The sequence below is a fragment of the Bifidobacterium sp. KRGSERBCFTRI genome, assembly GCF_025908335.1.
Genome location: NZ_CP109653.1, coordinates 928,322 through 985,992 on the forward strand (window position 1 = coordinate 928,322; position 57,671 = coordinate 985,992).

Annotated in this window: 48 protein-coding genes and 4 tRNA genes (2 of these 52 running past the window's edge); 36 read left to right on the top strand and 16 right to left on the bottom strand. The window is 60.1% G+C overall.

Translation table 11 applies throughout. The annotated features are described in order from the left end of the window. The 3 genes in view from OGI63_RS03885 to OGI63_RS03895 are tightly spaced (each overlapping or abutting the next) and all read left to right on the top strand, a layout consistent with a single transcriptional unit that may run on beyond the window. Window positions 1-1,415, top strand: the 3' portion of a protein-coding gene (locus OGI63_RS03885; protein ID WP_004268697.1) for an oleate hydratase. It extends 712 nt beyond the left edge of the window; the window shows 1,415 of its 2,127 coding nt (coding positions 713-2,127); its start codon lies off the left edge, out of view; its stop codon occupies window positions 1,413-1,415. Beyond that, complete coding sequence (locus OGI63_RS03890; RefSeq protein ID WP_014482677.1) at window positions 1,412-1,765, top strand: alcohol dehydrogenase catalytic domain-containing protein; 354 nt, start codon at window positions 1,412-1,414, stop codon at window positions 1,763-1,765. The genes OGI63_RS03885 and OGI63_RS03890 overlap by 4 nt, the downstream gene beginning before the upstream one ends. Next, window positions 1,720-2,409 carry a zinc-binding dehydrogenase gene (locus OGI63_RS03895; protein ID WP_014482678.1) on the top strand — a complete coding sequence of 230 codons (690 nt, stop codon included), beginning with the start codon at window positions 1,720-1,722 and terminating at the stop codon, window positions 2,407-2,409. The genes OGI63_RS03890 and OGI63_RS03895 overlap by 46 nt, the downstream gene beginning before the upstream one ends. 192 nt (window positions 2,410-2,601) lie before the next feature. On the opposite strand, the gene manA is transcribed toward OGI63_RS03895, so the two are convergent. After that, entirely contained in the window at window positions 2,602-3,972 is a 1,371-nt protein-coding gene (manA, locus tag OGI63_RS03900; protein ID WP_004268703.1) for a mannose-6-phosphate isomerase, class I, read from the bottom strand. 162 nt (window positions 3,973-4,134) lie between these two features. On the opposite strand from manA, the gene OGI63_RS03905 reads away from it, so the two are divergent. Then, the gene (locus OGI63_RS03905) at window positions 4,135-4,398 is read left to right on the top strand and encodes a hypothetical protein (protein WP_004269032.1); all 264 of its coding nucleotides are present in this window, start codon (window positions 4,135-4,137) and stop codon (window positions 4,396-4,398) included. Here OGI63_RS03905 and OGI63_RS03910 read toward each other — a convergent pair. After that, a complete protein-coding gene (locus OGI63_RS03910) occupies window positions 4,307-5,695 on the bottom strand; it encodes a sensor histidine kinase (RefSeq protein ID WP_004268708.1) in 1,389 nt (462 codons plus the stop codon). The two genes, OGI63_RS03905 and OGI63_RS03910, sit on opposite strands and share 92 nt — an antisense overlap. Before the next feature lie 169 nt (window positions 5,696-5,864). Here OGI63_RS03910 and phoU point away from each other — a divergent pair, with 169 nt between their 5' ends. Continuing rightward, the gene (phoU, locus tag OGI63_RS03915; protein WP_004268709.1) at window positions 5,865-6,545 is read left to right on the top strand and encodes a phosphate signaling complex protein PhoU; all 681 of its coding nucleotides are present in this window, start codon (window positions 5,865-5,867) and stop codon (window positions 6,543-6,545) included. Window positions 6,546-6,701: 156 nt separating this feature from the next. Here phoU and serC read toward each other — a convergent pair whose 3' ends face one another. Then, entirely contained in the window at window positions 6,702-7,841 is a 1,140-nt protein-coding gene (gene serC, locus OGI63_RS03920; RefSeq protein ID WP_012619719.1) for a phosphoserine transaminase, read from the bottom strand. A gap of 336 nt (window positions 7,842-8,177) precedes the next feature. Here serC and OGI63_RS03925 point away from each other — a divergent pair, with 336 nt between their 5' ends. The 3 genes from OGI63_RS03925 to OGI63_RS03935 all read left to right on the top strand — a co-directional run bounded on the left by OGI63_RS03925 (window position 8,178) and on the right by OGI63_RS03935 (window position 12,032). Continuing rightward, window positions 8,178-9,203 carry a CHAP domain-containing protein gene (locus tag OGI63_RS03925; RefSeq protein WP_004268713.1) on the top strand — a complete coding sequence of 342 codons (1,026 nt, stop codon included), beginning with the start codon at window positions 8,178-8,180 and terminating at the stop codon, window positions 9,201-9,203. A 470-nt stretch (window positions 9,204-9,673) separates the two neighbouring features. After that, window positions 9,674-10,483: a C40 family peptidase gene (locus OGI63_RS03930; RefSeq protein ID WP_004268716.1), complete on the top strand. Its 810-nt coding sequence runs from the start codon at window positions 9,674-9,676 to the stop codon at window positions 10,481-10,483. A 493-nt stretch (window positions 10,484-10,976) separates the two neighbouring features. Further along, complete coding sequence (locus tag OGI63_RS03935) at window positions 10,977-12,032, top strand: universal stress protein (protein WP_004268717.1); 1,056 nt, start codon at window positions 10,977-10,979, stop codon at window positions 12,030-12,032. A gap of 88 nt (window positions 12,033-12,120) precedes the next feature. Here OGI63_RS03935 and OGI63_RS03940 read toward each other — a convergent pair whose 3' ends face one another. Beyond that, a complete protein-coding gene (locus OGI63_RS03940; protein ID WP_004268719.1) occupies window positions 12,121-12,534 on the bottom strand; it encodes an OsmC family protein in 414 nt (137 codons plus the stop codon). Window positions 12,535-12,667: 133 nt separating this feature from the next. Between OGI63_RS03940 and OGI63_RS03945 the strand changes: the two genes are divergently transcribed. The 3 genes from OGI63_RS03945 to OGI63_RS03955 all read left to right on the top strand — a co-directional run bounded on the left by OGI63_RS03945 (window position 12,668) and on the right by OGI63_RS03955 (window position 14,920). Further along, window positions 12,668-13,540 (top strand): thymidylate synthase, encoded by an 873-nt coding sequence (locus tag OGI63_RS03945; RefSeq protein ID WP_004268721.1) that lies wholly within the window; start codon window positions 12,668-12,670, stop codon window positions 13,538-13,540. Between the two features lie 125 nt (window positions 13,541-13,665). Further along, entirely contained in the window at window positions 13,666-14,349 is a 684-nt protein-coding gene (locus OGI63_RS03950) for a dihydrofolate reductase (RefSeq protein ID WP_004268723.1), read from the top strand. Window positions 14,350-14,383: 34 nt separating this feature from the next. Further along, window positions 14,384-14,920 (top strand): low molecular weight protein-tyrosine-phosphatase, encoded by a 537-nt coding sequence (locus OGI63_RS03955; protein ID WP_004268724.1) that lies wholly within the window; start codon window positions 14,384-14,386, stop codon window positions 14,918-14,920. A gap of 98 nt (window positions 14,921-15,018) precedes the next feature. Here the strand turns inward: OGI63_RS03955 and galE are convergent, their stop codons facing one another. Continuing rightward, window positions 15,019-16,029: a UDP-glucose 4-epimerase GalE gene (galE, locus tag OGI63_RS03960; protein ID WP_004268726.1), complete on the bottom strand. Its 1,011-nt coding sequence runs from the start codon at window positions 16,027-16,029 to the stop codon at window positions 15,019-15,021. A 336-nt stretch (window positions 16,030-16,365) separates the two neighbouring features. On the opposite strand from galE, the gene trmB reads away from it, so the two are divergent. Beyond that, a complete protein-coding gene (gene trmB, locus OGI63_RS03965; protein ID WP_004268728.1) occupies window positions 16,366-17,211 on the top strand; it encodes a tRNA (guanosine(46)-N7)-methyltransferase TrmB in 846 nt (281 codons plus the stop codon). A gap of 117 nt (window positions 17,212-17,328) precedes the next feature. Further along, window positions 17,329-17,400, top strand: a tRNA-Glu gene (locus tag OGI63_RS03970). A 420-nt stretch (window positions 17,401-17,820) separates the two neighbouring features. On the opposite strand, the gene OGI63_RS03975 is transcribed toward OGI63_RS03970, so the two are convergent. After that, the gene (locus OGI63_RS03975) at window positions 17,821-18,888 is read right to left on the bottom strand and encodes a YdcF family protein (protein WP_004268730.1); all 1,068 of its coding nucleotides are present in this window, start codon (window positions 18,886-18,888) and stop codon (window positions 17,821-17,823) included. 146 nt (window positions 18,889-19,034) lie between these two features. Here OGI63_RS03975 and OGI63_RS03980 point away from each other — a divergent pair, with 146 nt between their 5' ends. The 10 genes from OGI63_RS03980 (at window position 19,035) to OGI63_RS04025 (ending at window position 32,143) form a co-directional block, all read left to right on the top strand. Continuing rightward, window positions 19,035-20,030 carry a 5'-nucleotidase gene (locus tag OGI63_RS03980; RefSeq protein WP_004268732.1) on the top strand — a complete coding sequence of 332 codons (996 nt, stop codon included), beginning with the start codon at window positions 19,035-19,037 and terminating at the stop codon, window positions 20,028-20,030. A 253-nt stretch (window positions 20,031-20,283) separates the two neighbouring features. Beyond that, window positions 20,284-20,709, top strand: coding sequence for a protein kinase (locus OGI63_RS03985; RefSeq protein ID WP_012754367.1), 426 nt, complete (start codon window positions 20,284-20,286; stop codon window positions 20,707-20,709). 25 nt (window positions 20,710-20,734) lie between these two features. After that, window positions 20,735-22,282 carry an ATP-dependent nuclease gene (locus OGI63_RS03990; RefSeq protein WP_004268738.1) on the top strand — a complete coding sequence of 516 codons (1,548 nt, stop codon included), beginning with the start codon at window positions 20,735-20,737 and terminating at the stop codon, window positions 22,280-22,282. 133 nt (window positions 22,283-22,415) lie between these two features. After that, window positions 22,416-22,778, top strand: coding sequence for a hypothetical protein (locus tag OGI63_RS03995; RefSeq protein WP_004268740.1), 363 nt, complete (start codon window positions 22,416-22,418; stop codon window positions 22,776-22,778). Further along, window positions 22,769-23,572 carry a cutinase family protein gene (locus OGI63_RS04000; RefSeq protein WP_004268742.1) on the top strand — a complete coding sequence of 268 codons (804 nt, stop codon included), beginning with the start codon at window positions 22,769-22,771 and terminating at the stop codon, window positions 23,570-23,572. The genes OGI63_RS03995 and OGI63_RS04000 overlap by 10 nt, the downstream gene beginning before the upstream one ends. Next, on the top strand, window positions 23,494-24,933 hold the full coding sequence (locus tag OGI63_RS04005; protein WP_280114336.1) for a DUF2130 domain-containing protein: 1,440 nt from the start codon (window positions 23,494-23,496) through the stop codon (window positions 24,931-24,933). Before OGI63_RS04000 ends, OGI63_RS04005 begins: the two co-directional genes overlap by 79 nt. A 113-nt stretch (window positions 24,934-25,046) precedes the next feature. Further along, complete coding sequence (locus tag OGI63_RS04010; protein WP_004268756.1) at window positions 25,047-26,621, top strand: DUF3375 domain-containing protein; 1,575 nt, start codon at window positions 25,047-25,049, stop codon at window positions 26,619-26,621. Window position 26,622: 1 nt separating this feature from the next. Next, complete coding sequence (locus tag OGI63_RS04015) at window positions 26,623-27,432, top strand: DUF4194 domain-containing protein (protein ID WP_004268760.1); 810 nt, start codon at window positions 26,623-26,625, stop codon at window positions 27,430-27,432. Next, window positions 27,429-30,926 carry an ATP-binding protein gene (locus OGI63_RS04020; protein ID WP_004268761.1) on the top strand — a complete coding sequence of 1,166 codons (3,498 nt, stop codon included), beginning with the start codon at window positions 27,429-27,431 and terminating at the stop codon, window positions 30,924-30,926. Before OGI63_RS04015 ends, OGI63_RS04020 begins: the two co-directional genes overlap by 4 nt. Continuing rightward, window positions 30,923-32,143 carry a DUF3322 and DUF2220 domain-containing protein gene (locus OGI63_RS04025; protein WP_004268762.1) on the top strand — a complete coding sequence of 407 codons (1,221 nt, stop codon included), beginning with the start codon at window positions 30,923-30,925 and terminating at the stop codon, window positions 32,141-32,143. The genes OGI63_RS04020 and OGI63_RS04025 overlap by 4 nt, the downstream gene beginning before the upstream one ends. Here OGI63_RS04025 and OGI63_RS04030 read toward each other — a convergent pair. The 3 genes from OGI63_RS04030 to OGI63_RS04040 form a co-directional block, all read right to left on the bottom strand. Beyond that, window positions 32,064-32,441 (bottom strand): hypothetical protein, encoded by a 378-nt coding sequence (locus OGI63_RS04030; RefSeq protein ID WP_012619726.1) that lies wholly within the window; start codon window positions 32,439-32,441, stop codon window positions 32,064-32,066. The two genes, OGI63_RS04025 and OGI63_RS04030, sit on opposite strands and share 80 nt — an antisense overlap. Before the next feature lie 69 nt (window positions 32,442-32,510). Further along, complete coding sequence (locus OGI63_RS04035) at window positions 32,511-32,903, bottom strand: DUF488 domain-containing protein (RefSeq protein ID WP_004268763.1); 393 nt, start codon at window positions 32,901-32,903, stop codon at window positions 32,511-32,513. A 242-nt stretch (window positions 32,904-33,145) separates the two neighbouring features. Then, window positions 33,146-34,663, bottom strand: a complete 1,518-nt coding sequence (locus tag OGI63_RS04040) for a glycoside-pentoside-hexuronide (GPH):cation symporter (RefSeq protein ID WP_004268765.1) — start codon at window positions 34,661-34,663, stop codon at window positions 33,146-33,148. Between the two features lie 309 nt (window positions 34,664-34,972). Here OGI63_RS04040 and OGI63_RS04045 point away from each other — a divergent pair, with 309 nt between their 5' ends. Further along, entirely contained in the window at window positions 34,973-38,176 is a 3,204-nt protein-coding gene (locus OGI63_RS04045) for a glycoside hydrolase family 2 TIM barrel-domain containing protein (protein ID WP_004268767.1), read from the top strand. A gap of 102 nt (window positions 38,177-38,278) precedes the next feature. On the opposite strand, the gene OGI63_RS04050 is transcribed toward OGI63_RS04045, so the two are convergent. Then, complete coding sequence (locus tag OGI63_RS04050) at window positions 38,279-39,274, bottom strand: LacI family DNA-binding transcriptional regulator (protein ID WP_004268769.1); 996 nt, start codon at window positions 39,272-39,274, stop codon at window positions 38,279-38,281. Window positions 39,275-39,707: 433 nt separating this feature from the next. Between OGI63_RS04050 and OGI63_RS04055 the strand changes: the two genes are divergently transcribed. Beyond that, complete coding sequence (locus tag OGI63_RS04055) at window positions 39,708-40,316, top strand: HAD family hydrolase (protein ID WP_004268770.1); 609 nt, start codon at window positions 39,708-39,710, stop codon at window positions 40,314-40,316. A gap of 126 nt (window positions 40,317-40,442) precedes the next feature. Here OGI63_RS04055 and OGI63_RS04060 read toward each other — a convergent pair whose 3' ends face one another. After that, a complete protein-coding gene (locus OGI63_RS04060; protein WP_004268771.1) occupies window positions 40,443-40,838 on the bottom strand; it encodes a hypothetical protein in 396 nt (131 codons plus the stop codon). 146 nt (window positions 40,839-40,984) lie between these two features. On the opposite strand from OGI63_RS04060, the gene OGI63_RS04065 reads away from it, so the two are divergent. Then, window positions 40,985-41,575: a DUF4190 domain-containing protein gene (locus OGI63_RS04065; RefSeq protein ID WP_004268772.1), complete on the top strand. Its 591-nt coding sequence runs from the start codon at window positions 40,985-40,987 to the stop codon at window positions 41,573-41,575. Window positions 41,576-41,754: 179 nt separating this feature from the next. Continuing rightward, window positions 41,755-42,255 carry a DUF4190 domain-containing protein gene (locus tag OGI63_RS04070; protein WP_004268776.1) on the top strand — a complete coding sequence of 167 codons (501 nt, stop codon included), beginning with the start codon at window positions 41,755-41,757 and terminating at the stop codon, window positions 42,253-42,255. A 97-nt stretch (window positions 42,256-42,352) separates the two neighbouring features. On the opposite strand, the gene OGI63_RS04075 is transcribed toward OGI63_RS04070, so the two are convergent. The 4 genes from OGI63_RS04075 to OGI63_RS04090 form a co-directional block, all read right to left on the bottom strand. Beyond that, window positions 42,353-43,696 carry an ABC transporter substrate-binding protein gene (locus tag OGI63_RS04075; protein ID WP_004268778.1) on the bottom strand — a complete coding sequence of 448 codons (1,344 nt, stop codon included), beginning with the start codon at window positions 43,694-43,696 and terminating at the stop codon, window positions 42,353-42,355. 245 nt (window positions 43,697-43,941) lie between these two features. After that, window positions 43,942-46,029: a beta-galactosidase gene (locus tag OGI63_RS04080; protein ID WP_004268781.1), complete on the bottom strand. Its 2,088-nt coding sequence runs from the start codon at window positions 46,027-46,029 to the stop codon at window positions 43,942-43,944. 41 nt (window positions 46,030-46,070) lie between these two features. Continuing rightward, entirely contained in the window at window positions 46,071-47,051 is a 981-nt protein-coding gene (locus OGI63_RS04085; protein ID WP_004268783.1) for a carbohydrate ABC transporter permease, read from the bottom strand. A 19-nt stretch (window positions 47,052-47,070) separates the two neighbouring features. After that, the gene (locus tag OGI63_RS04090) at window positions 47,071-48,039 is read right to left on the bottom strand and encodes a carbohydrate ABC transporter permease (protein WP_004269047.1); all 969 of its coding nucleotides are present in this window, start codon (window positions 48,037-48,039) and stop codon (window positions 47,071-47,073) included. Between the two features lie 286 nt (window positions 48,040-48,325). Between OGI63_RS04090 and OGI63_RS04095 the strand changes: the two genes are divergently transcribed. The 4 genes from OGI63_RS04095 to OGI63_RS04110 all read left to right on the top strand — a co-directional run bounded on the left by OGI63_RS04095 (window position 48,326) and on the right by OGI63_RS04110 (window position 49,801). Further along, a complete protein-coding gene (locus OGI63_RS04095; RefSeq protein WP_012754413.1) occupies window positions 48,326-49,324 on the top strand; it encodes a LacI family DNA-binding transcriptional regulator in 999 nt (332 codons plus the stop codon). Window positions 49,325-49,514: 190 nt separating this feature from the next. Further along, window positions 49,515-49,588 (top strand) — tRNA-Asp (locus tag OGI63_RS04100). Between the two features lie 36 nt (window positions 49,589-49,624). Next, window positions 49,625-49,698, top strand: a tRNA-Asp gene (locus OGI63_RS04105). A 27-nt stretch (window positions 49,699-49,725) separates the two neighbouring features. Beyond that, window positions 49,726-49,801: transfer RNA gene (locus OGI63_RS04110), tRNA-Phe, on the top strand. 144 nt (window positions 49,802-49,945) lie between these two features. On the opposite strand, the gene OGI63_RS04115 is transcribed toward OGI63_RS04110, so the two are convergent. Further along, window positions 49,946-50,971 carry a glycosyltransferase gene (locus OGI63_RS04115; protein ID WP_004268787.1) on the bottom strand — a complete coding sequence of 342 codons (1,026 nt, stop codon included), beginning with the start codon at window positions 50,969-50,971 and terminating at the stop codon, window positions 49,946-49,948. 130 nt (window positions 50,972-51,101) lie between these two features. Between OGI63_RS04115 and OGI63_RS04120 the strand changes: the two genes are divergently transcribed. The 5 genes from OGI63_RS04120 to dacB form a co-directional block, all read left to right on the top strand. Then, window positions 51,102-52,691 carry an AI-2E family transporter gene (locus tag OGI63_RS04120; protein WP_004268788.1) on the top strand — a complete coding sequence of 530 codons (1,590 nt, stop codon included), beginning with the start codon at window positions 51,102-51,104 and terminating at the stop codon, window positions 52,689-52,691. Further along, window positions 52,691-53,977 carry a glycosyltransferase family 2 protein gene (locus OGI63_RS04125; protein ID WP_004268789.1) on the top strand — a complete coding sequence of 429 codons (1,287 nt, stop codon included), beginning with the start codon at window positions 52,691-52,693 and terminating at the stop codon, window positions 53,975-53,977. The genes OGI63_RS04120 and OGI63_RS04125 overlap by 1 nt, the downstream gene beginning before the upstream one ends. 210 nt (window positions 53,978-54,187) lie before the next feature. Continuing rightward, window positions 54,188-55,060: an ABC transporter ATP-binding protein gene (locus OGI63_RS04130; protein WP_004268790.1), complete on the top strand. Its 873-nt coding sequence runs from the start codon at window positions 54,188-54,190 to the stop codon at window positions 55,058-55,060. 20 nt (window positions 55,061-55,080) lie between these two features. Then, a complete protein-coding gene (locus tag OGI63_RS04135; RefSeq protein WP_004268791.1) occupies window positions 55,081-56,778 on the top strand; it encodes a hypothetical protein in 1,698 nt (565 codons plus the stop codon). 191 nt (window positions 56,779-56,969) lie between these two features. Further along, window positions 56,970-57,671 carry the 5' portion of a D-alanyl-D-alanine carboxypeptidase/D-alanyl-D-alanine-endopeptidase gene (gene dacB / locus OGI63_RS04140; protein WP_004268792.1) on the top strand. Its footprint extends 609 nt past the window's final position, so 702 of the gene's 1,311 nt are visible here — the first part of the coding sequence; it begins with the start codon at window positions 56,970-56,972; its stop codon lies off the right edge, out of view.

Consider the following 57,671-nt stretch of genomic DNA (forward strand, 5'->3'; position numbering starts at 1 on the left):
AGGCGCACGACGTGCAGTTCCACATGGGCACCGCCGTCGACGACGTCACCTTCGCCATCAGCGACCACGAGAACGGCCCGGTCCGCAATGTGTTCACCAATGTGTCGATGGACGAGGCCCAACGCGCCCAAGCAGAGAACGGCGCATTCCCGCGCAACCCGTACAGCACGCCGAACAAGAAGGTCGCCAAGACGCTGGTAATCACCGACCTGGTGAAGAACGAGCGCAAGACGATCGAACTCACCGAGGACGATTTCGTGTTCATCACCAACGGCGGCTTGGTGGAGTCGACCACCGAGGGCGACCAGAACACGCCGGCCGGCTTCGATCCGACGCTCAAGCCGGGCAACGGCTGGGACATGTGGAACCGCATTGCCGCCGTCGACCCGAGCTTCGGCCACCCGGAGAAGTTCATTTACGATCCGAACCTCACCAAGTGGATGAGCGCCACCGCTACCACGCTTGACGACACGATTCCGGCCTACATCGAGAAGATCACCGGACGCTCGCCGTTCGGCGGTCACACCGTTACCGGCGGCATCGTGACCGTGGAGGATTCGAACTGGCTGATGAGCTGGACCGTGAACCGGCAGCAGCAGTTCCGCAACCAGCCGAAGGACATGATCTCGGCGTGGATCTACGGTTTGTTCCCCGACAAGCCGGGCAACTACATTCGCAAGCCGATGCAGGACTGCACCGGTATGGAGATCTGCGAGGAATGGCTCTACCACATGGGAGTGCCCGAAGAACAGATCGAGGAGCTCGCGAAGAACCATTGCAACACGGTGCCGGTCATGATGCCGTATGTCGACGCGTTCTTCATGCCGCGCGAACTCGGTGACCGCCCCGACGTCGTGCCGGACGGTGCCGTCAACTTCGCGTTCATCGGCCAGTTCGCCGAGGAGCCACGTGACACGATCTTCACCACGGAATATTCGATGCGCACCGGCATGGAGGCCGTGTACACGTTGTGCGATGTGGATCGTGGCGTGCCTGAGGTGTGGAACAGCGAATACGACGTGCGTGACATGCTCAACGCGGCCGTCAAGCTGCGCGATGGACAGCCGCTCACCACCTTCGGACGCAATAATGTGGAACGCAAGGCGATTGCATTTGCGCTGGGGCGCACCAGGGGCACGTACATCTACGACATGCTCAAGGTGTATGGCGCCATCGCCGACCCGAAGCACCCGGTGGATATGAAGCCGGGCATGCGGTTCGACGAGTCGTTCAATGAAGCGGATGAGCAGCGTCTGATGCAGCATGCCAAGGAGGCGGAGGCCGAGGCGTTCGCGACGCCGTGTTCCGCCGATGCACCGGTTGCCGCCGACACCGTGGACACCGTGGACACCGTCGCCCCGGCGGCTGCGCCCGACGGCGCTCTCGAGCCGGGGGAGAATGATTCGGCGAAATGAAGGCCTATGTGATTGAGCAGGCGGACGACCATGGTCTTGACGCCATCAAGCTCGCCGAGGTGCCGATTCCGGCAGTGGGACCGGGGCAGGTGCTTGTCAAGGTGCATGCGGTTGGTCTGAATCCGGTGGATTACAAGCTGGCGGAGGGCGGTGACCCGGACTGGTCGTTCCCGCATACGCTGGGCCTTGACGTGGCCGGTGAAATCGCCGCCATCGGGCCGGATGTCTCCGAGGACTGGCATCTGGGCATGCGCGTCGCCGGACACATGGCGACCTGCGCTACGATGGCTGCTTCGCCGAATACGTGGCATCGCCGACGTATGAGCTGGCCCGCATCCCGGATGACGTGAGCTATACCGACGCCGCCGGCCTGCTGTGCAGCGCGTTGACGGCCTACCAGACGATCAACCGCAAACCGAATCTCAACAATGTGCACACGGCATTGATCCATGGAGGCTCCGGAGCCGTGGGCGGCATTGCCGTCCAACTCGCCAAGATGCATGGCCTCACGGTGTTCACCACCTGCTCCACCGCCAAGGTGGACTATGTGCGCAAACATCTCGATGTGGATGCGGTCATCGACTACCGCAAGGAGGATGTGACCGAACGCATAGGCGAGCTCACCGACGGGCTCGGCGTCGATCTCGTGGTGGACACGGTGAGCGGCGCGGAGGCCGAGAAGGACTTCGACCGACTGGCCTACAACGGTCAGCTCGTCACCATTGTGGGCGTGCCGAACATCGACAGTGACGACATGTTCGGCCGTGGACTGAGCATGGCGGTCGTCAATCTCGGCGGTGCGCATGGCTCCGGCGATTCTCGGCAGCAGAACGATTTGGGCACAATGGCCACCGACGTGTTTGAGATGGCATCGCAGGGCCGTCTCGATCCGCTCATCGAGAGGATTCTGCCGTTCGCCGAGTTGGTGGATGGGTTGAAGACGCTCGCCACCGGCAAAGTGACCGGCAAGCTGGTCGTTTCGCTCGACATCTAGCGGCTCCACCGCGGTTTGGCATGGCCCGCGCGGCATGGTGCATGGAGTTTTCCGAACACCGCGCCGCGCGGGTTCCCATTTGTGCCCCGTTTTACGGATGCTTCCGAAAGATGTGCCGCGAGAGGGCCTATCTGCGGCACGGTTTTCGGAAGCATCCGTCCGAAATACCGCCGCCCACGCAGCCGCCGTCGCCTAGAACGGCGTGGAGGCCACCAAATACTTGCCCTGAGGCTCGCCTTCGCCGTCGATCACGGCCTCGACATGCGCCCATCCGTCGCTCGCCGGCACGAACACGGCGTCTCCCTGATGCAGTACGCGTGAATCCGCTTCGCTGATCACCTGCACCGACCCTTGTGTGCACACCACCACACGAGGGCCGGAATGCGGGAACGGCGTATGCCCGCTGATCTGCCTCACCAGTGAGTCGTAGCGTTTGGCCAGCGCGTTGATCACCGGCCAGGGCTCATGCTGCACATCCACCTGCCCGTAGGCGAGCATGTACTCGCTCACGTTCGGTTTGTAGAAGGCGAGGTCGCGCATCAGCATCGTGGCGATCTGCGAGTTCGACGGATCCACCGGCGTGCTGGTGCGGCAGTCCAGGCATTGCAGCAGATTCACGATGTCTTTGTGCTTCACGGTGAGTCCTGCGCGCAGCACGTTGTCCGAATTCGTCATGATCTCTGCTGCCGTACCATATATATAGGCGTGTGGGGTGCCGGTGGGCAGGAACACCGACTGGCCCTCCTCAAGCCTCACCGGGTTCATCATGAGCAGTGCGAGCGAGCTCGTGTCTCCCGGGAACGCCTTGGCCGCGCGAATCGCGAAGTCGAATGCGAGATCGTTGCGCGTGTGTTCGGTGAGTGAGCGCGCATGCTGCAGATCGTCGAGGAGTTCCTGCGGATCCGTTTCCTGCGCCGTGATCGCCGCATGGAATGCGCGGAACAGTCGTTTTCTCGCCGGTGACCATACGGCGGAGGCGATGGGCATCATCTCGTCCGCCATGACAAATGATTCGCCTGCCGACTGCGTGGCGGTCGAGTTGAGCGCCTCCACCATGCGTTGCGCCACCGGCAGCCTGAGCAATTCCAGATTCCGTAGCGCGAATGTGCGCGTGGAGAATCCCACTGCCGCGAGGAATGGTTCGAGTGCCACCACCATCTCGCTTTTCGCATTGATGTCTTTGAACGAACGTTCGGGAGCGTTGAGTGGTATGCCTGCGCGGTTCTCCTCGTTGAACCCCGCGCGCGCCTGAAAGGCCACCGGGTGCACCTGCAGCGAGAGCGGTTCGGTGGCGCAGATCAGTTTGAACAGATAGGGGAGCACCGGGCCGAATTCCTCCGAGCCGCGCCGACCCACCATGTCAATGGGATTGCGCTCGATCATCGACGTGAGCGGCTGTTCGACGCCATCCACCATTATCGGCGACGGCGACTGGGCATGCCCGCTGAACCACATCTCGGCAAGCGGCTGCTGTGTTTCGTGTTCATCCAAATGGAACACATGCTGCAGTGTTCGGTGCGAGCCCCAGGCATAGTGTTTGGGAACAGGGCGAATAGCGTACACTGCCTGCTCCCTTCTGACTTGGCGTTTTTCGGCGCTCGCGCATACGTGCATATTGTACGCGAATTCGCATGCTTGTGCCCACATGGGAAGATTTTTCCCACATTCAGGGCTCGATTGGCTGGTTATTTCCACTGCTACACACCTGTGATTACAGTGGGCCATATGAAAATCGCTCCGATCTATGACCCGACCCAGCGCCGTCCCAGCCCCAAACCGGTGCAGGTCGATCTACGCAAGGCGTTCATCATAGGCATCTGCTGCTGGGTCGTCGCGCTGATCGTGAGCATTGTCGTCTTCTCCACCGCACATTCGGAGATGTCGCGCCAGTCGATGTTCATCTGCTCGTATGGCGTGTTGATTGGTTTCGCATTGCTTGTGTGGGAGCATTTTCACCGTCGCGATTACCGTCGGCTCGGCGCCGACTGATTTCGCCGGCCTCCTCTGCAGACTCGGGCACGAGCGGTAGCACCAGACTGAATGTGCTGCCCTGCCCAGGTCTGCTCCACACCTGCACATTGCCGTGGTGCATGATGGCCACATGCTTGACGATGGCCAGGCCGAGGCCGACGCCCGACTGCGTGCGCTCGTTCTGGTTCGCTCCGCGGTAGAACCGTTCGAAGATGCGCGGCTGCTCCTTGAGCGGGATTCCCGTTCCGCGGTCCACCACGCGCACCAACGCATCCTTGGTGTCGCGCGTCGTTTCGATGAGCACGCTCACGTTCGCGTTGTCGGGCGAGTATTCGATGGCGTTGTCGACGAGCTTGCCGATCGCTGCACGAATCGCCGTGGCGTTGCCGCGCACTTTCGGCTCGCCCTTGCCGGTGATGGACACCGTGATGCCGCGTTGACGGGCTTGCGGCAAGAGTTCGTTGACCGCCACCTCCACTTGTTCGCGCACATCCAACACCGCGGATTGCGCGTTCGGAGCATCGCCCTGTGCCTTGATGAGCAGCAGCAGATTCTTGACCATGTGATCGACGTAGGCGCTTGACCGACGCACGTCGCGGGCCGCCTGCGCGACCTGTTCGGGGCTCATGCCGCCGTGTTCGAGCACGTCGGCCAGCCGTTGCAGATCCTCACTCGGCCGAATGATCATCTCGCTCACGTTCGTCACGAAGTCGTCGCGCATCTGCGAGAACCGCACCGATTCCGAGATGTCGTCGATGAGCACGACGACGAATTGCTCGTCGATGCGCCCGATGACCAGTTTGAGCCAGTTGGGGCGCGAGACGGTGCTGGTTTTCAGGTCCTCCTCAGTATCCACCGGTTCGGGCAACGCGAAACGTTTCGGTGTGGAGGTGGTGATCTCCAGCGACGTCTTGCCGCCGTGCTCGCGTACTTTGCGCACGGCGTCGAGCACGCGCGAATCCACGATCACGTCGTCGTTGACGATGCCCAGACGGTAGGCCGCCGGATTGGCGCGCACCACGTCGTCGGAATCGTCGACCACAATCGATGCGGCCGGAAGGATCGACAACAACGCGGCGGCCTCATCGTCAAGCTCGTCATCGTCATCGTCGTCGCCGTCCTCATCGTCACGCGAGCGTCGGCGCCGGAGTCTGGAGACGAGGTCGCCGATGGAATCGGGAAGCGAGACGCCGTGTGTAGTGCGGGAGATGAGCGGGGCCAGCCAGTCGTAGAGCAGCACCAACAGGCCTATGACCGCGCCGACCGCGAGCAGTATGAACGCGACGGCGATCACCGTGGTTGTGAATTGTGGCATGGCATCATTCTCCCATATTCGTGCGCGGTGCGCAGCAGATGCGCATTTTCCCGTCGCAGATGGCGAACACACGCATGAGACGTCGCCCATCAGGGCACACGCCAGAGTGTCGCATCGGCTACAATGATTGCGTACATAGCGCACGGGCAGCAACAGGGAGGGTGAACACATGCGCGTGATTTTCAATGAAGGCCTCAAAGCGGTGGCCGACGACCTCGACCATATGGCCCGCGATGTGCGCGACGCCATCCGTCTGGCGGGGGAGGCCCTGCTTCATCAGGATCTCGATGCGGCCCAGACCGTGATCGACAACGATGCGAGCATCGACGACCTTTCCACCCGCATCATGGACCAATGCGTGGAGCTGCTGGCACGCCAGAATCCGGTGGCCACCGACCTGCGCGTCATCGTCTCCACGATGCGCCTGGCCACCACCTTCGAACGCATGGGCGATCTGGCGCGCCATATCGCGGAATCCGCGCGCCGCACCTACCCGAACTCGCCGGTTCCGCAGAATCTGGTGCCCACGTTCGCGAAAATGCAGCAGTTCCTCGACATCACGGGCGGTCGCCTTGTCGACATGCTCGCCGACCGCGACACCGCGATAGCGGAGCAGATCATTCGCGACGACGACCAGCTCGACGATCTGCATCTCAAGATCATGCAGTACGCCGACAGCGCCGAATGGGAGGGCACGAACGAGCAGCTCATCAACGTGGTGCTCATCGCACGCTTCATGGAGCGTCTCGGCGACCATGCAGTCTCCGCCGCACGCCGCGTCGTGTTCATCGTCTCCGGCTTCGACCCCACGAAGACGCCGTCGCGAGACGAAGGCACCGACATCGACTGAGCGCGGAATGCGCATATCGGCACAGAAAAAGCCCGGGTCACGGAAGGGATGTGTGACCCGGGCTTATGTGTTGAGCATACCGAACATTTCCGCGTTATGCACGTCGCATCTCATAAGCGACGCAGCAATATGGGCGGTGTTCCCATGCCGCATGGATTACAGATGTTCAATCACATAGTCAATGCAGTGCGTGAGCGCCTCGACGTCCGACGGATCGACCGAGGGGAAGACTCCGATGCGCAGCTGATTGCGTCCCAGCGCGCGATATCCGTTCACATCGACAATGCCGTTGTCACGCAACGCCTCGAGCACTGCGGCGGCCGGCACCGCGTCAATGAGGTCGACGGTGACCACGGCATGCGAGCGGGCCTCCTCATCCACAACGTACGGGCTCGCATAGCGGCTCGCCTCGGCCCAGGAATACACGGTGTTCGCAGAGCGCTCGCATCGCTTGACGGCCCAGTCGAGACCGCCGTTGCCGTTGAGATAGCGAATCTGGCTCTCCATGAGCACGAGCGTGGAGATCGCCGGCGTGTTGAGCGTCTGGTTCTTGCGGGAATTCGAAATCGCGGAGGTGAGCGAGAGGAACGGCGGAATCCAGCGGATCGAACCGGGAACGGCAGCGTTCTCCTTGACCGCCTCGGCACGTTCGATGGCCTCGGGGGAGAGAATCGCCACCCACAGGCCGCCCTCGGATCCGAATGCCTTCTGCGGGGAGAAATAATAGGCGTCGGTCTGCGACAGGTCCACCGGCAGCGCTCCGGCGCCGCTCGTCGCATCGATGATCGTCAGCGCGCCTTGGTTCACACTGCCGGCGATGCGCTTGACCGGTGCGGCGACGCCGGTGGAGGTCTCGTTCTGCGCCCAGCAGTATGCGTCGACGCCATCGGTGAGTTCAGGCAGGCGCCAAGTGCCGAAGTCACCCTCATATATGGCCGGTTCCTCGAGGAACGGAGCCGAGGAGAGTGAGGCGGCCATCTTCTTCGTGAACGAGCCGTACACGCCACATGCGGCCTTGCGGCTGACGAGCGAGCAGCATACGACATCCCAGAATGCGCTCGCGCCACCGTTGCCGAGCACCACCTCGTAGCCTGCGGGGAGCGAGAAGAACTCGGCGAGCCCTTCACGGATCGATTCGACGAGCTGTTTCACCGGACGCTGGCGGTGGGAGGTGCCCAGCAGCGTGTCTGCGGCATTGGTGAGGTCGAGAATCTGTTCACGACGGATCTTGGTGGGGCCCGAGCCGAAGCGGCCGTCTGCGGGAAGCATGTTTTGCGGAATGGTAATAGTGCTCATGTCTTTAGATTATAGGAAGGCATGCGTCGCGCAGGTGAATGGACGAACGGCGTTGCATTGCTTGGACGCTGGACACCCACCGGGTGAGTGTGTAGGCACCCGGCTCACGACGAAGAATGCGTGGATTGTGAAGGTGCGACAAGAAATTTACGAGATTTTGTGGAACCTTGAAATTACAGGCGTAAGCGAGGGGCGTACCGCTGTGTGCCCGGCGTGTTCGATGCCGAAAGCGCGAATGTGAGCTGTATTTTGACGGTTAGGTGAGGTATCCTGTCGAAAGTTGCATAACGAGCACGACAGAGCGTGCAGGCTGAAATGACCGAAGGAGTTTTTTGTATGAGGCATGCAGCCCCGAAAGCCCACAAGGGGTTAGGTGCAAAAAGCCTAACGAACTCTCTGTTCGCATCGCGTACGGGCTCGCATTCCGCACAGGGCGTGCGGGCGAAGCAGGCGGCGGCAGGTGACGCGCAGGCGCTGGCAATCGACGAGGATCTGGCAGCCAAGCTCAACGAAGTCGCACCTTTGACCCGTAAGGCGATTCGTCAGACCGCCAAGGCGGCCCAGCGCAAGCACAACATTCTCACCTCCGTCTCATTGGCGACATTGGTGGGAACCGCGGCGACGTCGATGGCCTTCATGAAGGGCGAGGGCTCCACAGTGCTGGCGGCCGAGGACCCGACCGAGACCACGCAAGTGCATCGCATCGCCGACGGTTCCGCTTCGCGCTCCGATACGCGTGAGGCTCTGGACAGCGCCACCGCAAGCAGCGAGACGGCTACCGCGACCTCCGAGGTCAGCTCGTCGTCCGCCAAGGTGAACGTCACCATCGACAACGGCAAGACCGTCTCCACCACCAATGCAGGCAAGTGGGGGCTCGGCGGCGACAACTCGATCGCCGATTCGAACGCGCTTTCCCGCGCACTCGCCAACAACCCGAAGGTCGCCGACCTCATGGACGAGCATCAGGGTCAGCTGCCGCAGGGCTTCGATGCCAATCATGAAACCGGTGATCGCGGCAATGCATACCCCTACGGCCAGTGCACGTGGTGGGCGTACGAGCGTCGTGCGCAACTCGGTCTCAACACCGGCTCGCACTTCGGCAATGCGGGCTCCTGGGCCGTATCCGCAGGTTCCATGGGCTATTGGGTCGACAACACGCCACGCAATACCGGCGACGCGCTCGTGTTCTCACCGGGTCAGGAAGGTGCCTCGGGGGTCTACGGCCACGTCGCTGTGGTGGAGAAGGTGAATCCCGACGGATCCATTGAGATCTCCGAATCCAATGTGCAGGGCGTCGGCGTGATCTCGCATCGCACCTTCACCTCGGCACAGGCCAGGAATTTCCAGTACATCCACTTCTGAGTGCGACGTGTTCCCGGTTCGCTTGCCTTCTTGCAAACGCAGTGTTATGGGTAACCGTGCTGTTTCGTTATTTCTTCGCGGCTGAGCGTTGATATGACGAAACACAGGGCCGCGTTTCGTCGTATCGATGCCAGATAGCGGCTTCATGACGAAACTAGGGCATCAGTTTCGTCCGGAGCGCGTGAACGAGCGACTCGATGACGAAACCTGTGGAGCGCATTCGCCTTCACGATGGGCACGAGCGCGGATTGGCTCAGTGGCAATCTGTTGCGAGGATAGGTATATTCCAGATTCAGGGTATGCTAGACAAGATATGTCCGCTCCGGGCGATATGTGAAGAAAACTTCATAATATAGCACACTGCCAGTCGATTGTGGTCTCGGCGTGTCTCCCAGTATTCCAACCATTTTCTTGTAGGTTTCCACAATCGTCTCACGTTGGCTGTGCTACTGTGGACGACGATGAATACTATGAAGCGTTCTATTTCGATTGCCACCGCTGTAGTTGCAGCCTCGCTTGCGTTCACCAGCATCGCGCCGGCCGCAACCGCCGCCGACTCCCAGTCGGGCTCGAACTACGTCGTATCGACCCGTTCGTTCCCGAAGGTGAACGTGGCCAAGGCGAACTTCTTCGCCGAGGCGACCTCCACGGAAGTCGACAAGGACTCCAACTGGGGCGGTCTGGGTTCAATGGATGTTCCACAGACCAAATCCACGGCAGAGAAGGAAGCGGAAGCCCGCGCCCAAGCCGAGAAGGAAGGCGCTGAGCAGCGTGCACAGGAAGAGGCCGCCGCAAAGGCGGCACGTGAGCAGGCCGCGGCCGCAAGCCGCGGCCAGGCGCGTGAATCCCTCACCGACACCAATGCCAACACCGCCCAGCAGGAAGCCGCTCCGGCCGCGCAGCCAGCAGCTGCCCCATCCGTGCCCACCAGCAAGAACGGTGCAGCCATCGCCGCCTATGCCCAGAAGTTCATCGGCGCCCCCTATGTATCGGGTGGCACCACTCCGAGCGGCTGGGATTGCTCTGGATTCGTCATGTATGTCTTCTCCCGGTTCGGCATTAATCTGCCGCGCACCTCGGGCGCCCAGGCCGGTGTCGGAACCGCCGTTCCGAGCCTCGCCGAGGCCCAGCCGGGCGACATCATCGCGAATGCCAACCATGCTGCCATCTATATTGGCAATGGCATGATCGTCAACGCGTTGAACCCGGCGCAGGGTACGCAGGTCACCAATCTCTCGGCATTCGGTGGTGCTGCCTACAGCATCCGTCGAGTTCTGTGACCTCTCTTGATATACGGTGAAGGGCCGCGCATCCGTTCTCGGGTGCGCGGCCCTTCGCATTCCGCCGTCCATGCCGCAGCACCTGCTGAGTAAATGAATAAAGAGGGCAGCGAGCTGCGTAAAAAGAGTCGGTGAGATGGCCGGCGCTGTCCCCTTTTACGCAAGAGGTCGCGCACAGATCGCGCACAGATCGCGCACAGAGCCTGCACGGATCACGCATGGAGCGATGGTCCCTGACGTAAAAGGAGTCAATGCCAGGGGGTTATTTGTCTCCTTTTACGGCTCTTACATGCTTAAAGGGAAGAGCCCCTTCTACACAGGAGTATGCGGGGCTGGCGGATGGCGACCCGGTATTGGGCGATCTGCGGGCGCATGGCATATCGGCAGGCGTATCGATTTGTGCGGATTTCACCGCCGAAACGCGCGCGCATGCGTCGGCACGGTATTCTAGATACCAGTACTTGTTTCATTGCTGGTCAAGGAGGTCCCTCATATGAACGACAACACAATCCTCGTCGGAGTCGACGGTTCGCACGCGAGCTACAAGGCGACATGGTGGGCCGCGAACTATGCCAAGCACATGGGACTGTCCTTGCAGATCGTCTGCGCATACTCGTTGCCGAGCTATGCCGCCGTCTCGTTCGACGCCACATACACGTCGATGGGCGACGACAACGCCGCGCACAACGATGCCCAGGAGATTCTGTCGAAGGCCAAGGCAATCGCCGATGAGCAGGGCGTGAACGCGCAGACGCTCATCGTGACGGGCGATCCGTCGTCGGTGTTCGTCGAACTGTCGCGCAACTACAATCTGATCGTCATTGGCAACCGCGGCAAGGGAGGACTGGCGGAGCGTCTGCTCGGCACGACGAGCTCGAGTCTGCCGGCATACGCATACTGCCCGATCGTCGTCGTGCCGTACACCGACGACAAAGACAATCTGCTGCATCTCAACAATGTGATCACCAAGGTAGCCGTTGGGTCCGATGACACGAAGTGGGGCCTGCGCGCACTGCAGATCGCCGCGGATTTCGCCGCGAACTGGGGCGCCGAGCTGGACGTGATCACCGTGGTGCCGGGCAACACCAATCTCGACGACCCGGCACAGAAGCAGAAGTTCGAAGATGTGCTCGACGCGCGTCTGGAATCCATCTGCACGACACACCCCGACCTCAAGATCCGCAAATCGATTGTGGCCGGCCGCGCAGTGGAGACGCTCACCAAGGCCAGTCATACGCACGACATCGTGGTGGTCGGTTCCTGCGGCCGTGGCGGCCTCACCGGTCTGCTGTTCAACTCCACCAGCCAGGGGTTGCTCCAGCATTCGGCGTCGCCGGTCTACGTGGTGCCGCGCAAGTTCGTGGAGGCTGAGGAACAGCGTGTGAAGACGGGCACCGCATCGGGAACCGAGACCGCCGAAGTGACGTCGCTCGAGGAATTCGTGCGCGAGGTACCGGTTGAGCGCGCCAGCGAGGAAACCGAACGCCAGATCGAGATCGACATCGACCCGAAGGCGCACGAGTACCGGCAGGACGATAACGAACAGTAGTCGGGTGGTCTCCCGATAACGAAAAGCCGCCGCGGGCAATGCAATCGATATATTGCCCACGGCGGCTCTCCCTTTGCGCCGCGTTCGGTCAGCTGCGCACCTCGATGTCCATGCGCACCGGTGTAACCTGTTCGTAGGTGTGCTTGACGGTGCATCCCTTGTCGACGTGAGCGCGCACACGCTTCTTGAGCTTCTCGACGTCCTCCGGGGAGAGGTCCGCGTCGGTGGCGTCGATCATGAGGGTCTCGTTGAAGTTGATGTACGAGTCGTTGTCGGCGTCATAGGTGCCGTCGACGACGATCTTGGCGCCCTTGCCCTCGCCGAGCGTGCTTTCGATGGCGAAGTTGCTGGACAGCGCCGCGCAGCCCGCCAATGCGATCTTCATGAGATCGCCGGGCGTGAACTGGCCGCGGCCCTTGCCGAACTTGATGTGGGCGCCGTCATCGGAGAATGCGTCCCACGAGCCGTCCTTGTTGCGCTCGACCCAAATTCGCTTGCTCATACGTGCCTTCTTTCCACGCGGATGTGTCGTCTCGTTTACTCAACCACATTGTAGGCGGGTATATGCCCGCCGTGTCGGGCTGTATTCGCTCCCGGCATCGTCTCGTCAGACTTTGCGATTACGATTGCATGCCATGCCATTGATTCAGGAGCAACTGCAAGCTATTCGCACCCAGATTCCGCCGCGCCCCGACACCGACATCCCGATGCCGTATGAGGACCTGCTGCGCAAGATTCTCATGGAAGGCAATCTCAAGAACGACCGCACCGGCACAGGCACGATCTCGCTGTTCGGCCAGCAGATGCGTTTCGATCTGGCGAAGGGGTTCCCGCTGCTCACCACGAAGCGCGTGTTCTTCAAGGGCATCGCCTATGAACTGCTGTGGTTCTTGAAGGGCTCGAGCAATGTGCACTGGCTGCAGGAGCACAATGTGCACATCTGGGACGAGTGGGCCGACGAGAACGGTGATCTTGGTCCGGTGTACGGTGTGCAGTGGCGCAGTTGGCCTGCTCCCACCGCAGACGATCCCGACCGCACAATCGACCAGATCTCCAATGTGCTTGAGCTCATCAAACACAACCCGGATTCGCGGCGCATGGTGGTCACCGCGTGGAACCCGGCCGAGGTGGAGAACATGGCGTTGCCGCCGTGCCACGCGCTGTTCCAGTTCTATGTGGCCGATGGCAGACTCAGCTGCCAGCTGTACCAGCGTTCGTGTGACATGTTCCTCGGCGTGCCGTTCAACATCGCCAGCTATTCGCTGCTCACGATGATGATGGCACAGCAGGCCGGCTTGGAACCCGGTGAATTCGTGTGGACCGGCGGCGACTGCCACATCTACGACAATCACGTGGAGCAGGTGCTTGAGCAGCTCTCGCGCGAACCCTACCCATACCCGAGGATGGAGATTCGCAAGGCCGATTCTCTGTTCGACTACCAGTATTCCAATTTCCATATCGCGGACTATCGATACCACCCCACCATCAAGGCTCCGATCGCGGTGTGAGGGTCACGGTCGATTCGATCGGCCAACATATGGAATTGCGGTGAAAACCCGCGAAAACGAAGCTGCAGGTCGTGACTCGCCTATAGACTCGATTTACGTTTGAGACTTGTTCCAAGGAGTGAGAAATGGAGTCTGGAAGTAGCCGCAGTGGCTATCACGAACCCGTGCCCGGATCCGCCGGGCCAGAAGTCTTCGAGGATGACTGGGGAGATGATTTCCCCAAGACGTTCTCGGTGAATCTCATATGGGCACAGGCAAACGACAAGGAAGGCCGTTCCGGTGCCATTGGGTATGAGGGTGAGATGCCCTGGCATCTGCCTGAAGACCTGAAGCGATTCAAGGAGCTCACCGTCTCCCATCCGGTGATCATGGGGCGCAAGACCTGGGAGGCGCTCAACGAGAAGTTCCGGCCGCTTCCGAACCGTGACAACATCGTGTTGTCGCGTGACCGTGATTTCCGTGCGCCGGGTGCCACCGTGGTGGACAATCTGGAGGAGGCGCTCGATATGGCCCGTCAGGAGGCCATTCCCGACGACGGACTCGACCGCAGCGAGATCTGGGTCATCGGCGGCTCCCAGCTGTTCAACCAGATGTTGCCAATGGCATCCAAGATCTACATGACGCAGGTCGACGCCAAGGTGAATGCGGACGCCTACGCTCCAGACCTCACCGAGGCGCTCAACAACGGTTCCTGGAAACTCATGGAGAATTCGGGATGGCTCACGCCGAAGAAGCCCGAAGGCATCGATCGTTACCGTTACCTGACGTTCGAACGCAATACCGGCGACGAACAGGCCGAAGAGGAATAACACCACCAGAACACATGTGAGAGGAGAGAGACGAATGGGCACGAAACCGCAGCCGTACACGGTGATGACCGTGTGCACCGGCAACATCTGCAGATCTCCGATGGCTGAGATTATTCTGCGTCACGAATTCGAGGAGCGTGGGCTTGGCGATCGGGCGCGCGTGGAATCCAGCGGTGTGAGCAGCGAGGAGCACGGCAACCCGATTGATCGCCGTGCCGTGAAAGTGCTGCGTGAGCATGGGTACGACATTCCGCCGGAGCATTTCGCGCATCGCATCACCCCGAACGAGATCGCCGAGACGAACCTGTTCCTGCCCATGACTGCCTCGCATATGGGCGCGCTCATGCATATGCTGCCGTTGAGCAAGCGTTCGCATGTGTTTATGTATCGCAGTTTCGACCCGAACCTGCCAGACCCGCAGCCGGGACGTGAAAGCGACATCGATCTCGTCGACCCATGGTATGGGGGCCAGCGTGACTTCGAGATCGCCATCGACCAGATCGAGGAAGTCGCCCCATACATAGTCGACTATGTGGAGAAGCAGCTCGAGGCGCAGGACGCGACGAGGTAGGGGCATAAGCGTTCATTGCGCAGCATGGTCTGTACGATCTATGGAAAGGGCTCCGTTTCTGATGGAACGGAGCCCTTTCGCGTGCAGGATGGAATGCGTCAGTCGGTCTGCTTCCAGGTCTCCACGTCGATGTGGTGATCCGGGTTCGCCTGCCATGCGTTCCATGCGGATTCGACGATGTCTTCGACGTCGTACTTGGCATGCCAGCCCATCTCGGTGTTGATGCGCTCGGGGGAGCCGATCAGATGCGGCGGATCGCCGGCACGACGGCCCATGACGGTCTCCTTGAACGGCAGGCCGGTGACCTTCTTCACCTCGTCCACGATCTGACGCACCGAGGTGCCCTCGCCAGTGCCCACATTGAACACATCGTACTTGCGCTCGTCACGGTCAAGATACTTCAATGCGGCGATGTGCGCGTCGGCGAGATCGGAGACGTGAATGTAGTCGCGCACGCAGGTGCCGTCCGGAGTCGGGTAGTCGTCGCCGAAGATCGCCGGTGCCTTGCCCTGCTTGAGACGGTCGAAGAGCATTGGGATGAGGTTCAGGATGGCCGGGTCTTCGAGCTGGACGGGGCCGCAGCCGGCGACATTGAAGTAGCGCAGTCCGCAGAACCGAATGCCGTACGGCTGCTCACAGGCACGCGCCATCCATTCGCCGAACAGCTTGGTCTGGCCGTATGGGTTGATCGGAACCATCGGTTCGACGTCTTCGGGCACCACATCGACCGGCGGCACGCCGTAGGTTGCGGCGGATGAGGAGAAGACGAGCTTCTTCACGCCGGCCTCCTTCATGCCTTCGAGCACATTGAGCATGCCGTTGATGTTCTGCTGGTAGTACCACAGCGGCTTCTCCACGGATTCGCCGACCTGCTTGCGGGCTGCGAAGTGGATGACGGAGTCCACATTCTCGGCCTCCATGATCTCGGCGAGACGTTCGCCGGCTCCCGGTGTCGCGATGTCCATGCCGTAGAGGCGTGCGTTGCCGATGCGATTGGGCTTGCCGTAGCTCAGGTCGTCGACTACGACGACGTCTTCGCCGGCTTCGTGCAGTGCATGGACGACGTGCGCGCCGATGTAGCCGCAGCCGCCTGTGACAAGAACAGTCATGTTAAGCCTTTCCTTACAGCTGGTATGAACATAGGAATGGTAGAAATGTATCCGCAATGTTCATATATGTGCGTTTATAGTGTAACACTCGAACACTATCGAACACAAATCCGTCGTCGGTGTGTCGCCTGGCGAGCATGCCGGTTTCTGTTCGACTGTCGCGGAAAGGCAGCGCCCGCCGCCTTCCAGTCTAGAGGCCCTCCTGACGAATGTCGCCCGGCGTAACGCATTATGGCGATATTCGCGCGCGATGGAGTGCGGTGGAGCGGTGGGCGGTTTTGCCTGGGCGTGCGCTCGCTGGCCATTTCTCGGCTGTGTCGGGGTAGACTGAGCCGTATGACTGAGCAAAACAGGAATCTGGAGGAATCCGGCAACGGCGGTGCGGCGAACAATCCGCTTCACGGTCGCAAGGTTCTTTCGTTCGTGCGGCGTTCCGCGCGGCTCGATGCGCGGTTGCAACGGGCGCTCGACAACTATGCCGATGAGTACATCCTCTCCGATATCGCGCTGTCGGAGGGGAGTCTCGACCCGTGCGAAGGGTTCGTGTTCTCCCGGGACTATGTGCAAGGGCAGTGGGGGAACGACAATCCGCTGACCGTGGAGATCGGCAGTGGTCAGGGCGAGAATGTGGTGGCCGCGGCCGCGGAGCATCCCGAGCGCAATTTCCTGGCGCTCGAGGTGTATGACCCTGGTGTCGCGCACACCGTGCTGCTGGCGGGCAAGCGTGGATTGCGGAATCTGCGGGTGGCGCAGATCAACGCGCCTGAGTTGTTCGCGGTGATGGAGCCCGGTGTGCTTGACGAGGTGTGGACGTTCTTTCCTGACCCATGGCCGAAGATGCGGCATCACAAGCGCAGGATCGTGCAGCCCGAGCTTGCGCGTGACGTGCATGCGTCGCTTGGCGTCGACGGGGTGTGGCGCATCGCCACCGACATCGAGGACTATGCGTTGCATGTGCATGAGGTGATGGATGCACGGCGGGATTTCGAGAATCTCGGCACGCTGACGGTGAGCCTGCCTGTCGAGCATGTGGGCAAGGGCAATGCCGAGTCGGCCGCTGCGCTTCCCCATGCCGATTTCATGGAGTCGGAGCGTTTCGATGGCCGTGTGCTTACGAATTTCGAAAAGAAGGGACTGGCCGCGGGGCGCGTGATCCACGATTTCGCATACCGTGCCGTGTGAGGTGTCTGATTGCTCGTGCGTCCCGCCGACTTTCGGGGCTGCGGGGCGCCATGCAAGGCCGACACGCCGAATTTGCGCTATGAATGGATTCGTGTACTATTAATCGAGTTGTCGAAAGCCCCCTTCGTCTAACGGTTAGGACACCAGACTTTCAATCTGACAACGAGAGTTCGACTCTCTCAGGGGGTACAAAGTAAAAGCCTTGGAATTTCAACGATTCCAAGGCTTTTTCATTATCCGGTACCAACCCAGTAACAACACGCCGAAGAAAAACACCAGATCACCGCCACAGCCCGAACACACTTTTGTCACTTAACTTCGAATTCGACACTTACACTGCCAAAGTGTTGAATGTCTGGTCATCTGTTTGGGTTGCGGTATTCCTGTATACCTTGTACACCTTGGTTCTGCGTAAAAAGGGACATCTGAAGCAGCTATTTCGTCCCTTTTTACGTAAGAGAAGAGCAGGGGCGATTATTCCGTGTAAAAGGGGACGTATAAAAGCGGGGTTCGGTCTCTTTTTACGCAAGGGGGATTATTCTGTGTAACAGGGGATGTCTGGGTGCCTGGTTGTGTCTCTATTTACGCCAGAGTAGTTGTCGAGATGTGTTACGCGAGATGCTGGATCGCCTGCACGAGTCCGGCGACGCCGCTGACCCAGAACGGCGTGAGCAGGACGACCAGTATGACAATCTGCCATTTGCGCGTCATCGAAACATAGGCGATGAACTCGCGCAGCAACGCGTTCAGCGAGAAATACCAAGGAGTCTTCGAACCATAGCCGACGGCGTTCATATGCAGTTGCTTCGACAGCAACAGTGCGCGGAACACATGGTAGCCGGTGGAGACAATGGCCGTCTTCCCGTTTGGATCGGCGAACAGATTCCGTGAGAACAGCAGATTCTCGCGGGTGTTGCGTGAGCGCTCCTCGCAGACGGTGTTTGCCGGATCTGCGCCGTGAGCGAGCGCCCATGCCTTCATTGCCACGCCTTCGGGAACGTCTTCGCCTGCGCCCTGGCCACCGGAGAGGATGAGCCGCGCGTGCGGATCCTGCCGTTGGATTTCGATTCCCTTGGCGATGCGTTTTTGCAGCAGAGGGGGCACCGTCTCGCCGAAGAGCCCGGAGCCGAGCACGAGAATCTGTGCGATGTTCCTCGCTTTGCCGAAATGGATGAGATTGAGCGCGGAGGAGAGGCAGTAGATGGCGAGCTGGGCGGAGAAGTAGAACGTGCATGCGGAAAGCACGCCGAACACCCAGTTGACGGCGTCGTTGTGCACGCTCGCGACGATGGCCGGAAATACCAACAGGTCGGAGCAAATAAGCACGCCCAGCGCCAGCGACAGGCAATTGGCGGGGGAGAGGCCCTCGCGTCGCAGGAGTCGAATGCCTTCGGCGATGAGGAAGATGCCAAGGGCGAACGGAAACAGCAGCAATGCCACGGCGACGAGGGAGATGGCGATGAGCGCCAAGGTGCCGAGCAGGGAACCGGTGACATACTGAGATGCCGTCATGAGCAATACGATCGAGGTGGCCCCGATGCCAAGCAGCATGACGAAGGCGGAGAACCCGGACCACAACGAACGGCGGTTGAATGCCATGGTGAGCGCGAAGAATGTGACGCCAACGAGCAATGGGCACCATGTGAGCAGGGTCATCATTGCGGAATCGGCTTGCATGGGGTCTCCTTATGAGTGGATGAGCGACTATCATATGATAGCCAAATTCGGGCTGTGCTGAGTCCAGTACGCGTCGCGGCGGGGAATGCCGGTGCGGCCGCCCGGCGGTGCATTACAATGATTGAATCGGACGAACGGGAGGCGATATGGGGCAGACGCTCGATAACAAGGCATTGGTAATAGGCGTCGCGTCGAGCGCATTGTTCGACCTGGGTGAGAGCGACCAGATCTTCCGCGAGGAGGGTGTTGAAGCCTACGAACGATATCAGAACGAGCATTTGGACGAACCGTTCCGTCCTGGTGTCGCGTTCCCCTTCATTTCGAAATTGCTTGAGTTCAATTCGGTCTTCGACGGCGATGACCAGGGTGTGGAGGTGGTGGTGCTGTCGCGCAACAGTCCGCGCACCGGGTTGCGTGTGATGAACAGCATCGAGCATTATGGGCTCGACATCACTCGTTCGGTGTTCCGCAGCGGCATCTCGCCCTTCGAGTATATGAAGGCGTTCGACATGGCGCTGTTCCTCTCGGCTGATGATGCGGATGTGCGGGAGGCCGTGGCCGAGGGATTCCCAGCCGGCTGCGTGCTGCCGCTCAGTGATTCCGGAAACCGTGGCGATGGGACCGCGGCGGAGGCGACGCATGTGCACGAGTCGGGCGAGGAGCTGCGTGTAGCCTTCGACTTCGATGGCGTGCTCGCGGGCGACTCGGCGGAGCGCGTGTTCCGTGAGGCCCAGGTGAGCGACCCAGCCAATGCGCTTGAGAAATACAACGAGCATGAGGCTGACCTGGCGAACAGGCCGATCGAGGAGGGGCCGCTCAAACGGTTGCTTGAGGGCATCAACATACTGCAGAATGCGGCACGTGAATACAGGGAGGCCAATCCGGCGGCCCAGACCCCGAACCTGCGCGTCGCGCTCGTGACAGCGCGGAGCGGAAAGGCGCAGAAACGAGCCGTGAACACGTTGGAGGACTGGGGGTTGACGGTCGACGACGCGTTCTTCCTCGGAGGCCTGAACAAGGCGCCCTTCCTCAACCGCATGCAGCCCGACATCTTCTTCGACGACCAGATGGGCAATCTCGACCGGTACACGCTCTCCATACCCTCGGTGCACATCCCGTTCGGCGCGCACAACGGGGAATAGGTCGACGACGGGTGGCTAGGAAGAACTGAGGGCGCCATGTGGTCACGCGGTGGATGATTGCGGGGCATCATAGAATTCACAATGTGCATGTTATGCTGGAACAATGCAACCAAATAAGACGCTGAGCGTGAATGGCGAGCCCTTTGAGGTGCTACGGCTGCTTGGGAAAGGGAAGGGAGGCTACTCCTTCCTCGTTCGTTCTCAATCGCATTCGAAAACCGAATACGTGCTCAAACAAATGCACCATGAACCCATGCCATTCCTTCAGCCCAACGACAAAGTGCAGGCGGAGATCCGCGATTACCGCCGACTGTGCGAGCTCGGCATACGGTTGCCGGCGATGCTTGACATCGACATCGCCAAGGAGCGCATTCTCAAGGAATACATCGACGGCCCCACGGTCTACAATCTGGTGCTCACCGACCAGATGGACGACTCCTACGTGGACCAGGTGCGCGAGATGGCCAAGCGCCTGCAATCCCACCGTCTGAACATCGATTACTTCCCGACGAATTTCGTGGTGGAAAACGGGCTGGTGTACTATATAGACTTCGAATGCACCGCCTACACACGCGAACGCAGCTTCGACGGCTGGGGCGTCACCTACTGGTCGAAGACCCCTGAATTCCTGCGGTTCGTGGCCGCGCATGCACCGCATGCACCCGCTGCGGCGCAATGACATGATTTCAAGGAATCGGTGGCCCATGAGACTGACCTCGCTGAGCATTGCGAACCACAGCCGCGTCACCGATTTCCGAATCGACGTCCGCCGGCATCTCGTGCTGGTGGGTACGAATGAATCCGGCAAATCCTCCATTCTGCGGTGCCTCGATCTTGTGTTGGGCAAGTCGACCGCCGACCTGTATGCCACGGTCACTGCGGCGGATATTCGCGAGCCGCAACTGCCGTTCACCATTGCCGTCGAGCTGGAGAACGACGGCATGCACACTTGCATGCGCTTCGAGGCCGCGCTTGATGCCGATGGCGAGACCGTGCACATCTCGCGCACAATGGGAGACGATGGACACGTCGTGACCGCGGCCGATCTGGCGCGAATCGGCTGGGTGTACCTTTCCGATTCCTTCCCGTCGAACCGTGAGACCCAGCATGAGATTGTCGACGAACTGCTCGAAACCGTGCAACTTGAGCAGGAGGAAGCCGTTTTCGAGGCGGTCGCAGACCAGTACGCGCGCCTGTTGCACTCCTCGCCGGCCCTTCTCGCATTGCGCAAACGCATCGCCGACGCGCTCACGTCGGCGCTCCCGATGCGTTGCAATCCGAACAATCTCATGTTCGTGCCGGGTTCCAAACTCAACCGCAATCCGTTCAGCGACGTGCACCTGCAATTGCGCATGCACGGCAAGCAGCGTGGCCTATGGGAGCAATCGGGAGGCTTGCGGTCGATCTACACCGTTGCCTTGTATGATCTGCTCGACGAGCACGTGCATATCGTCGGTGTCGATGAGCCCGAAACGCATCTGCATCCGACGAGCCAGCGAAATCTGGCGCGATTGCTCAAGGAGGGGGCGAGCCAGAAGATCCTCGCCACGCACTCGCCCGACATCATAGGCGAATTCGAGCCCGACCAGATCGTCGTCGTGCGCGCGAACGGCGGCGTGGTCCAACCCCGTCGCGATTTCCTGAGCGAAGACGACAAGCTGCTTCTGCATATGTGGGTGCGCGACCGGCTCGAACCGCTCACCGCCGAGCATGTGATCGTGGTGGAAGGCGTGACGGATCGCGCGCTCGTCGAACATTGCGCCAATGTGACCGGGCGTAATCTCGATGCCCACGGCGTCGTGCTGCTCGAAGCAGGCGGTTGCCGTGAGATGCCCGCATGGCAGCGTGTGTTCGGCGAACACGGCTTCCGCGTGCCGCTCACGCAACTCGTTGACGAGGATGCCCAGGGCGATCTCGCACACCAGTACCATGTACGGGCCGGCGAACTTGAATCCAAGCTTGTGTTTGTCTCACACGTCGATCTCGAAGCCGAGTACATTCGCGCACTGGGAGTCGATCTCGCATACGAAGCGCTTTCACAGAGCAATCTGTTCCGCCCGGCGGAGACGAAGTCGTTGCGCACGGCACGCCAGCAGGGGACGCTGAATGAGAGCATGCTCGCAGATTTCTGCCGCATGCGCGCGAACAAGACGCGTGCCGTGCTTGCCGTGCTGCCCCGGATCAGCGCGAAACGGGCTCGTAGGATCGACAGTGTGCAAAGACTGCTCACTTCGGTGATCGGTCTGGCATGAGCTCCTCCCCAGATGATTGCGAATGCTGGCGTTCGCTATGGCATTCCACAGCCGTCGCTTGACAGTGACACCTCGAATTGCCAGTATGTTCGATACGACTCGAATATGCTGGCAATCTCAATATGGAGTGGGTATGGTGTCTCGAACGATCGGAACACGGTGCAGATCACTGTTGGCTGCCGTGGGTGCGTTGACGTTGTGCGTGGCGCTGGGGGCGTGCGGTGCGAGGCATGACGAGCGCGCTGCGGAAGGCAGATCGCAGGTCGCTCCCTCGCCCACACCCTCGCAGACTGCTCAGGAACGCACGCGCGGCACGGACTCGTTGCTTTCCGCCGATCTGATCGAACAGATTCGCCAACTGGACGGCAACTCGGATCCGCAGACCACGCGTTCGGTGTTCGCCGGCATTCTCTTCAACGGTCCGGGCCATGAGAGCCCGGGCGGTCCGGGGCGTGGGGCGACTCCGGATGCGACGCGAACAAGCCGGTGCGCGTGATCACCGTGCGTGGTACGAACGAGCAACTCAACGGCGGCATGCTGGGGCCGCTCGCGCAGCAGATCGCAAGTGCGTCCCCGGGTCACATTCAAGTGACACCACTGGAGTATGCGGCAAGCGTGGAGCCCGGAACGCAGGCGGACGGCGTGAATCTGCTCATGAGCACCCTCAATGGGCAGGCCGAGCAGTGCCCGGCGCAGCACACCGTGCTGCTCGGGTACTCGCAGGGAGCGATGGTGGTGGGGGACGCGCTGAGCGCGCCCGATGTGCGGCCGAACGAAGACAACGGGTATACGCTTAGTGACCGGGCCTCGGAGAATGTCATCGTAGCGGAATTGTTCGGCGACCCACGCTTCAACAGCGAGACATCGTATGACGTCGGCGATTTCACCAAAGGCACGAACGGCGTGATGGGAGCCCGCGGCCCGCACGAGCTCGACCGATATGCCTCGCGTACACAGAGCTATTGCAATTACGACGACCCGATCTGCCAGACGTATGGGTCGCGTAAGGGGCACCGCGAATACGCGACGAACGGCTTGCGCGACCAGGCGCATACGCGCCGTGCTGCGGTGAATCGTCGCATGCGCATGCATATGCGCAATATATGGCGGGCGCATGTTCGTGGAATATCATGGAATACATATCGATGCACGGAAAGGGAGCCATGGCAAGCCATGAGATCAAGTGCCCGCATTGCGGGGAATCGTTCACCATCGACGAGGCGGGCTACGCCGACATCGTGCAGCAGGTGCGGGGGCAGGAATTCGACCGCGAACTCGAATCACGCCTGAAGCTGGCCGAAGACGACAAGGCGAAGGCGGTTGAGCTCGCACGGCAGAAGGCGAACAGCGAGCTGCAGCAGGCGAAGGCGAGCAAGGACGCCGAGATTAGTGAACTCAAAGCACAGCTGGCGGCATTCGAAGACCGTCAGAAACTCGCGGTGTCCGAAGCGGTGGGCGATGTGGAGAAGGAACGCGACGAGCTCCGCCACGAGGTGGAACGGCTGAAATCGGATGCCGAATCGGAGCGGGAGCTGGCCAAGGCGAATTTGGAGGCCGAGAAGGCGAAAGCGGCGGCCGAGAAGGACGTGCGGATCCAACAGCTGCAGTCGCAACTCGACAATGTGCAGACCTCGAAGCAGCTCGAGATCGCCGAGCAGGTGGGCAAGGTCGAACGTGAGTGCGACCGGCTGCGTGGTGAACTCAGCACGGCGAAGATGCAGCAGGAACTCGAGCTCAAGTCGGTGCGGGAGCAATACGAGGTGCAGCTGCGTGACCGGGAAGACGAGATCGAGCGTCTGCGCGATTTCAAAACGCGGCTCTCCACGAAGATGGTGGGCGAATCGCTGGAACGGCACTGTCAGGACGAATTCAACAAAGTGCGCATGGGTTCGTTCCCGAACGCATACTTCGAAAAGGACAACGATGCGCGAACCGGCAGCAAGGGCGATTTCATCTTCCGTGATTACGACGGACCGGAGGATGACGAGGGTCGCACCGAGTTCATCTCGATCATGTTCGAGATGAAGAACGAGAACGAGACGACCGCCACGAAGCACAGGAACGAGGACTTCTTCAAGGAGCTCGACAAAGACAGGCGCGAGAAGGGCTGCGAATATGCGGTGCTCGTGTCGATGCTCGAAGAGGACAGCGACCTGTACAACCAGGGGATCGTCGACGTCTCGTACCGCTACCCGAAGATGTACGTGATTCGCCCCCAATACTTCATCCAGATGATCACGCTGTTGCGCAACGCGGCACGCGGCACCTTGGAATACAGGCGCGAACTGGCCGAAATGCGCGCCCAGAACATCGACATCACGAACTTCGAAGACAAGCTCAACGAATTCAAAAGCGGATTCGAACGCAATTACGAGCTCGCCTCGAAGAAGTTCCAGACCGTGATCGACGAGATCGACAAGTCGATCGACCACCTGCAGAAGACGAAGAAGGCATTGCTCGGTTCCGAAGACAACCTGAGGATCGCGAACAAGAAGGTGCAGGAGGTGACGGTGCGCCGCTTGACATACAAGAATCCGACGATGCAGGAGAAATTCAAGCAGGCGCGGGCTGTGCGGGACGAGGAGAAGGCGATCGGGAAGGTTCCCGAGGTCGGGATCGAGCTCGCCGAAGACACCGGCGTGGAGAGATAAGGCCAGCCCGCAAGGATCTGCACAAGGGTGAGCCGCAGATGAATGCGGTGATCTGTTCTGATTGCGGCATTCGGTGGATTCGGTAGAATACAAGGACGGGAAGGAGCGGCGGCATGGCGGATGTGCGGAGCGAGCTGGCGCAGTTGAGGCCGGTGTATGAGACCGGCGTGCTGCGCATGCTGCTGCATAAGTATTCCGACATCTACATCGCCATGCTGCGCGCCTGCTTCGACCCGCTCACTGCAGAAGTCCCGCAGGAGCGACTGCTGGCGCGTATGCGCGAGGCGATCGGCGAGCTCGCCGCCGATGGCACCTACACTCCGCGTGAGGGCGAGGACGACATGATGGCCGCCCGGCGCATACTCAAGGAGCTCAAAGCCGAGGATGCCGGCGACTACGCGTGGGTGGCCGATTCGATCGACCGCCGCCAGCACAGGCTCATGTGCCGCCTGACCCAGCGTGCCCATAGAGCCATCGAGGCATTGGCAACGCTTCAGCAACGCACGGTGTCGCTGTCCGGTGCGCAGGTGAATTCGATCATCATGGAGATCGAGAGCGCGCGCAAACAGCTCACCGTGAATGTGGAGGAGCGCATTGAGCTGCTCGAACGCGAGATAGAGGAGCGGCGACACCAGATCGACAATCTCAAGGCGCATGGCATTGGGCAGCGGCCCACTCGCGAGCAGGTGTCTGACATCATCAACGTCGTGTACAACACGCTGCGCGGTGTGCCTGTCGATTTGCGTGAGTTGGTGATCACCGAGCGTGACAATGGCGATGCGTTGCGACGGCGCATCGACGACGGTTCGATGAGCAGCAATGACATGCTCACGTTCTACCACGAGGAATACGAGCGCACGTACCGGCTCAGCGACGAGGGACGCCGCTTCAACGATGCATTCCAGGTAATGTATGCCCCGCAGAGCCGCGAGGAGCTCAATGAGGCGCTGCAAGACATCTCGAACAGCGAATGGCTGCATGGCGAGGCCGACGACCTCATGAGCGTGGTCAATCGGGAGTTCGAAGACATCTACGACGGCATAGACGATGTGCGTCACCAGATTCGTGTGACCGACGAAAGCGTGAAGCTTCTGGTGAGGCAGCAGACCGACATGCAGTTCCGCACGATGTCTCGTCAGCTCGCGAAGCTGTTCACCCAGTTGGGTGAGTCGGTGCATGCGAAAGGCCGCTACGACATTGGCACGGCGACCACCTCGTTGCTCACATTGCCGACCCGTGCGCGTGAAACACCCGTGAAAACCGCGGCTCCCGAACTGCAGATGCAGGCGGACGACGGCATCGCACAGGTCGATCTCAATGGCATCGTTGCGGCCGGCGGCCCACGCATCCACCATATGATCGAATTGGTGGCCGCGCACCCGGTGCTCATCGACGATGCCGGCGATGCGCTCGCCGATTCCGTTGTCGACATCGCAGCCAGTTTCAACGAACTTCCCGCCGACGAACGCCGTGAGAGCGAAATCGTGGGCTTCCTGAGTTATCTGGGTTCCGCGTCGCCTGCCGGTGCCGCTGGCAATAGCGATGGCGGCCAGATTCCCGTGCCCCGCGAGAGTCTATGGCATTGCGTGACCACCGACGGTCGGACTCGCGTATGGCGCACCTGCGCGCTGTTCGTGCCCGGGCAGGTGCTGAAGGATTTTCTCGACGATACCATGGTGGAGGACTGATATGGCGATGGACGACAGCACCGGGCAGGGAATTGCCGGCGATGCCAATCTGGGCATGGTCTCGAAGGTGCTCAGTGCCGAGTATGAGGAAGGTGTGGCCGACGAGGCCGGCATGGCCGATCTGGCCAATGTGCACGCACTGTTCGATGGTGACATCGGCGACATGCCCGCACCCGCCCGTGAGGCTGCGATTGCGCTGAAACGCAACAGGTCGATCAGCGGCGACATGTACCACCAGGCACTCGACTATATGGAACACGTGCGGCGTTCGCTCAACAACGACATGCTCGTGCCGGTCATCGACACCTACTATGAGGTGATGTATGCGGAGCCGATCACCGCCGATGAATACGGCATACGATCGCTCAAGACCCGTGCCAGCCTGAGTGCCCGTGAGGCGGTGATGCTGGCCGCGCTGCGGCGCAAGGTGCTCGACTACGAGAATGTGGGCGCCGCGGCCGCCGATTGGCTCATTTCGAAGGAGGAGATCGTCAACACGATGTCCACCGGCGCGGGCCCGCTTGCCGGCCGCAATTCGGAGGAGGCGGTGCAGGCGCAGGTGGACCGCCTGATCGGCAGTGCGAAGAACAACGGCTTCCTGGCGCCTGTCGAAGATGACGAAGGCATGTATGTGATCACCAAACTCGTGCCCGTGGTGCTCAATCCGGAGCGCATCGCCGCATGGCTCGGCGCGGACGACGCATCGACCGCACAGCCCGAACCGGATGGAACAGGTGACGATTCCGACGGCTCCGGGCATACCGGCCAAGACGAACACCCCGAAGATGACGATATGGAGGCGCTGTTTTGAGCGAGACTTCCGACATCTATGCCTCGATTGAACTCATGCCGCCGCATTGGGCGCTTGCCTCGCGGCAATTGGTGAATTGGGGTTCCTACGACGGCTACCATGTATTCGAGCCTTCCACCGCCGGAAACGATACGGTGACGTTGCTCACCGGCCAGAGCGAATCGGGAAAATCCACACTCGTCGATGCGCAGGTCTCGTTGCTCTACCCGGCGAATGCCGCATTCAACAAGGCCTCGAACGCCGGACGCTCCGATCGCAGCGACTACTCATACCTGTTGGGGCTGAGGGGAATCCGCAACAACAACGGGCACGACGAACCGGTCTACCTGCGCGGGCGCAGCGGGAACGGGGAGCCGTACGCGGTATGGGGTGCGATCGTCGACCACTATGTCGACACCGCCAACAGCGGCGCGTTATGGATTGCCAAGTTCATGTATCTGCCTGCGGACGGCGCGCCGGAGAGCATGGTGAAGCTCTACGTGGTCTCCGGCTATGCAATCGACCCGCGGCTCATGGATGCACATCGCGAGGAGCGCTTCTCGGTACCGCTTATCAAGCAGGTGTACCCAGGTGTCACCGTGTATAACTACGCGAAGCAGTTCCACGAAGACATCTGGAAACGATTCGGCCTCACTGAGTCCGCGTGCCGTCTGCTTCACCGCATGCAGGCCTCCGACGCGCCCTCCCAGCTCGATGACATCTTCCGCAAAGGTGTGCTCAATGAGCCGCGCGCCGTTGAGTTCGGCAAGCTCGCCATCGATGATTACGAACAGTTCGCCGAGAATTTCTCGAGTATGGAGCGTACGCGCAAGCGAGTGCGGCAGCTGGAGGCGATTGCCTCCGAGTTCGCCGAGTATGAGTCCGCCGAACGCGGTGTGCGCGAGCTTTCCACCATCGCCCCCGAGCAGGGCGATAGCGCACGGATTCGCACCCAATGGCTTGACGATCGCATTCATGCCGACATCACCGAAGTCCTGCCCGAATATGAGCAGCATGCCACGGACTGCAGTGCCAGTGCACAGGCCGCCAAAGAGCGGGCGGAGCAGATGCGGGAACAGGCCGACTCGCTCAATAGGCAGCTTCAGGGTATGGGAGGCGACGAGATAAGCCGTCTGGAAGACCGCATTCGCGATGCACAACGGCGCCAACGCGAAGTGTTGGGACGCAGGGAGCTGTTGGCCTCCCGATTCAGTGCCTCTGGCGAAGCATTGCCGGAAAGTCGCGGGCAGTGGGATGCATTGGTGGCCGAATACACGCAATTCGAATCGGAATACCAGCAGCGTAAAACCGAATTGCACGGGTTGCAGTACCCATTGATCGACGCCCAGAAGAAAGCCGAACAGCGAACCAAGGCACTCGAGAAGGACTTGGAACGCAAACGCCAGTCGAAGACGCGCATCTCCAGCGATATGGACGAGGCCCGCAATATGATTGCGCGCGCCACCGGCCTGAGCCCGCAGGAGCTGCCTTATGCGGCGGAGCTCATGGACGTGGGCGAGGAGAACGAGGAGTGGCGCACCGCCATGAACGTGGCATACCGGTCGCTCGCAACGGTGATTCTGGTCGACAGTTGCCATGAGAACGGCTTCGCAGCGAAAGTCTCGCAGATTCCCCAGGAGGCGCTCCCACGACGCAACTGGCGGTTCGTCGACACGAGCGTCCATGTGGAGGCTGAGGAGCGTGAAGGGTGGCTGTCGAGCAAGCTCACGTTCAACGTGGAATCTCCGTTCGCCGATTGGCTTCGTGCCCGGGTGACCGAGGCGCGGTACGACGCATGGTGCGTGGAGGCGATCGACGACACCAATGAGACGACGCGCCAGGTGCAGCGCGACGGGCAGATCAAGGAAGGTCGGAAGGGCAGTCACGGCACCAAGAACATGCCTGCCGTCATCGGATTCGTCACCGATGCCTATCTGCGCGATCTGGAGGCAGACATTGCCGAGGCGCGCAAGACGCGGGATGCCGCAACTCGCGATCTCGAACAGTACGACGTGCAACTCAACGCGCTTGAGCAACGCCATAGTCTGGCCCAGACGCTGCAGGACCATGCATGGAACGACATAGACGCATATGGTGTGGAGGAGGAAATCGCCAGCCTCCAACAACGCGTCGACGAACTCGAGCAGAACCCCGAACTGGCACAGCTCAATGCCACGCTGAAAGTCCAGCAGCAGGAAATGGCCAAGGCGAACAGTGCATGCTATGCCGCGGAAGACAAACTCAAGCGGGCGAATGCGGCGGTGAGGTCGACCCGGCAGTGGCTGGAAGCGTATGACCGGCGCACGCAATCCGTGGAACGCCGGCCTTTGAACGAGGCATGCGGTCGGCTGCTTGAACGGGGATATCTGGCATACTTCGGCGAGAGCACACAATCGGCGAACGAACGAATGGGCAGAATACTCGGTTTGGACGGGCAATCCTGCACCTCACTGGGCGGCCATGTACGCGAGAACGAGGCCTGCGCCAAACACGTACGCGAACTGCTCGGCACACTCGCCCAAACCGTGGGCAGGCAGGTGAAGGAACTGGCTACACAGCGCGACAACCGGAAACGGTCATGCGAGGCGAGCATGCGCTCGTACCTCGACCAGTATGCGTCAGGCGACGAACGAGTGAGCGCCGAGGTGGAGAACGAGCGGTACTTCAGGAAAGACCTGGAGGAGCTCAAACCAGGGGTGATCGGCGACGAGGCGACGAACGTGGAGTACATGAACTCGCTCGACAAGATGCTCCAGGACCTCGTGCAGTTGCAGACGATGCTCAAACTTGACCAGCAGAGGATCACCGAACAGATCGGCAAAATCAACCATCTGCTTGAACGGTACCCGTTCGGGGCGCGAGGCGGTAGGCTGTCGATCGTCGTGCAGGTGCACAGGCCCGATGCGAAGTTCACCACGGCACTCACCGGGCAAATCGGCCGCATCAATGCGTTCAAGGCAAACGACGAGCATGACGTGGAGAGGTGCCGAAAGCTGTTCGCCGGCCTTGCGGGACTCATCGAGATGCTGCGCGGCAGCTTCGACGAATATGCGGGCAACGGACGTGGCAACGCGAACCTCGACCCACGCAAACGCTCACGGTTCTTCGGGTCGGTGACGAACCCGGATGGCGTGGTGGAATCGATCAACTCCACCGGCGGCGGCTCGGGCGGCTATTTGCAGGAGCTCACGTCGTTCGCCTACGGCGCGGCGCTCATGTATCTGCTCGCCACCGACAACGCAACCGAACCCTCGTATGCCACCGTCTTCCTCGACGAGGCGCTCATCAAAGCCGACGGCCAGTACACGCGCCGTGCATTGAGCGTGCTGCCGGGACTCGGCTTCCAAGTGATCGTTTCGGCACCGGAATCGAAGACCGGCGAGATCATGGGTTCGGCTTCGAAGGTCATTGTGGCGCGCAAGGACCAGGCCAGCGGCAGGACGACGCTGATGCAGGGAGATCTGCTGGGGGACGCTGATGGCGATGAGTCCTCGATGGGGGAGCGGTCCGAGTGACGGATACGGCGACGCTCAAGACTCCGGCGGATGTGCGCGGCGATGTGGCGCGCATTGTACAGCGCGAGTTGTTCGCCGCCGAGAGTCCATGGCCGCGCACGATTCACATTCCGTGGCCCAAGGAGACGCAGCTCGTCGCCGATGTGGCCGGCGTGCATGCGGCGAATAATGCGTTGAAGGAGTTCGCGGCACGATTCGGCTGCCAAACCGACTTCATCTCGCGCAAAATGGGCACGGCCGTGTCGCTTGTCGCGCATATCCATGTGCCTGACGAGGCCACGGCGCTCGCCATTGCGGGGCCTACGCTGCGACGCCCTCGCGAACGAGTGTTGGCCAGAGCGGCGCAGCTCGAGCAACGATGCCATGTCGACCATGCGCTCGCCATGGACGTGGTACGCAGGTTGAACAACGAATCCGACGTCGATTTCGGGTTGTTCGTCGAAGCCGCGCAGTGGTTCGGCCGGCATTGGGCCGAAGTGCCGGGGCTCACCGCTCGTGAGATCCCCTTGCCCGGGTTTTCGGCGAAATGGCTGGCAGGTTCACGATCCCGCAGGCGGGCGGCGATCTGTACAGTGCTCGGTGTGGATCGGCTGCCGCTGCGGGAACGCCCGGGCGAGGTGCGGTACCGGTACATGGACCAACGGTTCGCCGCCGAACCTGACCGTGTGGCGACCTCGGTGCAGTGCGTTCCCGAACGCCCCGTCTCGCTGGCCGTCATTGTGGAGAACAAAGACACCTACCAAGCCATGGGCCCCATTGACGGAGCCGTATGTGTGTTCGGCTCCGGATTCGCCGTGAACCGGGTACCCGAACTGTTGCCCTGGCTTGCCGGTGATGGGGTGCGCGTTGTGTATTGGGGCGACATCGATGCTGCGGGATTCGAGATTCTCAGTGGGCTGCGGGCTTCGGGGGTCGCTTGTGAGAGCGTATTGATGGATCGCATGACCTATGCCGAATACGAGCGTTTCGGCACGACGAGGGATGCGGCGAGCCATGAGATTCGCTGCGGCGAACCGAAGCATGGGCTGCATCTCAGTCCGGAGGAGTATGCGCTGTACCGTGACCTGTGCACGGGCGAACTTGCCGTGCCGCGCATCGAGCAGGAACGCATTCCGATTGCTGAATTCATGCGCTTGATCAGCGCAGGCCGGAGCGATGGAAGTGACGGTGCAAGAGCCGACCAATGCCATAGCCAATCGCTGCGCACACCAAAGTGATGCCGCCATACAGTGCGAATACGTCGATACCACGCGTCGCTGAAGCGAGTATGGCGATTTCGACGGCCGCTGCGGCGAGTCCGAGCCAGTACCCATGCACCGAACCTGCCGTGGCGGTCGCGGTTGCCGCGAGCGCCAGCACCGGGAACACGAACATGAGCATGAATCCCGTGATGAATCCATATTGGTCGGTGCATCGCAGCACGATGGCGATCAACATGCCGATGCCGAGGATGATCCACCCGATGGTCATAAGCAGGCGACTGGTGCCACGATTCGCATCAGTGTGCTCCGTCATACTGGAAGTCCCCTGTTTGTGGAGTGTGCGGAACTCATTCCATCATATCGGATCGGAGGAGCGGGCGGTTCATTGAACCTTCTGGCGCTCCTCGACGTAGTCGCGTAGAATGCGTGCATGGTTCACGAGCGGGTCACGCGCGCCATACACGAAAGTGACCACCGGATGGTCGGCAAGGATCTGTTCGAGCTGCTCCACTGCGGGATTGGCGTCGAGTTCACGCCGGTAGCTTTCGGCGAATTCCAGAATCGTGTTGGGATTGTGGTTCCATGCCTTGCGTAAGTCGGTGCTCGGGGCGATCTGCTTCATCCACAGATCCAGATGTTCCTTCGCCTTCGACATGCCACGTGGCCATAGGCGATCGACGAGAATGCGGTATCCGTCATCCGGCTCGGCCGGTGCATATGCGCGTTTGAGTTGAATCATTGCCATGACACACAGTGTATGCCGCTTCGAATGCATGGGCGATTGTTATACGACGGACTGAATGCGTGTGTCGTATGCGATGGCCCGCCAGGATGCCGTTCTTGTTCTATTGCCCAGCAGATTCATTGGCGCCGTGTCTGTGTGCTACCTCGTGTTTTCCGCTATTGGGATAAGTTGTTTCGGAAGTGGATAGAGGGGGGTACGCACACCCTAGGAGAAGAAAGGTGCGCGCACTGGTTTTGCACGTCGTTGTGCAAATTTGTCAAGACGCGGTCATGTCACCGTTCCGTGTTCGCAGAGTCAGCAAGCTGCGTCTCGAGCTCGCGAACAATCTGCGCATGGCGCTTCTCGTCGATGCGCACCGTGAGCAGGAACACGATCAGGCTGAGCACAATGCCGGCGGACGGCACAATGTACGCCCAAGTGGTGAACGTATGGATGTTCGCACTCGTCATATCCGCGGCGGAAGCCGATCCCACCATGCCAGCAGCCACTGCGACGAAGCCGACGATGCCGTTCGAGAAGGCGCCTGCGATCTTGTCGAGCATCGGTCGCACGCTCAGCGTCACCGCCTCGTTGCGCTGCCCGGTTTTGAGCTGTCCGTATTCGATCGAATCGGTCATCGTGAGAATCGCGGTCATCTGAATCGTTTGCGCAGGCAGATAGAACAGAATGAGCGCGACGAGCACGACCGATAGATTGCGCGGGGCCGCAATGAACAATGCATACCCGAGAATCATGAGCCCCATGCCTCCGGCGAACAACCATCGACGTGGGATCACACGGTTGAGCAACGGATACAGCGGCGTGGTGACCAGGCCGGTGATCACGGGAATCACGCCCGCGATGGCGAAACGCTGCGGCATGCCGAGCACATAGGTGAACTGGTAGAACAGCACGCCGGTGGTCGCCACGTTCGCAATGGCATACAGCAGGTAGCTCAATGCGGTCCACAGCAGTTGGTCGTTGTGGGCGATGGCCTTGAACGCGTCAAGTGGGCCGCAATGGGAGTCCTGTTTGCGTAGCTCGCTCGAGCTCTCACGTGTACCGAATGCGACGGTCCACGCGGTGATGAGCCCCAGCAGTGCGACGATGATGGCAAATGCAGTCCACCCCGGTTGGCCTTCGCCCTGCTCGCCGGTGAATTTGAAGGTGAAGTAGCTGACGATGGGAATGACGACGACGGTGATGCCGTTATAGCCAAGCGAACCGGTGAGCGTGCCGAGTGAAGTGTAGACGCTGCGTTCATGCGAATCGCTGGAGAGTGCCGGAATCATGCCCCAATAGGAGATGTCGCGCGCCGAGTAGAACACGTCGAGCAGAATGAACGTGACAATGAACAGCGTGATGAACCAGGTGGTGTTCACGTTGACGAGTCCAAACAGGCCGGTGAACACCACCACGAGCAGCACGGAGGGCACAATGCCTCCGATGAACTGCCAGACGCGGAAACGGCCCCACTTGGTGCGCGTGTTGTCGACGATATTGCCCAAGATCGGGTCGAGGAAGATCTCCGCGATGCGGATGGCAACGACCAGTCCGGTGATCAGGGCTATCATGCGCGCGGCCACGGCCTTGTCGGTGCGCGCGAACAACGCCGTGGTCACGTAGGTCATGAAGAACGTGCTCATGGCGTTGTAGAACGCCGCCTGACCAAGATTGCCGAAGGCGAAGGCCGCGCGCTGGCGGATTAAACCGTGTCGTGCGGTCTTCGGGGTGGTCGAACGGAGCATGTCGGAGGATGCGGCAGACGACGCTGTCTGCCCGGCACCCGCTTGGAATTTGTTGGTGGTCATGTGACCTAACCTCCTTCATTGGCGATTACAGTTCATATACTATACATGATTTACTAAATTTGTTTACCGTGTGTTGGTGTCGATCTGTCTAATTATCGATTGCTGCAGTATTTGAAAATCGGCTCAGGATATATGTTTCATGGATATATGCTCTTTCTGTGTGAATGTCTGTCTATGAAGAGATTGCGCAATGTGCTGAATTCTTGTTGCGTGATATTGGTAAATAGTTTACTATTGCGTAGTACACCGAAGTACAGAGCCGACGGTACCAGCGTTGGTGCCGCGGTCAAATGCGAGTCAGGAGCAACGATGAACGAGGAGACCTTGCAGGAAGTCGCAGAGGAGAAGGCGACCGAGCCCCCGCGCAATGATGTGCCGTCCACTGATGGAGCTCTGCGATCCGAAGAGCCGACGGCGGCGTGGCTGACCGATCCCCGTGTGTTCGCGGTCAACCGGCTGCCGGGGCATACCGACCACAATTGCGCCGACGATCAGTCCGGCGCGTTGAAGCAGCACCTCGACGGCGAATGGGCGGTGAAGGTGGTGCCCTCGCACTTGGATCGGCTCCCCACGGAGGGCTTGGATGAGCATTGGCAGCACGCCCACCTTCCGCCGGAATTCGCATCGCGCAGCTTCGCCGATGGCGACTTCACCCGTGTGCAGGTGCCGGGGTGTCTGGAGATGCAGGGGCTCATGCGTCCGCAATATGTGAACATCCAATATCCGTGGGATGGCCATGAAAATCCGCAGGCACCCTCCGTTCCCACAGACAATCTGGTCGCACTGTACCGGCGTGCGTTCACTGCCGATGATCGCGTGGGCGAGGCGCTGTCCCGCGGGGAGCGCGTGAGTCTGACCTTCCACGGTGCGGCGACGGCGATCTACGTGTGGCTCAACGGCGTGTTCGTGGGGTACGCAGAGGATTCCTACACCCCCAGCGAGTTCGATGTGACCGAGGCGCTGCATGCGGGGGAGAATCTGCTTGCCGTGGCGTGCTTCCAATATTCGAGTGCGAGTTGGCTGGAAGACCAGGATTGCTGGCGTTTCCACGGATTGTTCCGCGACGTGGAGCTGGAGGTGCGACCTCACGCCCATGTTCGCGACATGCTTGCGCATGCGGATTGGAATGTGGATGCGCAGTGCGGTGAGCTCGCCGTCGAACTCGATCTCGACGGGGCGTGGTGTGCGGCCAATGTGGAGCTGCGGCTCAGCACATGGGAAGAGCACGCAGACGGCGCGGCCCTGCTGTGGAGCGCGACGGTGGAATCTGCTCCGAAGATCCGCTACGCCACGACATGCGAACAGGTGCTGCCGTGGAGCGCGGAGCAGCCGAATCTGTACGTTCTCGAGGCTGTGGTGCGCGATGCGAACGGTCGTGTGCTGGAAACCGCGCGCACGCGCATCGGATTCCGCCATGTGGAGATTCGCGATGGCGTGCTTGTGCTCAATGGCGAACGCATTGTGTTCCATGGCGTCAACCGGCACGAATTCGACGCGCGGCGCGGACGCAGCGTCACCGAGGAGGACATGCTGTGGGATGTGCGGTTCATGAAGCGGCACAACATCAATGCCGTGCGCACCTCGCATTACCCGAATCAGACGCGGTGGATGGAGCTGTGCGACGAATACGGACTCTATGTGATCGACGAGGCCAATCTGGAGACGCATGGCAGCTGGAATCTGCCCGGTGACACGGCCGATGGCGTCTCGATACCGGGGGACGACGTGCGTTGGCAGCCGGCTTGCGTGGACCGTGTGGAGAGCATGGTGCGCCGAGACCGAAACCATGCGTGCGTGGTCGCGTGGTCGCTCGGCAACGAATCGTACGCGGGCGATGTGATCCGCGCGATGGGGAATCGCTGCCGAGAGCTCGACCCCACCCGGCCGGTGCACTACGAGGGCGTGACCTGGAACCGTGAATACGACGACATCAGCGATTTCGAATCGCGTATGTATGCGAAGCCCGATGAGATTCGCGAATACCTGGAAAGTGATCCGGCGAAACCGTACATCTCCTGCGAATTCATGCATGCGATGGGCAATTCGGTGGGAGGACTGGGTGAATACGTCGCCTTGGAGCGCTACCCGCAATACCAAGGCGGCTTCATCTGGGACTTCATGGATCAGGCACTATGGCAGCGGCTCGACGACGGCACGGAACGCCTGGCCTATGGCGGCGATTTCGGCGACAGGCCGAGTGATTACGAGTTCAGCGGCGATGGCATTGTGTTCGCCGACCGGACCGTGTCGGCGAAGGCGCAAGAGGTGAAGGCACAATATGCCGGCGTGCGTCTCGAACCGGATGGGCGCGGTGTGCGCGTGACCAATACGAATGCGTTCCAAGGCACCTCGGGCACCGTGTTTGTGGCGCGGATGCTTCTGGACGGACGTGAGGCATGGTCGAAGAGCTATGAGTTCGAGGTGGCGGCCGGAAGCGCCCGAAGCTTCGACATCGGCTTCCCTGACGTGCACAGTCTGCCCGACGGTGGCGTCATGCATGAGGTGGTGTATGAGGTGAGTCAGCAGTTGGCGCATGACACCGCCTGGGCGGAAGCGGGGTATGAGATCGCATGGGGACAGGCCGTGGTGCGTCCCCATGCGAGTGGCCGCAGCGGGTCGAAGATGAATGATGCGTTCGATGACGACAATCTGCAGATCGTCACTCTCGGGCGATGGAACGCCGGAGTGCGTGTTGGGCAGCGTGAGATCCTGCTGTCGCGCACGCATGGCGGAGTCATCTCGTTGCGCGACGGTGAGCGTGAATATGTGATTCGTGTGCCGAAACTGCTCACGTTCCGCCCGCTCACCGACAACGACCGTGGCATGAGCTCCGGTTTCGACCGCGTGCAGTGGTTCGGTGCCGGGCGGTATGCGCGCGTCGTCACCGGCGTGGGCCAGGTGTACCGCGACGAGCTCACCGGAGATCTGTGCGGCGAGTACTGGTATGAGTTGGCAGACGGCGCGCAGACGCAGGTGCCGATTCGTTATCGTATCGATTCGCAGTTGCGCATGCATATCGAACTTGAGTATACGGGGTGTGCGGGTGCGCCGAGCCTGCCGGCTTTCGGATTGGAGTGGATGCTGCCGAAACAGTATGAGAATCTGGAATTCTATGGTCGGGGGCCTGCCGAGACCTACCGTGACCGCAAGCGCGCCAAGCTCGGCATCTGGAACACCACGGCGCAGGCGGACATGGCGCCGTATCTGGTGCCGCAGGAAACCGGCAATCACGAGGATGTGCGTTGGGCCTATGTGTTTGACGCCGATTGCCATGGGCTGCTCGTGGAGGCCGACGACTCGCTCGCGCTCAGCCTGCTGCCGCACAGTTCGTTGGAGATCGAAAATGCCACACACCAGAACGAGTTGGCGCAACCACGTCATATGTTCCTGCGCCTGCTCGCAGGGCAGATGGGCGTGGGCGGCGACGACTCGTGGGGCGCTCCTGTTCACGATCGGTATCTGCTGCCGGCAGACGAACCGCTCAAGCTGGCCGTGACAATCAGCATGCTCTGACTCATGCATTCCGAACATGACGAACCCGTGTCTGTGTGCACGGGTTCGTCATGCGGAGGAGTCTGTGAATATGACCAACCAGTGCGCACGCGCACGTATGAGTCATGATTTGCTTGGCAGACTTTCGCGGCGAACAAGCTCGGTGCTCAGCAGAACATGCCGGCGCACGTGCCTGTCGCGCGCGATGGCGTCGGTGAGTGTGGTGAGCGCCGCATAGACGAGTTCATGCAGGTCGATGGCGTAGGAACTCAGCGGCGGTGCGGTGTACTGCGCGATCGGCAGATTGTCGACGCTCACGACGGCGATGTCCGTGGGCACGCGCACGCCGGCCTCTGCGAAGGCTTGCAGCACGCCGACGGCCATAGGGTCGGAGCCGATCACGAGCGCGTTGGGAAGATCGTCGGGGTGGTCGGTGAGGAGACGAGCGGCGAGTGCGCGTCCGTTGCTCACGGTGAACGGGCCGTCGGCGTAGATATACTGCTCGTTCGGCAGGCCCAGGCGCTTGCTCCAGTCGCTGAATGCGAGCGAGCGAATGTCTTCGGTGTGGTTGTGCAGGCCCATGATCGAGCCGACGCCACCGATGTAGCCGATGCACGTGTAACCGTCGACGAGAAGTGTATCGAGGGCATCGAGCATCGTTTGGCTCAGGTCGGGGCGTACCGAATCGAACCAGTCCGGCGCCGGATTCGTGTCAATGAACACGCCGTAGCGGAGTGCGTCGCGCAGGTGGGCCAGATCGGTGCGCTGGAAAGAGGTGGGTCCGGTGGCGACGAAGCCGTCGTGGTCGTCGGCGTGTGCGATGAGACTGTCTATCGAGTCGAAGAAAGTGAGCGTCGTGCCCTGCTCGGCTGCGACCTTGCGCAACTCGGTTTGCAGCGACTGGAAATAGGCGTCCTGCAATTCGTCGAATTGTGGCGGCACGTTGAGCACGGCTATCGAACGGCTCGTGAACGCCCGGTAGCCAAGTTCCGCAGCCGTGCGCATGATTCTGCGGCGTGTGTCCGCCTTCACCTTGAGGGTGGGGTCACCGTTGAGCAGACGGGAGACAGTGCTTTGCGAGACGCCGGCCTGCTCGGCGATGTCTTTGCGAGTGACCATGGATCCCCTTCGTCTGCGTGAGCGGTCTGTGGTTGAGGATGGGGCGTGCGTGAACGGATTGCGGTATGGCAGACCCGATCCTTCGGTACATTAATCTACCACGCTCCGAACCGCCGCCCTCCGTCGATGCGGGACGTGTTTTGATCAAGCTGCCTGTGGCGGTTACCGCCGCCATGTTATCCCGTGTTCCATGCTCGTGCAACAGGTACCGGGCCATTAATCTGACCACTTTGTTTGTTTACTGCACCGTAACCGTGCGTGGGCGAGCGGCAAGCCCACTTCCGGCAGGATCGAGATATCGAGAGAAGGGAAGTGGTCATGCAGGAATTGGAATATTGCTCGACGATTCGGTGCGCGCGGCGAGTGGAGCGGCCGGCGGTGCAGTGGAGGAATCTGGTATGTGAATGCCTGCTGCAGGCGGACGGGAGAAGACATGCCGATCACCGACGTCGTATTCGACTACTGCGGAGTGCTGCTCGATTGGCGGCCGGAGCTCACCATGGAGGGCAAGGTCGACACGTCCACCATGCGGCGTCTGCTCGATCATGCAGATCCTTACGGATTCTGGCACTACGATCTGATGAGCGATCTCGGCTGGAGCGAGGAGCAGGTGCTGCGCGATTTCGCGCGACATCACCCGCACGATGTCGCGCTCAACCACGCAATGCAACTCTATTTCGCGAATTACACGCGCGCGTTCGCCGGCATGGTCGACGGCATGCCGGAACTGCTCCGCACGCTGCATGAACGTGGATATAGACTCTGGGGCCTGACCAATTTCAGCACGCCGTTCGTCACGCTTGCACACAGAGAATTCCCGGCGCTGCGTCTGCTCCTCGACACGGTCGTGTCGTCAGAGGTGCGTTGCGCGAAACCGGACGCGCGCATCTACGAGATCGCGATGGAACGCTTCGGCATCGATCCGGCACATGCCATGTTCTTCGACGACAAATATGAGAACGCGAAGGCGGCGAGCGAATCGGGCATGCATGGCGTGCAGTTCCTCAGCGCAGACCAGGCGATGCAGGCCATACTCGGGTAATCCGCGAATCCATGCGCCATCATTGTGCGCAGGGCATATCGAGTCCGTCGGGCCAGTGCGAATACATATGGGAAGGGGCTTGCCCATATGGGCAGGCCCCGACGGAAACCGCCGTGTTGAACCGGCCTACTTTGCGAGGGAATCGCGTACGCGGGTCACCGCGCTCTGCGCCTCGCTTGGAATCTCGCGAATATGCTGCGAAATCGTGTCCATTGCCTTGCGCACGTCCTTGTTCCGGGCGATCTGGCGGCTCTTGTCGCTGGCCAGATGCTGCATGTTCTCCTTGAACTCGTCGAGATTGGCGGCCGCCTTGTCGAGTTTGCCCTTGCGCTGCAGCATCAGAAGCACCACGATATTGATGCACAGGCACATCACGCTCGTCACGATGAAGCAGATGATCACCGCACGCCGCAGATTATGTTCCGTTGCATCCGCATCAGCCACATCCGGATTGTCGTCTGGATCGTTGAGATCCTCGATGTCGCGTTCGGTCAGCTCATCACTGGTCTTGTCTTCTGCCATGTCTACCTCGTTTCCCGCGCATGTGCGCGTTTTCTGATTCCACGGTACGTCGTCTGCACGGGATGCGATGCGCAGTCTTCTCTCGGCGTTATGTACGAAATCGTGCTGAATGAGGAGCATGCGGGGATAGGGGACGGAATTGGAATATGCGCCTATGCCGTGCGTTCTTGCAGTATGCTTTGCATATGACTGCAAACGATACCCTCGGCTCACCGTACTCGTCTCCGGACCCCAATGAGCATGGCGACAATCCGTACGTCGGAGACCCCGGCTACTCACAGGTCCCTCAGCAGGCATACACGGCACAGTATGCGACTCCGCAGCCAAACTACACGCAGCAGTATCCTCCACAGGGTGCCTACGGTTATCCCATGGCTCCGGTGGACCAGTGGAACGGCATGTGCATTGCCGGTTTCATCTGCTCGTTCTTCTTCCCGCTCGTTGGCCTCGTGCTTTCGATCATCGCGCTCGTGCAGATCAATAAAACCGGCGAGAAGAGCCGAGGCATGGCCATCGCCGGCATTGTGATCGGCGGCATCTCGACGGCGCTCGCTCTCATTGCGATCATCATGGTCATCTGCGGATTGGCGATTGGGCTCGGCGCGCTCGCCGAAACAGGATGGGACGATTACGAGTACCACTACGATACACACAGTGACTACTCGCAGTTCGACGAGGTGGGTGCAGATTACCTTGCGCATATACGCTCTGTGGACCAGCTCATGAAAACGGCATGATATTCCATGCGGATGGCATAACGGTCATCCGCGAAACCGATTCCTGCGGGGTCTGGCCGAAAGGTCGGGCCCCGTTTCGATTGCGGGTTTGCGGGCTCCCATATGGCATCGGTATCGTGCATGAGTGCTTCGGCATGGGCGCCGAATGCGTCGAGGGGGGTGGCTTGTAGTGTGGAGGCATGACGAATTACCAGCCGAATTACGATTCGAACAATCCATATGGGCGGGGATTAAGTGAACCGCCGATGCAGCAAGAGCCGAACCAGACTCCGTTTGCCCAGCCACAGTATGGTGACTATGGTGCGCAGGGCAATGCCCAGCAACCATATGCCCAGCCGCAGTATGGCCAATATGCCCGAGGGAGCGGCCAGCAGTACGGGCAGCCGGACTACACGCAGAACATGTCGAATTACGCTCCGTATGGCCAGTGCAACCAAAGCCAGTACGGCAATGGTTACTCGCCGGAGCCCACGACATGGAACGGTTTGTGCATCGCGGGTTTCGTGTGCTCGTTCCTCGTTCCGATTGTGGGGCTGATCCTGTCGATCATCGCGCTCACCCAGATCAACAGGACGGGTGAGAAGAGCCGTGGCATGGCCATCGCCGGCATTGTGATCAGCGTCGTCATCTGGCTGTTCTCGTTCATATTCATGGCGTCCGGGAACAGCATCTTCTTCTAGGAGCGTTGCGGCAGACACACGGGCAGGGGCGCCAACCATTTCTTCGAATGGTTGGCGCCCCTGCCCGTGTGTCTGCCGCAACGCTCCTAGAATCGCGCTACTCCTTCATCGTGAAGCCTTGCTCCTTGCCGTAGTCGATGAGTGCCTTCTGCCAAGCGGCCACACCTTCCGAAAGCGGCTGGTTGCCGGTGTAGGATTTGCCGAGGTAATCACCGAAGACACCACGGGCCTTCACCTCGAATGGCAGGAACTGATACCCCGTAAGGACGTCCGCCGAGGCCTGTGCGAGGACCTCGTTGTACTTTTGACCGCCGAAGTAGTCTATTTCCTTGCCGTCGGAGTTCTTGATGGTGGTGGCGTTCTTGAAATAGTCGGCTTCGAGGGAGGCCTTGTCTGCGGGGAATGCGCCGGTTTCGACGTGAGTTTTCACGCCATCGCCATGAGCGACGTACTCGATGAAGTCATAGGCTGCCTGAGCCTTGGGGGAGGACTTGAGCACGGCCAGCGACGATCCTCCGTTTTCCGCATTGGCTTTCTCCCCATTCGGTGTTGGCATCAGTGCCACGCGCCATTTGCCTGCGGCAGCCGGAGCCGAATTGACAAGATTTCCGGGCATCCATGCGCCGGTCAGCAGGGATGCGATTGTGCCGTCCTGCATGCCCTTGAACCAGTCCTCGGACCATCCTACGGTCTTCGTGTCGAGGAGCTTCTCATCAAGCAGCTTTTGCCAGAACTTCTCGAATTCCTTGACGCCATTGTCTCCGGTGAGGTTGATTGTCACATCCTTGCCGTTATTGGTGGTTTGGAATGGTTTGCCTCCTGCAAGCCAGGTCATCGAATCGAAGAAGCCTGCATCGCCGCTGTCCGAAGTGATGTAGTATTCATCGCCGAGGGCGTGAATCTTCTTGGCCGCCTCGTAGTAGTCATCCCATGTCTTGATCTTCTCGCCGTCCACGCCGGCCTTGTCGAAGATCTCCTTGTTGTAGAAGAAGGCCATGGGGCCTGCGTCGATTGGCAATGCGTACACCTTGCCGTCTATTTGCACTGACGACCATGGTCCCGGATTATAGAAGTCTTCGTATCCGCTCGTCTTATCTGTGATGTCAAGCAGATTTCCCTTGATCGCATATTGGGGCAATGCGTAGTACTCGATTTGGGCGACATCGGGGGCACCGGACCCCGCTTCGATCGCGTTGTCGAGCTGGGTGTATTCCTTCGTGTTGGTTCCCACGTTTTTCAGGTTGACCTTGATGCCTGTCTTCTTTTCGTAGTCGGCTGCGATTTGCTTGAGCGAGGGGTCCCATGCCCACACGTCGATTTCCTTGACGTTGCTTTCCTGTGATGGTTGCCCGCTGTTCGAGGAGCCACCCCCACAGGCTGCCAATGGTATGAGCATGGCTGTTGCGCCCAGGAAGGCGATTGCGCGTGTGCTGAACTTCATTGTTCTTCCTTTCTCCATGTTCGCGCGTTGCTCCGTTGCATGCATTCGCGAACCTTGTCGATGAACACTGTAGCACCGATTTTATGTTTGCGCAAACATATGCGAAAAAGCTTAAAATCAGTACATTTGAAGATTGATGAATGCAATGATGTGCAACGTAAACATCTATTGTGTCGCACATCATTGCATCATCGTGATATTCGGTTGTGGGTGTTCTGCCTCCGTGTGCGAAGGTGTGGGGCTGTTCAGCGCCTGAACGCCAGAACGCCGTTTGGCTCGAGGGTGACCTTGTCGGTGCTGTCCGTTGCCAGGCTGCATATGAGCATGTCTCCAGCAGGACGGTCTGCGGTGACAGTGTTGCGGGTGCGGTTGAACAGGAATTCGAAGATGGCTCCATCCTCCTGCTCCCGAACCACGCGGAGCACATCGCCGGCCCGCGGGTCTGCATCGAGCTCGAATCCGAGCGCCGCACATATCTCCGGCAGGCTCTGGCTGATGCCGTCCCTGCCCAGCTTGCCGGCAATGTAGGCCACGCCGCCTTCGTGGTAGGGGTGCACGGTGATGGCGGCCCTACCGTCCATACCCGTGGCCGGATCCGCCTCGAAGGTGGCGAGCACGGTGGTGTCATCGGCGATTGCGTCTATGACGTCGGCGAGATCATGCACGACTGTGCCGTTGCTGACGTCGAGGTGGTCGAGCATTCCCGGGAAGAGCGTGCCGAGTGGGCAATGTTCCTCGATGCGAACGCCGACGACGTCGCCGATCAACCCGGGCCAGCCTTCCGTGTGCAGTCGGTCGTGCTCATCGGCCAGTGCGCTGTAGTACGTGACGAATGCCTTGCCTCCATTCCTGACAAAGGTGCGTAGACGTTCGGCCATCTCCTCACTGAACAGGTACACGCAGGGAATCACCACGGCGTCATACGTATCCCATTGTGCGTGGATGGGTGTCACGTCCGCGGTCACGCCGCGATTGGCGAAGGCGGCGAACCAGTCGAGGGGCTCCGTCCATTCGCGTATGTGTTGGGTGGGTGTGGCCGTATGCTCGGTGGCCCATTCGGACTGGATGTCTTGCACAATGGCCACCCGTGCCTTTGAAAGCTTCGAGCGCAGTATGCCGGCATCGCTCAATGTGTCGAGGTCTGCGCCCAATGCGCATACATCCCGGTAGATCTGCGAATGCTCCCCTGCCAGTGGCAGCATGGCCGAGTGGAACTTTTCGGCACCGGACCGCGACTGGCGCCACTGGAAGTAGCAGATTGCGTCCGCGCCCATTGCCAGATGCAGCATCGAGTCGCGGATGAGCTCACCTGGCTCCTTGCGGGGGTTGATCTCGCGCCAATTGACTGCGGAGGTGGATTGCTCCATGAGGAACCAGGGCTTCTTCCTTGAGATGCCGTCCACCAGGGAGGCGGAGTATGCCAGTTCGTCGATATGCCAGCTGCCGGGGGTGAAATAGTGATCATTGGACACGAAGTCCACCTCGTGGGCCCAGTCATCGTAGTCGAGCGTGTTCTGCGACGCGCTCACCATGAAATTGGTGGTGAGCGGAATATTCGGCGTCACTTCGGACAGCACGTCGCGTTCGGCGCAGAAGAACTCCTTGAGCGCGTCCGAGCAGAAGTGCTTGAAATCGAGCAGGCGCCCCGGGTTGGTGAAGTTGCCTTCGCCGCCCACATAACGCGGCGGCAGGATCTCCTCGAAGGAGTTGAGTCGTTGGGACCAGAAGTTCGTTCCCCACGCGGCGTTCACCTTGTCGATTGTGCCGTACCGGTCGCGGCACCACTCCCGGAAGGCCTGCACGGCGTCATCCGAGTAGTCGAAGTAGTTATGGCAGCCGTATTCGTTGCCTACGTGCCATGACACAATGGCCGGGTTGTCTTTGTAATGTTCGGCCATTTCGCGGCATAGGCGCAGGGCGTATGTGCGGAATGTCGGACTGGTGGGACGCCAGTGTTGACGGGCTCCGGGCCATATGACATGGCCTTGCTCGTCGCGCCGCAGTACCTCGGGATGTGCGCTCGTGAGCCACATGGGCGGCGAAGCGGTGGCGGATGCGAGGTCAACGGCTATGCCGGCCTTGTAGAGCTTGTCGATGACGCGATCAAGCCAATCGAATTCGAAATTGCCGTCACTCGTCTCGATGTTCGCCCAGCTGAAGATGGCCAGGGATACGATGTTAACGCCAGCCTGCTTCATCAGGCGAATGTCTTCGTCCTGTACGTCTTCGGGCCATTGGTCGGGGTTGTAGTCCGCACCGAACCAGATTTTCCGGTCGTTGCCTGGCAGGGGCTGTGGCCAACGGTGCGCACGATGTTGTGTGGATGCTGACATGGAGTCACTCCTTCTTCATTGGATGGTTGAACGCGAATGTGTCATTCCTTGACCGCACCGGCAGCCAGACCCGACTGCCAATACTTCTGCAGTAGCAGGAACGCCACTACGAGCGGGATGATGGTGATCATCGATCCGGTGATCACGAGGTTCTGAATGGCCTGTCCGCCTGCGGTGGAGGCCTGGTCCTTCCACTGGTTCAAGCCGATGGTCAGGGGGTACCAGTTCGCGTCTTTCAACATGATGAGGGGCAGGAAGTAGTTGTTCCATGTTGCCACGATCGTGAACAGCGCACAGGTGACGATGCCGGGGGAGAGCAATGGGAGTGCGACGGTGAAGAAGGTGCGCGCCTCGGAAGCGCCGTCCACCCGCGCAGCCTCAAGCAACTCGGTGGGCACCGCCTGCTCGGAGAAGATCCACATCAGGTACAGGCCGAATGGGCTGATCAGAGAGGGGATGATCATGGCCCAGGGGGTGTTGGTCAGACCGAGCTTGGCGAACAGCAGGAACTGTGGAACGGCAAGGGCGATGCCCGGAACCGAGATGGCCCCGATGATCACGGCGAAGACGGCCTTGCGGCCCGGGAAGCGGAACTTCGCCAATGCATATCCTCCCATGATCGCCAGCAATGTGGCGCCCCCGGCGCCCACGATCACGTAGAACAGCGTGTTGAGGAACCAGCGGCCGAAGATGCCGTCCTGATAGGTGAACACAGTCTTGATGTTGTCCCACAGCGCAAAGGTCTTGCCGAATCCCAGACCGAAGGTGGATGTGAAGTCCGCCTGTGTCTTCGTCGAGTTGATGAGGATGTACAGGAACGGGAAGAGGCAGTAGATCGCGAAGACAGCGCATACGATGGTGAGCAGCGTTGACTTGCGGGGATTTGCCACGTTGGTGAAGCCGTTCTTGCGACTGCGCTTGCGTTCCGCACGCTCGTCCTGGGCGATTCTGCGCTGGCGATCGCGTTCTATCCTGCGCGCATTGCGGGTGTTTTGGATATCCGTGGAAACTGTGGTGGTCATGTCGATCTCTCCTTGAGTCTTACTTCATCTGGTCCTTCATGCTGCGCAGCTGCACGGCGTATGCGATGGCCATGGTGATGATGGCCATGACGATCGCCAGTGCGGCGGCATAGTTGCTTTGGTTTCCGGAGAAGCTCAGATTGTAGGCGTACATGTTGGGCGTGTAATACGTGGTGATGGTGTTGCCGGGAACCATGTTCTGCATGATCGACGGCTCGTTGAACAGCTGGAAGGATCCGATGATGGAGAAGATCACCGTGATCGCCAGCGAACCCTTGAGTTCAGGGAGCTTGATGCTTTTGACGATCTGCCATTCGCTCGCGCCGTCAATGGACGCAGCTTCGTAAAGGCTGTGGGGAATGGTGGACAGGCTCGAGTAGAAGATGAGCATGTTGTAGCCCGTGAACTCCCAGGTCACGATATTGCCGATTGCCGCCAGCAGGACGCTCGGGGCGAGCACGTCGATATGCGTGCCGAACCAAGCGTTCAGCGAGCCGACCAGACCGTACTTGGCCCCGTACATGAATGCCCAGATCAACGTGGACACCACGGCCGGCACCGCATATGGAAGGAAGGTGGAGATGCGGAAGAACTTTGTGCCGTGAAGCTTCATCGAGTCGAGTGCCAGGGCCATGAGTGCCGCCAGGCATAGCATGATCGGCACCTGGACGACGGTGAAGATGGTCACGCGTCCCACGGACGACCAGAAATGCGGGTCGTGGAAGAGTTTGATGTAGTTGTCGAATCCCACGAACTGCGTGCCGCCGATCATCTTCGTCTGGAAGAAGGAGATGTAGATTGCGTACAGGATGGGAATGATGAACACGAATACGAATACCAGGGCGAATGGCCATAGAAACTTCCAGCCCCGCCAGTCCGCGTGATGCTTGTTCACCCGAGCCGATCCTCCGGTTGTCACGGCGTTCGCCGCAATCGCCGCGGCATCTGGCGTGCCCGCTGTCCCGGGCGATTTCGTTGTAGAAGTCATCTTGCCTCTCCTTTGAGGTCCCGTACCGTTCATCTGTGAGCGGTGCGTCTGCCTTGCTTGCGCTTCCGAGTTCGAACTACTGTGTCCGCATTCAGAATGTTTACGCAAACATAGTACATCATCGTTGGAAATCAAGTCAAATTAAGCTCACATTGTTTATGAGCATAAAATGCATGATTGCGCAAACAGTTGCTATCATTGATATATTGGCTTCGACGAAGATTCCATATTTGTCACATGTCGGCGTTTTGCGAAAAGTGGGTGAGATATGGCAGGGTCAGTTTCGATGAAGGACGTGGCGAGGCTGGCGGGCGTGTCGTCGCAAACGGTCTCGAGGGTCGCGAACAACAGCAGCGAGGTGAAGCCGGAGACGCGCTTGAGAGTCGAGCGTGCGATGGAAGAGCTTGGGTATAGGCCGAACTATGCGGCGCGCGCGTTGAAGCATGGGTCGTTCAAGGACGTGGGTGTCGTCCTGTTCAATATGACGTCATACGGTGATTCGCACATCCTCAACGGCGTTGTGGATGCGGCGAGGGAGCATGGATATGCGACGACGATCCGGTCGTTTGAACAAGGGTGTCCCGCGACTTTGCAGAGCGCAATCGACCAGATGAAAACGCTGCCGGTAGATGGAGTTGTGTTCATCTTGGAGCAGCAAGTGGCGGATTTCAATACATTCGTGCCGAGTGTCGAGTTGCCGGTGGTGCTCGTCTCGGAAGAGCCGTCGGACCATTGCCCGACGATCGATTCAGATCAATATGGGACGTCAGTGGTGCTGGTGGACTATCTGTTGGCGAAGGGGCATCGCAACGTGTACCACATTGCAGGCCCGTCGTATTCGGTGGCGGCGCAGAGCAGGCGACGTGGGTGGGAAGATGCCCTGAGGCAGCAGGGAATCGTTCCGCCGTCCGTGTACATAGGCGACTGGGAGGCCGACAGCGGGTATCAGGCCGGTCTGGCACTGGCGCATGAACGCGACTGCACGGCGGTGTATGCGGCGAATGACCAGATGGCGTACGGCTGCATCCTCGGTTTGCGCGAGGCAGGCAAGCGCGTGCCGGAGGATGTGAGTGTCGTGGGCGTGGACGATTCGCTGCAGGGCATTGTTCCCTGGCTTGAGCTGACCACGATGCGAGAGAAGTTCAACGAGCTTGGCCGTGAGGCGTTCGGGATGATCCTCGCCCAATGCAACGGCGACAAGCTGCCGGTGGGGGTCAAGACCGTCATTCCATCGGTGCTTGTGGAACGCGGGTCCGTCTCCGAGGTGGAGGATCGGGGCGCGTGAGCATGGTCTGGCTGACCGTGCGTCGGTGATCGGTTGCTTGCGGCAGGTGCAGGCGTTTGCAATCTCGCTATGTCGTGACCGATCCGCGGTCCTTTGCGAATCCATCATATTCGACACGCCGGATTTGCGTTGAATGCGGAATCGAGTAATATTTACATCTGTTGTCGCGATGGAAACATCGAGAAACAACGGCCGCGTAGCTCAGTTGGTTAGAGCGCCGCCCTGTCACGGCGGAGGTCGCCGGTTCAAGTCCGGTCGTGGTCGCTAGGTCTTAATGATTCTAGCGAATCTTAAGATTGAGGCCGCGTAGCTCAGTTGGTTAGAGCGCCGCCCTGTCACGGCGGAGGTCACCGGTTCAAGTCCGGCCGTGGTCGCGATGTTGGAACCCTGTTCCAGCCTCTGGCTCTGTAGCTCAGTTGGTAGAGCGAACGACTGAAAATCGTTAGGTCAGCGGATCGACGCCGCTCGGAGCCACCACTCAATCCCTTGCTTCGGCAAGGGATTTTTGTTTTTCAGGCCCATCTGCCGCACTATTCCATCCGCCGAGTGCCAGATACGACAAAGAGCAGGGGCGATGCGAACGCGAATTCACATCGCCCCCTGATAAGGACCGCTGAGTGGTTACTGCGCGGTTGTGGTCCCCGTGATTGAGGAATCCTCGGATTGCGGTGCACCATCCGGGTCGAAGGCGGTATTCTCGTCGATCTCCTCGAGACCGGGAATGTCGGTCGGCGTCTCCTCCACGAACTTCTCGATGCCTGGCAGGTCGGCAAGCGGATCGCCTTCCTTGCGCGCGAGCTTGGCCTGTTCGCGGAACCAGATGCGCACGGCCGGATTGATGTCTTTCGATTCCAGGTACTGGCGGTAGATCGGGAACATCGCGTGCAGCCATGGGTACATCAGGTACAGCGTGCGCTCCGACTTGTGATTGCGCCAATGCTCCGGATGTGCGGCGAAGGTGTTCTTGAAACGCCTCATGTAGTTGCGGAACGACTTGAACGACGTATCCATGCGGCGTGCGGAGATGCCGCAGATCATACGGCCGGAATACACGGTCTTGAGTCCGCGGCCAAGCAGATGCAGCGAGATGTCGATGTCTTCGTGCATCACATCTTCCTTATCGAGGCACACCTCGTCATGAATGAGCTTCCATGCCGAAGCACGCAATGCCATGTTGGAGCCGAACAGCAGCACCTGACCGCCGTCCGCGCGGTAAGTGTGGCGGCGCACGCTGTCGTCGCCGCGCAATGCGATTTTGTGGGCGGGCATGTCGTAATAGGTGACCGGGCCGGTCGCTCCCATCGCCTCGGCATCCTCGGTGAAGATGCCCCGCACCACCTCCACCCAATCCGGCTTGAGCATGCAGTCGGCATCCACGCGTCCGAGAATGTCGCCGGTGGCATGGTTGAGTCCGTAGTTTCGCGTCGGAATGAGACCCTGCTCCTCATCCTGATGGAGCAGCTTGACCGGGAGGTCCGGATGTTCGGCAATGTAGCGCTCCACGATTTCCACGGTATGGTCGGTGGAACGGTTGTCCACCACGAGCACCTCGTGCGGCATCACCGTCTGGCGGGTTGCGTTGTCGAGACAATCGACGATGCGTTCCTTTTCGTTCCACGCTGGGATGATGATTGAGACTTTCAGCATGCCTTCTACAATATGAGTTCACCCGTACACTCGGGCACACATACGATGATGGCGAATTTAGGCGGGTGCGGGCTGACGGGTCGTGATTTCGCCCTGAACGTTGAGTATGCGGACTATTACAATATTGCGCATGAGCGAGGAAAGCAAGCGGAAACTGGACGTGGCATCGCTGTTCCCATCAAAGGGCGATCCCAGGAGGCCGCCGGAGTGGTATGGCCGCGCGTTGTTCTATGCCGTGATAGCCGTCTACCTCGGTTGGTTTGTATTCACGTCGTACGGCAAGATCACGTACATCGTGTTCGACATCGTGATCGCGTTGTTCCTGGCTCTGGCGGTGGAGCCGTTGGTCATTCGACTGATCAGGCACGGTTGGAAGCGTGGCGTTGCGTCGGTGACCTGCCTGGCGGGTCTGTTGGTCATCGTGATCGTGCTCATGGCGCTATTCGGCAACATGTTCGTGCAGCAGATGATCTCCATGGTCAAGGGACTGCCCGATCTATACAACCAGTTCGCCGCCTTCGTGGACGCGAAAACCCATTTCAAGCTGCCCGAGATGAACGATCTTGGCGGCGAGATCATGAAGAACATCAAGGGATCGTGGGTCACCGATTTCGCCGGTCAGGCGGTGAGCACCACGATGGGGGTGCTTGGGCAGATACTGAATCTGACGACAGCGCTCATGGTGGCGTTCTACATCTCGATCGCCGGCCCGAAGCTGCGCCGGAGCGTGTGCCAGTGGATCGCTCCGAGATCTCAGCGCCGCTTCCTCATGGTGTGGACCGTGGTGCAGGATCAGATTTCCGGGTTCCTGTTCTCGCGTTCCATCCTCGCCGCGATCAATGCGGCCTGCATGTCGGTGTTCCTGATGATCATCAAGGTGCCGTACTGGCTGCCTCTGGCTTTGTTCTGCGGCATTGTCTCGCAGTTCGTCCCGACTCTTGGAACCTATATCGGTGGCGCATTGCCGGTGCTGTTCGCCTGGGGTGAGCGCGGAATCGGTTACGCCATTGGCGTCGTCGTGTTCATCACCGTGTACCAGCAGATCGAGAATCTGGTGCTTTCTCCGAAGATCTCGGAACGTACGATGGATCTGAACCCCTGCATCGCATTCCTCACCGTCCTGTTCTTCGGCTCGATATTCGGTGCTGCCGGCGCCTTCCTCGCATTGCCGATCACCGCCAGCATCCAGGTGCTGCTCAAGGTGGCCATGAAACGGTATCCGCTGGTCGACATGCCGTTGATGAGCGATCCGGAGCCGAACAAGAAGTCGAAGATGGTGGAGGCTGCGGATGCGATCAACGAACATGTGATCAAACCGGTCAGCGACCATATGCCACGACAGGCCAAGGGTTCCAGCGCGCATGTTTCCTTCGACGACGACCATATTCAGTATCTGCGTGAGCAGATGTACGGCAGTGACCGCGAAGACGACGCTGCGAGCGGACATGCCCACTCTGAATCGGAGGAATCACCGACCATGGCGATTCCGAAGCACTTGCTCGAACGTCATGCAGGCGAAGGACTCCAACACAAGCCACGCAGGGGAGTTCCCGGCAAGGGCGAGTCGCAAAATGAGGTCGATATCGTTCGCAAGACCGATACCGCCGAATCTTCGACTCCGGTAGAATCTGAGCGGACGGATTCGGATGGCGCAAAGCCTTCCGCCGCCGCCACAACAACCGGAACCAAACCAAAGAACCCTAGGAGCCAGTGGAGCTGATGGCAATACTCGACGTTCTCGATCTGCTTCTCGTCATTGTGGGTGGTGTGAGCATCGCCTACCAGGGATTCTGCATTCTCGTTTCCCTATTCGCCAAGCCGGTCACATTCCCGGCCGCCCCGATGGACAAGCGGTACGCGGTGCTCATCTCCGCGCGAAACGAGGAACAGGTGGTGGGTAACCTCATTCGTGACATCCAATCGCAGAGCTATCCCAGCAAGCTCATCGACATCTGGCTCGTGGCCGACAACTGCGACGATGGTACGGCGCAACTCGCCCGCGACCTCGGCTGCCATGTGGTGGAACGGTTCAACCAACAGCAGGTGGGCAAGGGCTATGCACTGACGTACCTGCTCAACGCGATGATCGATTCGAAGGCCTCCGACCAATACGATGCGTTCTTCGTGTTCGATGCCGACAACCGCCTCGACAAGCATTACTTCGAGGAGATGAACAAGGCCTACCAATCCGGTTTCCGCATTCTGACGAGCTACCGCAATTCGGTGAACCTTTCGGAGAACTGGGTGAGCTCCGGTTCGGCATTGTGGTTCATTCGCGAATCCAGATTCGTGAGCGCCTCGCGCATGTGGCTCGGTAACAGCTGCCATGTGGGTGGCACCGGATTCATGTTCTCGCAGGAGGTGATGCGCCGCAATCAGGGGTGGAAGTTCCACCTGCTCACCGAAGACCTCGAGTTCACGATGGACTCTGTGCTGCATGGTGACCGCATCGGGTACGTGGGCTCGGCGATCCTCTACGATGAGCAGCCGGTCACCTTCGCACAGAGCTGGCGTCAGCGGCTGCGCTGGAGCAAGGGGTTCCTGCAGGTGTTCCGCTATTATGGCCCGGCGCTCGTTCGCCGTGCGATCCAGGAACGCGATTTTTCATCCATCGATCTGACGCTGTTCATCTGCCCGTTCACGGTGCTTGCAATCATTCGCGTCCTGCTCGGCACCATCTTCGCCGCCTGCGGGTTCATCTCATGGTCGAGCCAGGGCGCCGCGTTGTTCAATTGGATGCTCGGCGTCGTTTCGTCGATGGTGTTCATGATGGTGCTGGCGGGGCTCACGATGGTGGTGGAACGCAAGCAGATTGGCGCTTCGAACCGTGAGTTGTTCGCCTATGCGCTGAGCTTCCCGATTTACATTCTGAGTTATGTGCCGATTTCGTTCCAGGCCGTGTTCGCCAAGGCGCAGTGGAAGCCGATCGAGCATCAGGGCTCCTCGGGGGCCGAGGATCCGCGTATTCGGGAGCAGGACCGCGAGGAACGCGCCATGGCCAGCTGAGTAGCCTGAGCATTCGGTTTGAACCGGTAGATCATATTTCACCCGATTCCACCAACAGACTGAAATAGACAGATAGTCTAAATATGTCCATCTCGTGAGATGGTCCGATATGGACTGTCTAGATTCTGATTAGGTGGAGAAAGAAACCGTTCGTGAGTTCATTTGTGAATGTAATTGCCGCGAACGGCTGATTCTTGATATAGGTGAAATATGACACAGATTATGCAACAGCCAATTGCCGCTCCTGGTCCGGTGCCGGCCGACCCGTCCATGGCGGTCTCCATTCGGGGTCTGTATAGGCGGTATGACGACAAAGTGGCTGTCAATGGCCTCTCGCTCGACATCCCGACTGGTTCGTTCTATGGACTGGTGGGGCCGAACGGCGCGGGCAAGACCACGACGATCAACATGATGACCGGAATGCTCAAGCCCGATGCGGGCATGGTGCTCGTTCTGGGCAAGGATGTCTGGCACGATGTCAACGCCGTCAAGCGTGAGATCGGCCTCATGCCGCAGCCAGACCAGATTTTCGACAGATTGACGGGCCGCCAGTTGCTCGTCTATTCCGGTATGCTGCGCAGCATGCCGCGTGCCGAGGCCCTGGAGCGGTCCAACGACCTCATGCACGCATTCGACCTGCTCGATGCGGCCGACAAACCGGTGTTCGACTATTCGGCCGGCATGACGAAGAAGATCTGTCTGGCCACTGCGATGATCCATAGTCCACGCGTGTTGGTGCTCGATGAACCCTTCGAGGCGGTGGATCCGGTGTCAAGCTCGAATATCCGCGACATTCTCTCCGCATACGTCTCCACCGGGGGCACTGTGATCATTTCGTCGCATGTGATGTCGATGGTGGAGCGCATGTGCACGCATGTGGCCGTGATCAACAAAGGGCAGGTGGTCGCCGCTGGAACCGTGGATCAGGTCGCCGGTGGTGAGGATCTCGATGAGCGCTTCCTGCAACTGGTGGGCGGCCGCCATGACACCATGCATCTCGACTGGCTCAATGGAGGTGTGCATGCGGCTGACGAGGCCGTCTCCGTGCCACAGGATGACCATCAGAACGGTGGTCAGGCATGAGTGCGACGCAGACACCTCCGATGGAAGCGCCGAGAGACGCGCAGGTCACTCCGATGAATCGAGATGCCGGAGGCGAGCGACCCAACATTGTCACGACAATGGTGCGGTTGCGCTGGTCGCTGATGTTCGCCGCCATGCGCAAAAGTCCCTGGCAGGTCGTGGGATATGTGCTGGCGCTCCTCATGGCGCTTGGCATCGTGGTTGGGGCGGGCCTCGCCGCATTCGCGCTGACCGGCGGCGCGGTGGAATGGAATGAGGCGGCGTTCGCCGTGCTGCGGGTGGTCATGGTGAATGCCGGCACGGTGGGCATCATCTTCGCCGCACTCATTCAGCTGCTGCTCATCGGGGAATCGTCCACCATGAGCGCGCAGAAGTTCTCGTTGTTCGGCATTGGAGACCGCACGCTCACCGCCGGACTCTACCTTTCGGCATTCACCGGTCTGCCGGCCACCTGCGCATTCCTGTCGCTGCTGTGCGCCTCGCGCCTCTACGTGGGGTACGGCACGGGCGCCGTGCTGGGAGGCGTGCTGAGTGCCGCACTCACCGTCATGGTGGCCATGTGCTTCAGCAAGGCGGCACTGTCGTTGGCCTCACAGCTCACCCGCACCGAGCGCGGCAAGAACACGCTGTACATTCTGGTGACGCTGCTCGTCGTGGTTGCGGCACAACTGCCGAACATCTACGTCAACACGCATACCGAGGAAGACTTCTCGGCGATTGACGTGAATGGGCTCGTTCGCTTGACCGACGTTGTGGGCTGGCTGCCGTTCGGGTGGAGTCTGGGGTTGCCGTTCGACGCCGCCCGTGGCAATGCCGCCGCGTGCATTGCGCGGGTGGCGCTCGCCCTCGTGTTCTGTGCCCTGTGCTTCGCCGCATCGGTGTGGTGCATTCGTCGCGAACGACTACAGGGCGAACCGCAGAGCAACGTGCGTAGGGAACGTTCGATCGGTGCGTTCAACTGGATGCCGGATTCGGCAAGCGGGGCGATTTCCGCGCGCCTGTTCATCTCGCTCAAGCGCGACCCCCGCCAGGCCATGCAGTATGTGCTGCCCGTGTTGTTCATAGTGATTTTCGCGCTGCAATCCCATGGCGAGTCGATGGTGGTGTGGCAGTGCTTCCTGTGGATGGGACTCATGATGCTCATCGGCGAAAGCAACGGGATCGCCTATGACGGCCGCGCCTACGCGATGGAGCAGATTGCCGGCGTGCCCGGCAGAGTGGACCGCTGGGGGCGCACCCGTGTCTACCTGGCCTACTTGGCGATCTTCTATGTGCTGTGCGCGTTGCTCACCTACGCGCTTACCGGCGATTGGCGCACTCCGGCCGGTGTCATGCGTGGCATCACCTGCACGGTGGTCGGCTTCGGCGTAGTGCTCATCTCGTTGGGTAGCGCCGAGTTCTTCTCCACGTTCCTCATGTACCCAGTGCCGTCGATCAGGAAACCGTTCTCATCACCGCAAGGACGCGCCATGGCTCAGGGTCTTTTCCCCTTTGCCTTCATGCTCGCCACCTGTGTGATGGCGCTGCCCACGGGCATTGTGGCCATTGTGCTCGCAGCCACCGGTCACTGGGGCATGAATTGGGTGCTCATGCCGGTCTCGCTTGCCAACGGCGTGCTCTTCCTGTGGCTCGGGGTATGGCTTGGCGGTAAGATTCTTGATGCACGGGGCCTGAAGGTGCTGGCCACGCTCGACAACTTCGCCTCGTTGCAGCAATAGCTTCATCTCGGCGATTGACGGAAGGCGCATGGGCAGGAAACAAACAGCAGGAAGGCATGCCACGAACGGCACGCGTCGCATACGGGCCCGTCGCGCACTCACCGTGGCCATCACCGCCCTCGTCACCTTGGGGTGCTGCGGTGCCTACGTGTGGGCCGACATCGCCGACAAGGCACCTGGAATCCTCACCAATGCCGCCGTGCAACCGCATATTGCCGAGCCGCAGGGGGCATCTGCTCACAGCCGATGCCCCTTTCATTGCCAATGCCGACACCTCGCGTGCCATCGATGCCGGGGAGGCGGCGAAGCTCATCGACGCACTCCGCGCGAAGAACGGGGTGGGACCAGACGTCTCGGCAATCATCATGCAGGCCGACGGCACCGTGGTGGCCGATCATGCGGCGGATGTGGCGCGCGAACCGGCCTCCACAATGAAGACGCTGACATCGCTGGCCGCGGCCTCGGTGCTCGACATGGGAGACACACTGCCAACCCAGACATTCCTATTGCAGGCCGAACAGGGCACCGACACCGTGGTGATCAAAGGCAATGGCGACATGCTGCTCGGTGCCGGCGACAGCGACCCGGACCATGTGAACGGGCGGGCCGGGTTGCTCACGCTGGCCAAGAACACGGCCCATGCCCTCAAGCAACGGGGGGTCACGAAGGTGAACCTGCAATACGATGATTCGTTGTTCGGTGCCGATCGCACGCCAACGGGCATCGAGGCCAACAACCCCGATTCGCTCTATTACACGCCTGTCTCCTCAATGGCCATTGATGGTGGTCGCCAATGGAACGGTGCGAATCCAAGAAACCCGGACGTGTTCGAGTCATACCCGGCGCTTTCGCAGAACACCGCAGCTGATGTCACTGCCATCTTCCGGAACCTG

What these genes read in the sequence shown, in the direction of transcription:
- OGI63_RS03890 (WP_014482677.1), top strand. Translation starts at nt 1,412, where the DNA reads ATGAAGGCCTATGTGATTGAGCAGGCGGACGACCATGGTCTTGACGCC.
- OGI63_RS03905 (WP_004269032.1), top strand. Translation starts at nt 4,135, where the DNA reads ATGAAAATCGCTCCGATCTATGACCCGACCCAGCGCCGTCCCAGCCCC.
- OGI63_RS03910 (WP_004268708.1), bottom strand. Translation starts at nt 5,695, where the DNA reads ATGCCACAATTCACAACCACGGTGATCGCCGTCGCGTTCATACTGCTC.
- phoU (WP_004268709.1), top strand. Translation starts at nt 5,865, where the DNA reads ATGCGCGTGATTTTCAATGAAGGCCTCAAAGCGGTGGCCGACGACCTC.
- serC (WP_012619719.1), bottom strand. Translation starts at nt 7,841, where the DNA reads ATGAGCACTATTACCATTCCGCAAAACATGCTTCCCGCAGACGGCCGC.
- OGI63_RS03925 (WP_004268713.1), top strand. Translation starts at nt 8,178, where the DNA reads ATGAGGCATGCAGCCCCGAAAGCCCACAAGGGGTTAGGTGCAAAAAGC.
- OGI63_RS03930 (WP_004268716.1), top strand. Translation starts at nt 9,674, where the DNA reads ATGAAGCGTTCTATTTCGATTGCCACCGCTGTAGTTGCAGCCTCGCTT.
- OGI63_RS03935 (WP_004268717.1), top strand. Translation starts at nt 10,977, where the DNA reads ATGAACGACAACACAATCCTCGTCGGAGTCGACGGTTCGCACGCGAGC.
- OGI63_RS03940 (WP_004268719.1), bottom strand. Translation starts at nt 12,534, where the DNA reads ATGAGCAAGCGAATTTGGGTCGAGCGCAACAAGGACGGCTCGTGGGAC.
- OGI63_RS03945 (WP_004268721.1), top strand. Translation starts at nt 12,668, where the DNA reads ATGCCATTGATTCAGGAGCAACTGCAAGCTATTCGCACCCAGATTCCG.
- OGI63_RS03950 (WP_004268723.1), top strand. Translation starts at nt 13,666, where the DNA reads ATGGAGTCTGGAAGTAGCCGCAGTGGCTATCACGAACCCGTGCCCGGA.
- OGI63_RS03955 (WP_004268724.1), top strand. Translation starts at nt 14,384, where the DNA reads ATGGGCACGAAACCGCAGCCGTACACGGTGATGACCGTGTGCACCGGC.
- galE (WP_004268726.1), bottom strand. Translation starts at nt 16,029, where the DNA reads ATGACTGTTCTTGTCACAGGCGGCTGCGGCTACATCGGCGCGCACGTC.
- trmB (WP_004268728.1), top strand. Translation starts at nt 16,366, where the DNA reads ATGACTGAGCAAAACAGGAATCTGGAGGAATCCGGCAACGGCGGTGCG.
- OGI63_RS03975 (WP_004268730.1), bottom strand. Translation starts at nt 18,888, where the DNA reads ATGCAAGCCGATTCCGCAATGATGACCCTGCTCACATGGTGCCCATTG.
- OGI63_RS03980 (WP_004268732.1), top strand. Translation starts at nt 19,035, where the DNA reads ATGGGGCAGACGCTCGATAACAAGGCATTGGTAATAGGCGTCGCGTCG.
- OGI63_RS03985 (WP_012754367.1), top strand. Translation starts at nt 20,284, where the DNA reads ATGCCATTCCTTCAGCCCAACGACAAAGTGCAGGCGGAGATCCGCGAT.
- OGI63_RS03990 (WP_004268738.1), top strand. Translation starts at nt 20,735, where the DNA reads ATGAGACTGACCTCGCTGAGCATTGCGAACCACAGCCGCGTCACCGAT.
- OGI63_RS03995 (WP_004268740.1), top strand. Translation starts at nt 22,416, where the DNA reads ATGGTGTCTCGAACGATCGGAACACGGTGCAGATCACTGTTGGCTGCC.
- OGI63_RS04010 (WP_004268756.1), top strand. Translation starts at nt 25,047, where the DNA reads ATGGCGGATGTGCGGAGCGAGCTGGCGCAGTTGAGGCCGGTGTATGAG.
- OGI63_RS04015 (WP_004268760.1), top strand. Translation starts at nt 26,623, where the DNA reads ATGGCGATGGACGACAGCACCGGGCAGGGAATTGCCGGCGATGCCAAT.
- OGI63_RS04030 (WP_012619726.1), bottom strand. Translation starts at nt 32,441, where the DNA reads ATGACGGAGCACACTGATGCGAATCGTGGCACCAGTCGCCTGCTTATG.
- OGI63_RS04035 (WP_004268763.1), bottom strand. Translation starts at nt 32,903, where the DNA reads ATGCATTCGAAGCGGCATACACTGTGTGTCATGGCAATGATTCAACTC.
- OGI63_RS04040 (WP_004268765.1), bottom strand. Translation starts at nt 34,663, where the DNA reads ATGACCACCAACAAATTCCAAGCGGGTGCCGGGCAGACAGCGTCGTCT.
- OGI63_RS04045 (WP_004268767.1), top strand. Translation starts at nt 34,973, where the DNA reads ATGAACGAGGAGACCTTGCAGGAAGTCGCAGAGGAGAAGGCGACCGAG.
- OGI63_RS04050 (WP_004268769.1), bottom strand. Translation starts at nt 39,274, where the DNA reads ATGGTCACTCGCAAAGACATCGCCGAGCAGGCCGGCGTCTCGCAAAGC.
- OGI63_RS04055 (WP_004268770.1), top strand. Translation starts at nt 39,708, where the DNA reads ATGCCGATCACCGACGTCGTATTCGACTACTGCGGAGTGCTGCTCGAT.
- OGI63_RS04060 (WP_004268771.1), bottom strand. Translation starts at nt 40,838, where the DNA reads ATGGCAGAAGACAAGACCAGTGATGAGCTGACCGAACGCGACATCGAG.
- OGI63_RS04065 (WP_004268772.1), top strand. Translation starts at nt 40,985, where the DNA reads ATGCGCCTATGCCGTGCGTTCTTGCAGTATGCTTTGCATATGACTGCA.
- OGI63_RS04070 (WP_004268776.1), top strand. Translation starts at nt 41,755, where the DNA reads ATGACGAATTACCAGCCGAATTACGATTCGAACAATCCATATGGGCGG.
- OGI63_RS04075 (WP_004268778.1), bottom strand. Translation starts at nt 43,696, where the DNA reads ATGAAGTTCAGCACACGCGCAATCGCCTTCCTGGGCGCAACAGCCATG.
- OGI63_RS04080 (WP_004268781.1), bottom strand. Translation starts at nt 46,029, where the DNA reads ATGTCAGCATCCACACAACATCGTGCGCACCGTTGGCCACAGCCCCTG.
- OGI63_RS04085 (WP_004268783.1), bottom strand. Translation starts at nt 47,051, where the DNA reads ATGACCACCACAGTTTCCACGGATATCCAAAACACCCGCAATGCGCGC.
- OGI63_RS04090 (WP_004269047.1), bottom strand. Translation starts at nt 48,039, where the DNA reads ATGACTTCTACAACGAAATCGCCCGGGACAGCGGGCACGCCAGATGCC.
- OGI63_RS04095 (WP_012754413.1), top strand. Translation starts at nt 48,326, where the DNA reads ATGAAGGACGTGGCGAGGCTGGCGGGCGTGTCGTCGCAAACGGTCTCG.
- OGI63_RS04115 (WP_004268787.1), bottom strand. Translation starts at nt 50,971, where the DNA reads ATGCTGAAAGTCTCAATCATCATCCCAGCGTGGAACGAAAAGGAACGC.
- OGI63_RS04120 (WP_004268788.1), top strand. Translation starts at nt 51,102, where the DNA reads ATGAGCGAGGAAAGCAAGCGGAAACTGGACGTGGCATCGCTGTTCCCA.
- OGI63_RS04125 (WP_004268789.1), top strand. Translation starts at nt 52,691, where the DNA reads ATGGCAATACTCGACGTTCTCGATCTGCTTCTCGTCATTGTGGGTGGT.
- OGI63_RS04130 (WP_004268790.1), top strand. Translation starts at nt 54,188, where the DNA reads ATGACACAGATTATGCAACAGCCAATTGCCGCTCCTGGTCCGGTGCCG.
- OGI63_RS04135 (WP_004268791.1), top strand. Translation starts at nt 55,081, where the DNA reads ATGGAAGCGCCGAGAGACGCGCAGGTCACTCCGATGAATCGAGATGCC.